The organism is Streptomyces niphimycinicus (genome assembly GCF_018883605.1).
Lineage (GTDB): Bacteria > Actinomycetota > Actinomycetes > Streptomycetales > Streptomycetaceae > Streptomyces > Streptomyces niphimycinicus.
Map to the genome: position 1 here is coordinate 1 of NZ_JAHLEM010000025.1, position 57671 is coordinate 57671.

Consider the following 57671-nt stretch of genomic DNA (forward strand, 5'->3'; position numbering starts at 1 on the left):
CGCAGGGTCTCGGTGCCGGGCGGCGGACCGGGCAGGGCCGCCTCGTGGCGTGCGGCGAGCAGCACCGTCAGCGAGCGGCCGGCCAGTAGCCGGGCCGCGGCGAACAGCGCCTCCAGGAAGGCGCGGTCGCACAGGTCGGCGTCGTCCACGCACACCAGCACCGGCCGGGCCGCGGCGAGCCGGTCCAGCAGCGCCGTCACCGCCGCGTGCAGCTCCGCTTCGTCCGGTCCGTCGTCCCCTCGCGTTACGGCCGTCAGCACTTGGTGGTGCGCGGCGGGCAGGGCAGCCAGCTCGCCCTGCACCGGAGGGGCCAGAAACTGTTGCAGACAGGCGTGCGCATGCCGTGGGTCCTCGGCCCAGCCCTGTGCGGACAGCACCAGCACGCCGTCGGCGGCGGCCCGTTCCCGGACGTGCCGGAGCACGGTCGTACGCCCGATCCCCTCCTCGCCGAGAAGCAGCAGGGTCTGAGGAGTGCCGGACTCGCGCGTCACGCACCGCAGTATCCGCTCGATCTCGCCGTCCCGGCCCAGGACGGTGGCCCCGTCGCCGATCATGGACTGCTGGGGTGGGTGGACCCTCATGCGCTTACTCCTGTGGCGGTGCGCGTTTTCCCTGGCCAGGGCCATCATCGCGGAGACCGGGACGGGACGCTTCTGTCACATGACCGGTCGCCCCCGGCTCCCGTCCTGCCCCGTCACCCGCGATTCCCGTCCTGTCGGTCGCCGCTGGCAGGATTGCCGTATCAACGGCCCGACGACAAGGACGGTTCATGCACGCCGGCACCGACCACCCCTCCGATCCGGGCATCCTGGGCCGGACCTCCGAGCTGGCCCGCCTCGACCGTCTGCTCGCTGCGGTGGACGGCGGCGGCCCGCAGGTGCTGGTGCTGACCGGGGAGCCGGGGGCGGGCAAGAGCACCCTCGTCGACTGGACGGCCGAGCGGGGCCGGGCCCGGGGCCTTGGGATCCTGCGGGTGCGCGGCAGTGAAGGCGAGGTGGTCCTCGGCCTGTCGGGCGTGCACCAGCTTCTGCACCCGCTGCTGCCCGGAGACGATCTACCCGCGGGGCATCGGGAGGCCCTGGACCGTGCCTTCGGGCCGGAGGCGGCGCAGTACGAACTCAAACTCGACCAGATGTCCCTGTGCGTCAGCGTGCTCGGGCTCATCACCGAGGCCGCCGCACGCCGCCCCCTGCTCCTGCTGGTCGACGACGCCCAGTGGCTGGACCTCGGCTCGGTGGACGTGCTGGCCTTCCTCGCCCGGCGTCTGGAGGGCAGGCCGGTGGTGCTGCTGCTGGCCGCCCGTGAGGAGGGTGTGCCGGGCCGCTTCGACCGGGACTTTCCGCAGGTGACCGTGGGCCCGCTGAGCCGCACGGCGGCCGGGCGGCTGCTGGACGTGCAGCCGGATCCGCCCCGGGGCAAGGCGCGGGCCGAGATCCTCCAGCAGGCGGCCGGCAATCCGCTGGCCCTGATCGAGCTGCCCCGCGCCCTGGCCCGGGGCAGGACCGGGGACACCGGGGCCGGAGCGGCCGGGGGTGCCACGCTGCCGCTCACCGCGCGCCTGGAGAACCTGTTCGCGGCCGACCTGCCCGGTCTGCCGGCGCCCACGCGAGCGGCCCTGCTCCTGGTGGCCGCGGCCGGTCCGGCCCGGCTGACCGACCTCATACGGGCCGCCCCCGAGCTGGACGTCGTACAGGCGCTGGACCCCGCCGAGCGCAGCGGTCTGGTGCGGGTGGCGGACGGCCGGGTGCTGCTGCGTCACCCGCTGGTGCGCTCGGCCGTCTACCACGCGGCCTCCTTCCACGAGCGCCGACAGGCCCATCTCGCCCTGGCCGCCGCGCTGGCCGAGGAACCGGACCGCCGGGCCTGGCATCTGGCCGCCGCGGCGACCGGGCAGGACCCGGAGGTCGCCGACGCCCTGGCGGAGAGCGCCGAGCGAGCCCGTGGCCGGGGCGGCTACGCGGCGGCCGCGACCGCGCTGGAACGCGCCGCCGAGCTCACTTCGGTACCGGAGCTGCGCGCCCGGCGCCTGCTGTCGGCCGCGCAGGCGGCGATGTTCGCCGGCCACCCGCAGTGGGTCGGCGAGATGAGCGGCCGCGTCGGCGGGATGACCGAGGATCCCCGGCTACGTGCCGAGGCATCGCTGCTGGGCGGCTGGGCCCTCGGAGTGACACTCCGTCACGAGGAAGCGCTGGCACTCCTGCTGGGCGTCGCCGAAGCCACTGCGGCTTCGGCTCCAGACCTCGCCCTGGACGCCCTGAGCACCGCCGCCACGTCCGTCTACAACTCCGGCGCGCCGTACGACCGCTCGGAACTCCACCGGATCAGCGGCCTGATCGACGAGGACGGCGACCCCGCCGCCTGTGCCTGGATCCGGGCGGTCATCGATCCCCATCATGAACGGCCACGTCTGGCAAGGCTCTTGACGGAGAGGCTGGCCGCCCTGGCGCAGGAGGAGTCCCTCGGGGATCTCACCGCGCTGGGCGGCACGACCTGGATCCTGGACGAGACCGAGCAGGCCGTGCGCATCCTCGGGCGGACCATGGACCTCCTGCGGCGCGCCGGCAGCGCGGGCACGAACGCGACCGTGACCCAGGCGCTCGCCCTCGTGCTGTTCGAGAACGGCTCCTGGACGGCGGCCGAGGAGGCGGCGCACGAGGCGTTCTGGATGGCGACGGAAGCGGGGGCCGACAGCGTGACCGTGGGCGCCCGCATCCTGCGGGCCACCCTGCGCGCGCTCGAGGGCGACCACGTGGCCGCCCGGACGCAGGCGATGCGGGCCGTACACGGCGTGGACCTGCGCAACTCCCTGAACCTTCAGGTCCGGCACCGGCACGCCATGGGCATGGCCGCGTTCGTCGCCGGCGACCACGCCGACGCCTACGAGCAACTGCGCGCGACCTTCACCCACGACTTCCGCCCGGCCCCCGTCCACTACCACGCCTCGCTCTACTATCTGGGCGACCTGGCGGCCGCGGCGGTCCGCGCCGAGCGGGCGGACGACGCGCGCACGGTGGTCGACGCCGTGGAGCGGTATCTGAAGCCCGCCCCCTCCCCGCGCCTGGCCGCCGTACTCCACCGGGCCGCCGCCCTGTTGACGGACACCGACGACGCCGAGCGCCACTTCCGCGCCGCGCTCGACGACCCGGCCACCGACTGCTGGCCCTTCGAAAAGGCCCTCGCCCGGCTCGACTTCGGCGAATGGCTGCGCCGGCGGCGCCGCAGCGCCGAGGCCCGCCCGCACCTCAACGCGGCACTGGAGTGCTTCCAGCGCCTAGACGCCCGCCCCTGGACCGACCGCACAGCCGCAGAACTCCGGGCCGCAGGAGCCCCGGCGGCGACGGCCGCGACCCCGGCGAGCGAGCTCACCGCGCAGGAACGGCAGATCGCCGAACTGGCCGCTCAGGGCCTGACCAACCGCGACATCGCGGCCCGGCTCTACCTCTCGCCCCGGACCGTCGGCTACCACCTGCACAAGATCTTCCCCAAGCTGGGCATCCGCGCCAGGGCCCAGCTCCGCGACGCCCTCTCGCGGGATCCGCGGCAGTGACCAGGTGCCGCGCGAACGCGGTACGGGTAGTGCGTCCGCGCGTTGTCCCGCCTCACCACGACCGAATTCGGCCCGAACTCGACCCGGACTCGACCCAGGCAGTTTGTTCAGCAAGAAACATGGGTCTGACCTGCGGAGATGTCAAGCGGCCGACGAGTCTCGACGGTCGGCAGGCCGGCCACCCACGTTCTCTTGTCGGGCTTGCCCGCGAGTCGGAGAGCGGATGCCGTCGAGTGTGCGGGCGAGCCCCAGGCGCGGACAAGGATGAACGGGTGTGTCGTCCGCCTTACCGCGAGAGCCCCTGAGCAGGCATGATGGGCCTGACACGCTGTCGGTGCCGCAGACCCTGCGGTCGGGCCGCCTACGGCGCGGCGGGCCGCACCTGCTCGGCATCCTCCTGCGGGTCCACCATGCGCATGACCTCACCGGGCGCGCGCGAGGTGTGTTCCTCGATGGTGTAGAAACGCACCTCGTGACCGTCGGGGTCATGCAGCAGTGGCAGCAACCATCCGCGCAGGCCGCGCCAGACGCCGCCGTGCGGCTCGCCAAGTGCCTCCAGGCGAGCGGCGAGCGCCTCGATCGCGGCGCTGTCGGGCACCGCGATCGCGAAGTAGTCGAAGCCGGCGGCGGCCTCGGCCCGGCCCGGGTCGAGCCGCAGCGCCAAGTCCGGTCCGCCAGCCGGATGGCTCAGCACAACCTCTATCAACACCCCCCGCTCGACGAACTCGGCTACCCGCCGGTAGCCGAGCGTGCGCCCGTACCACGCCTCGGAGCGGGCGAGGTCGCGTACCGGCAGCTTCAGATGGTGGACGCCGACGAAGCCCGGAATATCAGCTTCCACATTCATGGCTCACCTCAGGACAGGATGGCACGGCACTCAGGAGCCGAGGTCGATCGTGACCAGCTTGCTCTTCTCGTCCAGCTTCCGCACCTGCTGCCGCTTCTCACCTCCGTCGACAAGCTCTCCGCCCAGGCACCCCGGGGCCCGTCCGCAACTCGGTGACGAAAGACCGACCGGCCCCGAAGCCGGGCTTCACCACGCCGCAGCCGCCCGACGCCCGGGTCGGCACGCTGTACGCGTTCAAGGTCACCTCGAGCACGCCGCGCACGGTGCGCTACGAGATCACCTCCGGCAGCCTCCCCGCCGGACTGACCCTCGACAAGGACACCGGCGGCAGCTAGCCTTCGGCGCGCTCAAGGCCGCGCACGGCCGGGATTGCCAGCAGCAGGGCGCAGGCGACGAGCGCCATCGACGCGGATACGCTCAGCAGCGGAACCGTCCCCGCGGCGACCGCGAGCGGCCCCGCCACCGCCTGTCCGACTGGTTTCATCACCAGTGAGCCGGCCGCGTCGTACGCGTGCACCCTGCCGAGGACGTCCTGCGGGATGTGCGTCTGCACGCTCGTGTGGAACATGACGATCCAGAACGCCATGCCCACACCGCTCACCCCGTAGCACCCGGCGATGAGCGGCGCGGGAAGGCCGAGAGCGACTCCCAACGGCATAAGCGCCCAAAGGATCATGGAGAGAGCGCCGGCCCGGAGCGGATACCGCGGACGGAGCCTGATCGCGGCGACCCCGCCCAGCACGCTTCCCGCCCCGAGGGACGACATGACCAAGCCGAACGTCGATGCTCCGTAGTCGGTGACGAGCGTGCTGTTGCCGAGGGTCATGGTGGGACCTGCGCCGGCCAACTGCCACAGCATGAAGACGACGATGACGCTCCACAGCCAGGTCCTGGCCCGGAACTCCCGCCATCCCTCGACGAGATCGGCCCGGAACGACGATTCGCCGTCCCGTGCGGCCGGGCCCATCGGGACCGAGCGGAGCAGGAGTAGGCAGACGCCGCTGACCCCGTAGGTCAAGGCGTCGAGGGCGACCACCGTTGCCGGTGAGGAGACCGCGAGCAGCAGGCCGGCCAGCGACGGGCCGATCACGGCGGTGACGGACTCCGAGATGCGGAGTGTGGCGTTGGCCTTCTGTACGTCCTGGGCTATGCGCGGGGTGATGCTGGCGACTCCCGGCTGGAAGATCGCGCTGCCCGCCCCGATCAGGGCCAGCAGCACCAGGATCTGCCACAACCGCGGCGTACCTGACAGGAACAGCAGCGCCAGTACCGCCTGGGAGCACAGCCGAGCTGTGTCCGAGACGACCATCAGCCGCCGGGCGCCGAAGCGGTCGGACAGCACCCCGCCAAAGATGATCAGTGCTGCGAACGGTGCTACGAGCGCGGCGAGCGCATAGCCCACCCCACTCGCCCCGTATCCCGCCCGGATCACGGCGGCCGTGATCGCGACAGGGAGCATCGCGTCGCCCAGCAAAGAGGTGGTACGGGCGGTGAAGAACAGCCGGAAGGCCGCTGTCCACAGCGACGGATCAGACGAGGTCTCCTTGACTTGCAGGTCACGGGCTGTGTCCGAGCCAGCCACCGCACACCGTCCCATGCATGCCGTTGATTCCGACCAGGACGACAGTGTCGTGCCGCGGCCAACCCTCGGTCAACGGAATATGTTCGACGAGCTCAGCACGTACCGGCCTTCGAAGACACCGCCCAACGAGCTCGTGCACGGTTGGCGGTGAGGCGGCCGAGGAAGATCGCCGATTTGGTGATCGTCCCGCGGGTCGTACAAGGTGTTCCCACGCAAGCTCGCGGTGAGCTCGTCGATCTGCGCGCGAAGCTGTTCCGCGGCGACTGCGAGCTCGCGTTCGTCGATCCGCTCCAGGAGCGGCGTCCTGACGCGTTGACGGTCGTGGGCGCTGACGGTCGGCACGCTCACGGCGATGACCAGGCCCATCACGTCCATGGCCGGCCCACGCTTGCGGCCCGGCACCTTCTTGGCCGCATCCCGACCCGTCGTGGCCGCGAGGACGTTCACCGCCACGCGGACGCTCTGCGTGTCGATCACGACAAGCTCGGATTCTCCGAGCGCCCGGCCCTCTCACACATCGGCTTGGGGCGATTGTCCATCGGGAATTCCCCGCGCCCCTTGTTGCAGGGCGTCATCGAACCGCTGGTATCGCCGCACGGCGGCGAGGTCGTTCTCGTACGTCCGTGAGCCGCGCCAGAAGGCCACCGCCGCCATGGCACAGAACAGCGGCATCACGGCCAGTGCGGTCCGCAGGCCGAAGGTGTCGGAGATCAGGCCGGTCAGGACGGGGCCAACGGCCAGTCCGAGCAGGTTCTGAACGACCACCACCATGCCGACGGCGGTGGCGCGCACCTGGGGGTGGACGACGTCGACCACCACCGCTGGGGCTGTGCCGAGTGCGGCGGCGAGCGGGAATCCAGCGGCAACGACCAGTGCGAACTGGGCGCTCCCCGGCTGGAGGGCGCCGAAGGCGGCAGTCAGCAGAGTCCAGGTCGCCGCTGCCATCACGGCTGGGACGACAAGCTTGCGCCGCGGGCTGGTGCCGCCGAGCCGGTCGGCCAGGTGGCCGAGGACGACAGCCCCGACGACACCGGCGAGGATCACCAGCGCGGCCTTCGCACCGGAGGCGGCCGAGGACAGGCCGTAGGCGCGGTTCAGATAGGTGGGCAGCCACGTGTAGAGGGTGGACAGTACAACGAGGTTGAGCGCTCCGCCGAGATAGCACCACATGGCCGTGCGCGCCTGGTACAACTCCCGCAAGGTCGTGCCCAGCGCCGGCCGGGCCTCGGCGGCCGGGGACCTGCCCGCTGAGGCGGGTGTGCCGGTGTCCGGCGTGGCAGGCACGCGGTAGTCGCGCACCTTCAAGAACAGCAGGGCCAGCAGGAGCCCGGGGACTCCGAACGCGCCGAGGGTCATCCGCCAGCCAAACCGCCCGATCATCACGCCGCCGAAGACCACGCCCAGCACCGATCCCAGTGGGGCGGCCGCCTGGAACACGCTCAGCGCGGTTGCCCGCAGCCGCTGCGGGAAGTAGGCGGACAGCAGTGCCGCGCCCGCCGGCCCGTAGCCGGCCTCCCCCACCCCCAGCAGCGACCGGGCCGCGAACAGTTGGGCGTAGTTGCCCGAGACGGCAGACCACAGCGCCGCCAGGCTCCACACCCCACCCATGGCCGCGATCGACCTGACCCGGCCCCATCGGTCGGCCAGCCAGGCAATGGGAAGTGCGCAGACGGCCATCGTGATCGACACGGTCGAGACCAGGGCCCCCAGGGCGGTGTCCGACAGTCCCCACTCCTTCTTCAGATGCGGGAAGGTCGAGACGATGATCTGCCGGTCGATGTAGTCGGTGGCGCCCAGCGCCACCGCCATCATCGCCACGCCCCAGGCATAACGCCGGGATATCAGGTGAGCAGCAGAACCGGAAGCGTCCAATTCCAGCGGCGGCTCACTACGCCACGACAACGAGCCCATCAACATCCTCCAGCCTTGCGCCCGCGTGCCTGCGGGTCTCCGCAGCGTAGGTACCGGACAAGCCGGGCGCTTTGCCTGGTGTGGCCTGGTACTTGATGGTTGGTGATATCGGGTGAGAAGGTCAGGCGGATGAAGCCCGTCACCCGTAACGCCGCAGTGTTGTGCGGCGGGGCAGTGACTACGACCGGTTGGGTGACGCCGTTTCGGTGCGCAGTTCTCGCTTGAGGATCTTCCCGGTGGCGTTCATGGGAAGGGTGTCGCGGAACTCGACCAGGCGGGGGTACTTGTAGCCGGCCATCGTCTCCCGGCACCAGGCGACGAGGGCGTCCTCGGTGATCTGCGCGCCCGGCGCCGAGACGACGTATGCCTTGATCTCCTCGCCATGGCTGTGGTGGGGAACCCCGACGACGGCAGCCATGCTGACGGCCGGGTGGGAGTGCAGGACTTCTTCGATCTCGCGCGGGTAGACGTTGAAGCCACCACGGATGATCATGTCTTTGGCACGGTCGACGATATAGAGCCAGCCGTCCTCGTCGCGGCTGGCCAGGTCGCCGGTACGGAGCCAGCCGTCGCGCATGACTTCGGCGGTGGCCTCGGGCCTCCGGTAGTAGCCTCGCATCACGTTGTGGCCGCGGACGGCGATCTCTCCGAGCTCGCCGGCGCCGACCGGAGTCCAGTCGTCCGCGACCAGTTCCACCGCCACGCCCCAGACCGGCTTGCCGATGGAACCCGGTCGTACCTCGCCGTCCCTGGGTGTGAAGGTCGTCACGGGGCTGGTCTCCGACAGACCGTAGCCTTCTTGGATCACCGTCCCGAAGCGGCGGCGGAAGCTGCGGTGGATCTCCACCGGCAGCGCTGCTCCGCCTGACACCGCGATGCGCAGGTGCTGCGCGGCCACCGTCGCGTCGGCGTCGGTGACGCCTTCGCCGAGGAGCGCCCAGTACATGGTGGGCACGCCCGCGAAGAAGGTGACCCGATGCCGGTGCATCAGGGACAGCGCGCCGCGGGCGTCGAAACGGGGCATGAGCACCAAGGTCGCACGGGCCGCGAGGCCGGCGTTCATCTGCACGGTCTGGCCGAAGGTGTGGAACAGCGGCAGCGCGACCAGGTGCACGTCGTGCTCGACCTCACCGAAGAGCTTGTGACAGGTCAGGGCGTTGAGAGCCATGTTGGCGTGGGTGAGTTCAGCGCCCTTGGGCTGCCCGGTGGTACCCGAGGTGTAGAGGATGACGGCGGTGTCGCCCGGCTCGGTGACCCGCGCTGCGAACTCACGGCTGTGGCTCTCGAGCTCGGCGGCGAGAGTCGCGGCACCCGGGAACGCGGACGCGGTGGCGAGAGTCGCGGCACCCGGGAACGCGGACGCGGTGGCGGGGTCGGCGGTGACGAGGAAGAAGTCCCGGCAGCCTTCGGTCTCGTTGAATCCGGCCCACCCTTCCTGCCCGAGCGGCAGTTCGGCACTCCCCTCGAAACAGAAGTAGGCCCTGGCATCGGAATCGGAGAGGTGGTAGGCGATCTCGCGCCGCTTGAGCAACACGTTGAGCGGGACGACGACACCGCCGGCCTTGAGGATGCCGTAGTAGATGACAGGGAACTGCGTGATGTTGGGGCACGACAGCGCGACCTTGTCGCCCGGTCCGATACCGCGCGAGGCGAGGAGGTTGGCCACCTGGTTGGCCTCGGCGTCGAGTTGGGCATAGGTGAGGGTCTGGTTGCCCGAGACGACCGCCGGGCGGACAGGTACGGCGCGGGCGCTGTCCTCGAGCATCACGGCGAGGTTGAGCATCGGGTCTCCCGGTCTTCGGTGCGGTGATTCGTTCCGGGGGGGGGTGGCGACGGCCGCCCCCGGCGTGGAGGCGGCCGGCTGTCCGGGCCGCGGGCGGATCGCGCCGGCCTCCGGTCGCGGACTGGCCAACCGCGGCGTGCGCGGCTCCCTCTCAGACGAGCGTCTCGGTGCGGACCGGAGCGCGGTGACGCAGCGGGACACCGCGCTCGCCGGGGCGGCGGTTGGGGGGCAGACCCAGGTATTCCAGGGTCTCTTCCGCCGTCTGCCAGTACTCCCCGATGCGATAGATGCGCTTGGCCTCTTCGGCACTGGCCACGTCGCGGCCGAGTTCGTCGGCGATGCGGACGATCTGTTCGACCTGCTGCACGGAGGTGATGCGTTCCTTGCGCGGGGCCCACAGATTGTCCTCGATGCCGACACGCACGTGCAGGCCCAGCGCGATCGCGATCGTGTTCAGGGGGAGTGTGGAGCGCATGATGCTCTCGATGGTGAGCACGGCGCCGTCGGGGGTGCGGCGCGCGAACTCGACCAGGTCGGTGGGGTGGAAGCCGGAGGCGCCGCCGCCGATGGCGACGTAGTTGAGGTTGAGCGGGCCGGTGTAGATCCCGGCGCGGATCAGCCGCTCAACGGTCTCCAACTGCGGAACGTGTCCGAGCATGAAGTGCGGCTGGATGCCGCCCGCGGTGAGCCGCTTGAGGTGCTCCAGGTAGAACTCGGGTCCGGCCTCGAGGACCATGTCGCGGTACGCCGTGTACAGCAACGGATTCTGCATGGAGGTGCCCGCGATGTCCTCGTCGGTCAGCAGCTCGACGACGTTCATCTGCGAGGTGTTGATCGCGATGGTCACCTGGTCCGGCTTGGGCTCGAGCTCGGCCAGCAGGTGCCGGGTGTCGTAGTCGAGCCATTTGGCGGCGTCGCCCTTGTTCTCGGGTGCGAATGAAATGGACCCGCCGACCTGCAAGATCATCTCCGGTACCGCGTCACGCAGCCGGGCGAGCATCTCGTTGAACATCGACAGCCGCTTCGAGCCACGGCCGTCCAGTTCGCGCACGTGGATGTGCAGCAACTGCGCCCCGGCGTTGTAGCAGTCCACCGCCTTCTGGACCTGCTCGTCCATCGTCACGGGAATGTCGTCGGAGTCGCCGGGCAGCCACTCCGGACCGTACGGGGCGACCTGGATGACCAGCTTCTCCTGGTTCTCCGGGAACAGTGAGTCGTCGAGGAAGTGCATGTGCGGTCTCCTTCGAATCGGTGTGGAACGGCAAGAACGCGCCGGTCCGGTAGGCGTGGGCGGGTAGGGAGATCAGTACTGCGGTACCACGCCGCAGCCGCCCTCCCCGACGCTTTCGACGGGCCGGACGAGGGCGGGAAGACTCGCCATGCTCGGGCGCTCCCGCGAAGGCACCTTCCCGGACAACGCGCCGGGAGAGACACCCGCCCGGTAGCTGAACGGTAGGCAGCCCGCCCGGCCACCGCTTGATTCTGCGGGACGCGTGGCTTACTAATTTGGGATACCCGCCTACCTCGCCGGGAAAGAGTGCGACTGGAGCACCTCATGGGACCCCTCGTCCGTACCGCAGCGCTGAACGGCTACGTCAAGCTGTGCCACACGCTCGGCATCGACTCGCGAGCCCTGATCAAGCGTGTCGGCCTGGACGTCGCCGGGCTCGCCGCACAGGACCGGTGGATCTCCGGCGCGGCCGTCGTCGAGCTGCTCGAGCTCTCGGCCGCCGCCGCGGGCCGCGAGGACTTCGGCCTCCGCCTGGCAGAGTCCCGGCGCCTGTCCTCCCTCGGACCGATCGGCCTCGTCGTGCGGGAGGAACCCGATGTCCGCAGCGCGGTGGGCCTCTTACTGCAACACGAGCACATGTTCAACGAGGTGCTGCACTCCCGGCTGTCCGAGCACAACGGTCTGGCCACCCTCAAGGTGGAGCTGCGGCTGGACGAGGCGATGCAGACGCGCCAGGCCGCCGAACTCGTGATAGCCGCACTCCACCTCTTGCTGCGCGGCCTCACCCCCCAGTGGCAGCCACTCTCGGTGTGCTTCGAGCACACGGCACCGGCGGACGCCACCACGCACCGGCGCATCTTCGGCCCGGTTCCGGACTTCGACCGGGAGTTCCACGGGATCGTCTTCTACGCCGGCGCCCTCGACGCCCCCAACGCACTGTCCGATCCCCAACTGCGCACCTATGCCCGGCAGTACTTCGAGTCCATCGCGACGCCGCGGCAGGACACGACACTCCCGGACCGGGTGCGCGAGCTGATCGAGGTGCTGCTGCCGACCGGGCGCTGCTCGGTCGAGCAAGTCGCCCGAAGCCTTGGAGTGGACCGGCGCACCGTGCATCGTCGCCTGGCCGACTCCGGCGATACCTACACCTCCCTGCTCAACGCCACGCGCATGCACCTCGCCGAGCGTTTCGTCGCGCACCCACGGCACTCGCTCACCGAGGTCGCGCATCTGCTGGGATTCTCCATGCCGAGCGCGTTCTCGCACTGGTTCAAGGAGCAGTTCGGCTGTAGCCCGAGCGAGTGGCGCAACCAACGCGGCACGAGCAGCAACACGGACGCGGAAGCAGACGCGGTCTGAGCACGGCTCAGCGCCGCCGGTTGCCGGGCTCGCCGCAAGTCCCCAGATAACAAGCCTTCTGTCTCTGCAAATCAAGCAATGACGCAGACCAAGGGCCTACCTTGGCAGCACCGGACACGGTGGCCGGCCGATCCCTCCAGATCACCCAGCGCTACGCGCCGCCGTGCCGGAGGCCCGGCGAGGCGAGTCATCATCCGCCCTCGCCCTTGGGGCAACTCCGGGCGTCACAAAGGTCCGTTTGAACCGGCCGGACCGCCAACCTCCCCCAGGAAGGACCCGCATGAACCAGGTTGCCAGCACCGGCACGGGTGCACCCGCGCTGGTGCGCTCCGAGGTCCTCGGCTCGATCAAGGCCGAGCAGTTGACCTGTTCCATCGGCGCGCAGCTCCACGGCGTCGACCTCGCCGACTCCGTGCATGACGACGACCTGTTCGCCGAGATCAAGGCTCTGCTGCTTCGCCACAAGGTGCTTTTCCTACGTGACCAGACCTTCACCCGCGCCGAGCACGTGGCCTTCGCCGAGCGCTTCGGCCCGCTGCGGAACCACCCGGTCACCGGCAGCGATCCCGACCACCCCGGCCTGGTCCATATCCACCACGGTCCGGACGTCAAGCGCATGCAGTACGAGAACGCCTTCCACACGGACGGGTCCTGGCGCGAGGACACGTCCATGGGTGCCGTACTGCGCTGCGTCGAGTGCCCGCCGGTGGGCGGTGACACGATGTGGGTCAACATGGTCCAGGCGTACGAGCGGCTGCCGGAACACATCAAGACCCAGATCGAGGGCCTCCGCGCCCGGCACAGCATCGAGGCGTCGTTCGGTGCGGTCCTGCCGATCGAGCAGCGGCACAAGCTGAAGGCCCAGTTCCCCGACGCCGAGCACCCGGTGGTGCGCATCCACCCCGAGACCGGCGAGAAGGTCCTCTACGTCAACAGCTTCACCACACACCTCGTCAACTTTGTCACCCCTGAGCATGTCCGCTTCGGACAGGACTACGCGCCGGGCGCAAGCGACCTGCTGCACTACCTGATCAGCCAGGCGAGGATCCCCGAGTACCAGGTGCGCTGGCGCTGGCAACCGAACAGCGTCGCCATCTGGGACAACCGCTCCACGCAGCACTATGCCGTCTACGACTACTGGCCGGCCGTGCGGAAGATGGAGCGCGCGGAAATGTTCGAAGAGAAGTCCAACTGAACAACGCTCGGGGAGGTCATCCGGAGGCGTACCGGGCGGTGAGTGGCTGAGGCGGGATGCTGAGCCGACTGCCGGCTTGGTCGGCCCGCCTTCGGTCAAGGCGGACGCCGTCGTCGGGGCCCACAGCCGCGGCTTCGACGGCGGAGGCACTTGGGGCCGGCTCCGATGGACCCCGTCGATTTGCTTCGCAAATCAGACAGTGAATCCGCTCCGTGGGTTTCCCAAGTTCCTCAGAGTTCGTTCTGAGATATCGTTCATCGCTCAGGGTTGTCGTTATGGTGCGGCTTAGGAAACCGGGATCGGCGCGAGAGCAAAACCGAAGAGATCCTTCGGGTCATCCGGGTCGGCAACCAGATCGATCTCCTCGCACAGAGGACTGCCGCTGACGCTTTCGTACAGGTACCGCAGGGCCGAATAGTCTTCAATCGCGAATCCGACCGAGTCGAAGACGGTGATGTCATTTACGGTGGTCCGCCCTGCCGTCTCACCCGCGAGAACCTTCCACAGCGGAGTCACCGGGAACGTTTCGGGTAGTGCCTGGATCTCCCCCTCGATACGCGTCTGGGGCTCGAATTCCACGAAGACCGTACCGCGGCGCAGGATCTCTGGATCCAGTTCGGTTTTTCCTGGGCAGTCACCCCCGATCGCGTTGATGTGGACTCCTGGAGAGACATCCGAGCTGTACAGCAATGTCGCGTGTGTCTTGTCCGCGGTGCACGTCGTGATGATGTCCGCGCCTCGAACTGCCTCCTTCCCGGAGGGGCATACCTGGATATCGAACCCGAGGGGGGTTAGATTACCCACGAACTTTTCCGCGGCGCGAGCATCCGTGTCATAGATTCGAAGCTTTCGGATACCGAGAGCCTCACGGAAGGCAATCGCCTGGAATTCGGACTGGCTTCCGGCTCCGATCATGGCCATGACCGTCGAATCCCTTCGCGCCAGCGCACGAGCCGCCATCGCCGATGTGGCGGCAGTCCGTAGCGCCGTCAGTATGGTCATCTCGGCGACGAAGACGGGGTATCCATTGTGAACATTGGCCAGAACACCAAAGGCGGTCACTGTTTGGTACCCTCGCGCGGGATTGAGCGGGTGCCCATTGACATACTTAAAGCTGTAGAGGTCTGGATCTGCAATCGGCATCAATTCCATGACACCGAACGGCGTATGACTGGCCACGCGCTCCGTCTTGTTGAAGACCGGCCACCGCCGAAAGTCCTCCTCTATCGCATCCGCCATCCCAGTCAGAGTCGGGGCGATTCCCTGCGCGGTAAGCCAACGAATCATGTTCTTCACACCGACGAAGCCGGTCATCGGGGGGTCCCCTCTCAACTGGTATTCGGGAGTCTGATGGCGGGCGACAGCCCTGCACGAGGGCGTCGATTCAGACTCATGCCGACACAGTGGCCGGAAGGCAGCAGTAAGGGAACCCTGCAAAAATCTTGAGGTCGCCATACTCGCTATGGTGGTCGTGGTTACGTCTCATGGCTGCGCCGGTCCCCGCCATCAGCGGTCCGACTGCGACTCGACGACCGGCGCCCCGCGGACCAGACCGATCGTGCCCGCCAACTGCACCTGTCTGAGACGCCGCTCGAGGCCGTGCAGGCGGCGCGGACGGGGTCCTGTCCGCGTCGTCGCCCGTTCCGTGCTACGGCGTCACTCTTCGGCCCAAACATCGTAGATCTCACTCAGCGATGCGAACCACGTGCCATCGTGCGCGCCGACGTGCTCGATGAAACGCTCCAGTGCGGTGATGTGGTGCGCTCGCCCGATGCACTGCGGATGGACCGTGAGACAGAGAACTCCGTTCGGCTCGTTCGCATAGGCATAGTCGAACTGAGCGATCCACTGCTCGAACAGCGCGTTGATCGGAGTGAAGCCAGGGTTCATTCCGGGCACGTACTCGGTCGGCGGGAAATCGTCGAGATACCAAGACACCGGAAACTCGAGGAACTTGGCCGGCTCCCCAAAGGTATTGCCGTTCTCCCGGTCGAGGGTGACCACGGGCCGTGGGTGGTACGGCTGAAAGTCACGCCCCATCAGGGACGAGTCCCAGTCGAATCCGAACTCATCGAGCAGGGCTGGGGTCAGCGCGGTGAAGTCCCATGCCGGGGACCGGTAACCGCGGGGCCGCACGCCGACATACTTCTGATGCTGCTGTAGTGTCACCTCCATCAGTCGCCGTTCCTCTGCCGGATCCAGGGTGGGAACGGCCTCGTGGTAGCATCCGTGCGCGGCAATCTCGTGGCCCGCATCGACGATCGCTCGGAATTGTTCGGGGAATGTCGCCATCGTATGGGTCGGCGTGCAGAAGGTCGCCCGGATATCGTGGCGCCGCAACAGGTTGAGGATACGAGGTACGCCGACCTCGGCTCCGAACTCGCCCCGTGATAGATACGATGGGCTTGTCAGGTTGAACGATCCCATCCAAGCTGCGTGGGCGTCGAAATCAGCTCCGATATTCACGGCAAGGCGCTTGCCTTCGGGCAAGTTGAGCGGCATAGCAGCTTCCCTTCATCAGTCCCTGTGGATGGTTTGGGCTACAGGGGTTCGATCATCAGGAGGACATCGGTGGAATACCGCACTCCGCTGCGCATACCTGGCCTTGCGCAGCCCGTGACCATCCGCACCGATTGCTGGGGGGTCCCGCACATTGAGGCGTCGTCCGCGGACGATGCCTTCCTCGCTCAAGGCTGGGTAGCCGCGCGAGACCGGTTGTTCCAGTTGGACTGGTGGCGGCGGCGCGGTCTCGGCCGCACCGCGGAGGTGCTGGGAGCACACTACGTCGAAAGAGACCGCGCCGCGAGACTGTTCCTGTATCGCGGTGATATCGATGAAGAGTGGGCCGCCTATGGGCCGCGGGCCCGCTCCGCAGTCACCCGCTTCGTTGCAGGAGTGAACGCTTGGATCGCGGCCACGGAGCGAGACCCTGAGTTGCTGCCCCCGGAGTTCATCGAACTCGGGTATCGGCCGGCCGTCTGGGAGCCTGAGGATGTTGTCCGGCTCAGATCGCACGGCCTCTACGGCAACCTCGAACAGGAAGTCGCACGCGCGGTGACCCTGCGCGAGTTCGGTGCGGAAGTGGAGGACTTGCGCAGACGGCGGGAGCCGGCGGTCTCACTGTCGGTTCCAGAGGGGCTTGATCTGGCTGCCGTCGACCCACACGTTCTCGATACCTACCGACTTGCCATGGGTCCCGTCGCGACGCACCCGGTGCCGACGCGCACCCTTGAGGGGAGCAACAACTGGGTCGTCGCCGGAGGGCGCACCAAGTCCGGGCGTCCGCTGCTGGCCAACGATCCACATCGAGCGATGTCGTTGCCGTCGCTGCGCTACTTGGTTCATCTCATCTGTCCCGAGTTCGACGTGATCGGTGCTGGGGAGCCCGCGCTGCCCGGGATCTCTATCGGACACAACGGTTCGGTCGCGTTCGGCCTCACGATCTGGGCGGTCGATCAGGAGGATCTGTACGTCTACGAGCTCCACCCGGACGACGATTTGCGATACCGGTATGGCGACGGCTGGGAGTCGATGGAGGTGGTGCATGAGCGGATCCCGTTGCCCGACGGCGACCGAGAGGTCGAGCTTCGTTTCACCCGGCACGGCCCGGTCATTCACTCCGACGCGGCGCGCGGCGTTGCACACGCCGTACGCGCCGCGTGGCTCGAGCCCGGCGCCGCGCCGTATCTGGCAAGCTTGAACTACCTCGACGCGGGCGACGGTGCTGCTTTTGTATCCTCCCTGGATCCATGGCGGGCGCCCGGCGTGAACCATGTGTTCGCCGATGTGGACGGCCGGATCGGCTGGTGCCCACGGGCGTTGGTTCCGGTCCGCCCGAACTGGGACGGTCTGTTGCCCGTGCCCGGGGATGGTCGCTATGAGTGGGCCGGATTCCGGGAGGCCCGCGAGTTGCCTACTGTGGTCGATCCGGCCAAGGGCTGGGTGGCAACCGCCAACGAGATGAACCTTCCCGAGGACGGGTCTTGGGACCCCGTTCCTGTCTCCTACGAGTGGTACCCGCCGTTCCGAGCACAGCGACTGCATGAGGTACTCGGCGCGGACACGCATGGCGATGTGGCGGGCTCGATCGCGCTTCAGAACGATGATCTCAGCATCGTCGCACGCAGCGTCTGCTCCCTTCTCCCCGCCGGTGGCGAGGACGACGACCCGGATGTCAGCACCGGGCTCGCGTTGCTGCACGACTGGGACTGCCGGATGAGCGTCGGCTCGGCCGCCGCGGCATTGTTCGAGACATGGCTGCGGGGACCGTTGCGTGAGCGGCTCTACCGGGACGCGCTGCGTCCACTGGTTCCGCACGACCAGCTCGAGGTGGCTCTCGCGTGGGTGGTGCCGGACGATTCACTGTCCGGCGACATGACTGTGCAGACCGAGTTGCTGAACACTTGTGAGGACCGGACCCGGGTTCTCGTGGAGACGCTGGGGATTGCCGTGCGCCGGTGTCGGGAGCGGTTGGGCGAGGACCCCGCCACTTGGTCCTGGGGCCGGCTGAACACGTCGCTTCTGCGGCATCCGCTGTCCCAGCATGCCGACGAGAGCCTTCCATGGCTGCGGATCGGGCCGCGGCCCAAGGCCGGCGGTCCCGAGACGGTCGGCGTCGCTGTGCAGGATCCAGAGACTGGTGTGCAGACGACGGGCGCCAGCGTTCGGTTCGTCGTCGACGTCGGGAACTGGGACGCGAGCGTTGCGATCAATACCCCGGGCCAATCCGGTGACCCGCGCAGCTCACACTACGACGACCTCTACGACCTTTGGCTCGCCGGCGAGGTCTTCCCGCTGTTCAGCTCCCCCGAGGCAGTCCGCGCCCACACCGAATCGACCGAGATCCTGTATCCGTGAATACCCGCTGTTGAGACCGAGGGAACGCGGAGTCGCTCACCGGTGGCCGGCCGTCGCCTCACCGGCGAAACCATCCCCATGGGCAGCAGCCAGCCAGCCGGGAGCAAGCAGGAAGCAGGAACCGTGTAGCCAGTTAGGCGAACGGCCACTCGTTCAGGCGCTCAGCCCGCCGTCGACGACGATCTCGGTGCCCGTGAGGAACGAGGCGTGGTCGGACAGCAAGAACAGGGTGGCCGGCACGACCTCGGCCGGGGCGCCGATACGGCCCAGCGGAGTGTTCGCGACGATGCCGGTATTGACCTCGAAGCCGTTCGCAGCGGCCATGGGCGTGTCGATGAGTCCTGGCAGCACGGTGTTGACCCGGATGTCGGGGGCCAACTCGGCGGCGAGCGCCCTGCTCAGCCCACGTACCGCCCACTTGGTCGCCGTATACGCCACGGCGCCGGCCCGGCCGCACAATCCGGCAGTCGAGGAGATGTTCACGATCGAGCCCCGCCTGGCCCGGCGCATCGACGGCACGACAGCGCGTGCGGCAAGCATCGGCGCCAACTGGTTGACCCGGTACAGCAGGTCGATTTCTCGTGGGTCGGTCGTGGCGATGTCGCCGACCCGGAACACTCCCGCATTGTTCACCAGGGCTGTGATCTCGCCGAGGTCGCGGGTCGTGTCCTGGACGAGTCGATCCCACATCCGCGGGTCGGACACGTCGCCGACGATGGCCGTCCCGTCACATAGCTCTGCCGCTTCATACACGTGCTCATCGCGGTCGACCAACACGACTCGCGCGCCTTGGCTCGCGAGCGCGCGGGCGGTCAGCAGGCCCTGTCCCGAGGCGGCTCCGGTGACGACTGCGACGGCCCCTCGAGGCCGGGCCATGCCTGCGCATTGTCATTCATCATGTCGCCCGGTACCCCCCGTCGACGTGCAGCACGGTGCCGGTTACGAAAGCGGCCTCGGGCGCGGCGAGGAATGCGATCGCCGATGCGACCTCGCCGGGAACCCCGCCGCGGCGCATCGGGGTGGCGTCGATATAGCTCTGGTTGAGTTCGCTCGGTTGCAGTGCGGTGAGCGGAGTGTCAATCCAGCCCGGTGCCACGGCGTTGACTCGCACACCGCGGTCGGCGTAGCTGACGGCGGCGTTGCGGGTCATGCCGACGACTGCGGCCTTGCTGGCGTGGTAGGCGGAGTTGCCGGCGACCGCGTGCGTCGCGAAGATCGACGCCACGTTGACGATCGCACCGCGACCGGCGTCCACCATCCCTGACAGAACGTGCTTCATACCCAGATAGGTCCCGCGTTGGTTCACATTGATGACGCGGTCCCACTCCTCGACGTCGAGTTCGTGGTACCACTGCGAACCGCCCCTACCGGCGTTGTTGACGAGGACATCCACCCGACCGTGCTCGGCTCGCACCTGATCGATCGTCCTGATCCAGTCCGCTTCCTCGGCCACGTTGAGCTCTCGGATGGTTGCGGAGGCGGTGAGGTCGGTGCCGATCACGACTGCCCCCTCCTGGGCCAGCCGGTCGGCGGTCGCCTGCCCGATGCCGCTTGCGGCGCCGGTGACGATGGCGACCATCCCCTCGAATCGGTTCATTGCGCGACTCCACAGTGTTCGATCGCTGTCACAGCCATGACCTTCGCGACTCCGATGAGGGAGTCGATGTCCACCCATTCATCGACCCCGTGTGCGTCAGCGCCGCAGGGGCCGAATATCACCGGGTCTGCACCCTCGTAGAACGCGCCGTCGCAGACCGCGGGAAATCCGGTGACCCGGCCCGGGAGCCCGTGGCGGGCACTCTGCCGGAGGATGCTGCGGACCAGGGGGCCGTCCGGATCAGTGTTGAACTCCGGGAAATGAAGTCCGTACAGGTCCCACTGGACCCGCGGCGGATGCTCGCGCAGCCAAGGATCCATCATGGCCCAGTGGTGTACGAAGTCCTCGAATTCCCGCCGTACCTGCTCGGAGGTCTCGGTGGGCAGGTACTTCAGGTCGAAGTCGATCGTGGCAACATCCGGAGTGGTGGCCGGGTTGGTGACCGATGTGGGCAGACCGTTGGGTCCCATGCCGACCCCGGCGTGCACCACGCTGGGGCTGATCGTGGTGATGCCTGGCGGGAGCAGGGGATGGAACTTGCGCTTGCCCCAGGACCGCTCCAGGTGGGCGATCGCATCGATGAAGCGAGTGGCGAGTTCGGCGGCGTTCACGCCGGGTCGGGTGCGGTCCGGGCCCTGGGGCTGCGGGTAGATGTCGTTGTAGCGCCACCCCGCGTGCGCACTGAGTCCGCGCAGTGTGACCCGTACCCACTCCAGCCCGGGCTGACAGACCATCACATCGGTCTGGGTCGGTTCAGCCACGATGACCGCGGTCGTTCGCGGCACGCCCTGAAGCAACGCGCGGGTCCCGAATCCGCCGGCTTCCTCGTCGACGACGCTGTGGATTTCCAAGCGGCCGGCGAGCTCGATGCCACAGGCGGCCAGCGCACGGACCGCACCGATGGCCGCGCCGAGCCCTCCCTTCATGTCGTAGCTGCCGCGGCCGTAGATCCGTCCGTCGCGTACCGCTGCCTCAAATGGCCCGGTGGTCCAGGCGTCTACATCGCCGCTTGGGACAACGTCGATGTGCCCATTGATTGCCAGGCTGTTCCCATCCTCGCCGTCCAGCCGTCCGACGACATTGGGCCGGTTGGGGAAGGCTTCCGCGGTGGAGACGGCCATGTTGGCGTCGGCCAGCAGGTTTCCGACGAGCTGCTGGCATTGGTCCTCGCGGTTGAGGTCCTCGTCCCGTTCGAACTTCGGGTTCACGGTCGGTATGCGCACCAGGTCGCGCACGATTCCGACGAGCCAGTCGCGATCTCCCTCGATCTGCTCGATGACCTGGTTGATCGTCCGTTCCGACGTCATATTGCCTCCTTCATTTCTTCGATTTCCCGCAGGGGCATCAGGCGGGCGGTGACGGCGTATCCGATTGCGGACAGGAGTGCGGTGGCCGCGACCGGAATCGTCCAGTCGGGCAGCACGAGGTAGATCCCGAGACCGATGACGATCCAGACGAGCGCCAGGACGTTGACGCCGCCGACGTAGCGGTAGGGGCCCTGCGGATCGAAGAGCGCCGGAACGTCGATCTTGCCGCGCTTGAGAACCAGGTAGTCGGCAACGATCACGCCGGCGACGGGACCGAACACGCTCCCGATGGCGCCGAAGGCTTCGTTGACGTCGTTGACGACCGCGGGCATGGCCGCCAGGAGGGTGCCGACCACTGCGATGGCGAGGGTCGACCAGAAACGGCCGAGGCGTGTTGCCAGGTTCGCCAGCGACAGGCCCCCCGTGTACAGATTCAAAACGTTGATCGTCCAGTTGTCGAGGACGAGCACGATGAGCACCATCAGCAGGGTCCACGTACCGGCCCCGAGCTTCGGGATGATCTCGAAAGGATTGCTCTCCTTGCCGAGCGTGGCTGCGGCGGCGTATGCGCCGAAGAATCCGGCGCCCGCGGTGCCGATGACAGCCGCCGCCATGGTGCCGATCCACATGTGCTTGCGGGAGCGGGTATAGCGGCAGTAGTCGGCGGCGTCGGTGACCTGGCTGAACCATCCGGCGGCGATGGTGTTCACCCAGACCGCGACAACTGGCCACTCCCAGCCGACCTTGCCCTGGTAGGAAAAAACCTCGCCCGGGGAGAAGCCGGGAGCATCATGCCGAGCCATGACGACCAGCAGGTAGCCGAGGATGACGACCTTCAATGGGAAGGCTATCTTCGACAGCCACTTGAGAGAGTTGTAGCCAAACAGCGCGACGATGGCCTGGAACACCGCGAATACGACGCTCACCAGGATCAACGACAAGTCGACGCCGCAAAGCTGAGCCAGTACCGCTTTGATGCCCAGTGCGCCCGCCAGTGTCTGGAAGGCGAAGAAGAAGGCCGATGAGACCGCGCGCAGCGCCGAGAGGATCCAGCGTGACAGGGAAATGCCGAGGAAGGCACGCGTCGATACGATGCCGGGCAGTCCGTAATCAACTCCGACCGTGCCCATGATGGTGTAGGCCACGAAGGTGATCACGATGGCGAAGACCTGCGCGAAAACGGCGGCCCAGAATGAGAGGCCGGCGACGACGGAGAGCCCGCCGATGAGGATCAGTCCTGGGTTGAGCAGGACGTTGATGAGGATCTGAAACAGATCCCACCAGCCGACGGTCCTTTGCTCGAGCGGCACCGGCTCGACACCGTGCTGTTCGACACCGCGCGGCTGGCGAACCGCGTCGACCTGGTCGTCCGGGGTAGGTCCGGTCGTATCGTCAACGGGCTCTTTCAGGGGATTTTTCGAGTTCATGGAAACTCCTCATGACGCCTGAGACGGACAGTGAGAGTTGGCCCACCAGAGCGAAACGATGTCCGCCGAAAGGCGCCTGCCGTCGGGCCGGGGACGAGGTGTATGGGTTGCTGTGCGCTTTCTCAGCCCGATGCCGCTGCCGAGAGATAGCCGGCGAGCATGGCCATTGCCACGTCGTGCACCGCCTGGTCAGGGGGCAGGAATGTCGCACCGTGCAGGCGTGCGTGGACGCCCGCCTCGACTCCTACGAACATCATCAGGCCGGGGACTTCTTCGGACAGGAAGGAGAAGTCGTCGGATCCGAAGGAGAGCAGAGGCTTGGCCGGGGTCAGGCCAAGTTCTGTAACAAGGCCCAGGGTGCGGTCGGCGATGGCGGGATCATTGTGCAGTACGGGTTCTCCGCGCTCGATCGTGATCTCGGCTCGGCATCCGTGGGCTTGCGCCACGTGCTTCGCGACTTCCGAGAGCCGTTGGTGGAGGTGGTTCTGCGTGGTCCGTGACATGGTGCGCAGCGTTCCCGTGGCGACCGCGCGGTCGGGCACCACGTTGGGGGCGGTGCCGGCGGCGAGGGTGCAGACGCTGACGATGGCCCCTTCGACGGGGTCGATACCCCGGCTGACGAGGTGTTGGAGGTCCACGACGATGCTGGCGAGCGCCAGGACGGGGTCGCGGGTCAGGTGCGGGTAGGCGGCGTGTCCGCCGGCCCCTGTGACGGTGACGGAGAACTCGTCGGCAGCGGCGTTCACCGGGCCCGGGGTGGCGGCCACCACGCCGCCGCGCAGCGTGGGCTGAACGTGGGCTCCGATGACGGAGGTGACTTCGTGCCGTCGCAAGATTCCGGACCGGGCGATGTCCTGGCCTCCTGAGGGGTAGCTCTCCTCCCTCGGCTGGAGCACCGCGAGCAGTGGCGGCAGACCGGGCGTGCGTGCGACCGCACGTGCGAGGGCGACGAGTGCGGCCATGTGGACGTCGTGCCCGCACGCATGCATGCGGCCGGCCCGTGCCGAGGCCCATGGGACGCCTGTCTCTTCGGTGACGGCCAAGGCGTCCAGTTCCGCCCTGACCGCGATGGCCGGGCCCGGCCCGCCCACCCGGATCACGGCGCCCGTCTCCGCTGCGTGTTCCGCGTTGTCGCGAGATATGCGGCCGGCGCCGTCCGCCGTCATTGCGGACAGGACGAGATCGCGTGTGGATGCCTCCTGACCTGTGAGGTCCGGAGCCGCATGAAGGCTGCGGCGCAGGTTGGTGGCAGCGGGCAGTTCGTCGAGCAGGGCGCTTGCCAGGTCGGCCAGGCGGGTGGTGTCGGGCGTGGACCGTGCCGCTATCGCGTGGGTCGGTTCGGCGCCGCTCATCGGCCCTCCCGGATGGTCTCGAGGGCGGTATCGGTCTTGTTCACGTTGGTCATGCTCTTTCGTTCAGAGGTGGGGTACGGTCGGCCGCTCGTCGTCGGTGAAGATGTCGACTTCGATGCGGCCGTAGGTGGCGACCCGTCGCCGGCCCGCTCGACGACTGCGGCGATGAGCGTCTCCACGACGGCGACCGCCGGGGTGCCCCCGCTTGCGGACAGGGCCGGGCAGCCGACGACGCCGACTGAGGTGCCGACTCAGGCGAGCCGGTACACGCGCTCGGCGTTGGACCGGCCGATCAGTGTGGCCACGCGCACCGCGTCGGCCGTCGACCATTCGCCGGCGTGCACCCAACGTGAGAGCGCTGCCGCCATGCCCTTACGCCACAGCAGGGCTCCCAGATAGTGGAGCTCGGGCGGCCCCCACGCGTCCGAGGAATAGAGGATCTTGGTGAAGGGAGCCAGCTCCAGGCTCTCCGCCACCACGCCGGGTGATGCGGCACCGGTGTGGTTCACCGCGAGGCCGACGTCGAGGTACACGTGCGGGAACACCTGGGCGAGGAAACCAGCGTTGCGGTGAAAGGGGTAGCAGTGCAGCAGCATCACGGCGGCGCCCGTGGGCTCGACCGCCTTGATCCACGGCGCCAGCAGCAGCGGGTCGCAGCGGTGAAGCTCCAGGTCGGCGTCCCCGTAGCCGGTGTGGAGCTGGAGGGGCAGTCCGGTGTCGGCGCCTTCCCACAGCAGCATGCGCAGCAGTACGGGGTCACTGACGCGGGCAGGTGCACCCGTCTCCAGTTCGGCCAGCCAGCGCGCCGCGGCCTCCTGCACCTCGCGCGGTGACGGCCGGTCCGGGCCGATGTCGAAGCCGTACCGGTAGGCGACGATCGACTTCAGACCTCGGATGTGCGGCACCGCGTCGGTGAGCGCTTGGCGGAAGTCCGTCATCAGTGTCTGCGCGGTCGCGCCGGCGGCGACGGACTCCAGCAGGCTCTCCAGACGGAGAATCTCGGATACCTGTTCGTCACGTCCGCCGGACAGCCGGTCCAGCGGCAGCAGGAGGTCACCCTTGAAGCCGGTGTCCACGAGCCAGTGGTCGACGCCCGCCGCCCGGAGGAAGGCGTCTGCCACCTCTTCCTCCGGCCGTGCTGTCCGGGCGGCCCAGTAGTCGTCGGCCGGGGCGTGGGCGTCGAGGCCGAGCAGGGGTGCGCAGTGGGCGCGGATGGCGAAGCCGAGCTGGGAGTCGAACTGCGTCGTGCCTGCGGGGCCGGGACGGTCGGCCTCGGTGATGAGGAGTTCGAACGTGGCCCGGTCGGGCGTGGCGGCCAGGGTGGAATGGACGTGGTGATCGACGAGCCGCATCTGCGCCAGCTCGTCTGCCAGGTCAGTGGACACGGGAGACCTCCTCGCACAGTGCGCCGGCGTCGAGGTTGTGGACATGCTCGATCTCGGCGCGCTTGACGGATGTGAACGTGTCCAGCAGGTGGGGGTGGAACCAGTCGGCGACGATGGTGTCCTTCTCCAGCTCAGCGAGGGCCTCGGTGAGGGTGCCGGGCAGGGCGGGCACGCCGGCGAGGTCTTCCGGCGTCGCGCCTTCGGGCCACGGGTGCGGGCTGTCATAAGTCTCCGTGATGCCCCGCAGGCCGGCGCGGATGAGTACGCCGAGCGTGAGCCAGGCGTTGGCGGTGGCGTCCGCGGCACGGTACTCGAGGTTGTACTGCTCGGCCGTCTGGCCTCCGCCGAGGGTGCTGGTGGGGCAGATCCTCACGAGGGCCTCGCGGTTGCGCTCGCCGAGGAAGATTCCTCCGGCGCTCCACCGGTGGGGTTGCAGGCGCAGGAACGAGGCCGGGCTGGCGGCGGTGACGGCCGACAGGGCTGGTGCGTGGTTGAGGATTCCGGCCGCGAAGCGGCTCCCGAGTTCGGAGAGTCCTCCCGGACGGGCAGGGTCGTACAGGGCGGGCCGGCCGTCCGCGTCGCGCAGGGAGAGGTGGACGTGGACGCCGTTGCCGCTGCCGTCGGGGTCGGGCAGGGGGGCGAAGGAGACCTGGCGGCCGTGGCGCCGGGCGAGGTCGCGCACCACCTCCTTGAGCAGGATGGCGCGGTCCGCGGCCTGAAGGGCGTCCGTGGGACACAGCGTGATCTCGAACTGGTCGGCTCCGTACTCCGGCAGCCAGTTCTCCGGCTCCAGGCCCAGTTCCTCGAGTTCCAGGAGCAGTTGGCTGCCGAACGGCTCAGCGCTGCGGTATCGCTCGAACGAGAACGGCGCAGTGGGCCGCAGTCCGCCCAGAGTGAACTCGTGTTCGAATGAGGCGATGACGTCCAGGCCGGTGGCCTGCTTGAAGTCGTCCAGTGCGAGACGGGCGAAGAACCTCGGACAGCACTCCCACGGGCGTCCGTCGGGGTGCACCTGCTCGGCGAGGTGGAGGCTGGTGCCCGGCAGGCCGCCCGAGGCGCTCATCTGCACGCGGGCGGAGGGAACGGGCAGGAGTCGCAGGTCCCCGACGGAGCCGAATACGTTCGGCGCGATCTCTCCGAAGGAGGTGATGGCGAGGTCTGCGGGCACCCAGCCGACACCCCGGCGCAGCACCGCCGCTTCCTCCCTGGCGGGTACGGCTCGTCCGCGGGTGACGGCGGCGAGATCGCTGGTGGCGATGAACAGCGGGGGCGATGCGGTCATGTTCCAGCCTCTGCAAGTCGTGTATGAGCCGAACGGCTGAACATGAGTGATACATGCGTTACATCTGACGGTCAATGGGCAGCGCTGAAATTTCCATTACAGAACTGCGGCGAACGCCTCACTTCACGGACCGGATGTCGCGGTGTTAGCGTAATGAATGTTTCATCGAACGGTTGAGCCATGCGCTCCCCGTCTCAGTCCGACGGAAGCTCCTGATCCCCCGGCTAATCGTCGAGCGAGACGGACTCGATGAGCGTCAGCCGTGCGCGGCCGCCATCACCCAGAGCGCCCGCCACTCCTGCCACCAGGCTCTCGGTGACGGCCATCGCCGCCACCAGCGAGTCGAACGGAGACGCTGACTGCACCCGGCAGGGCAATACCACCTTGGAGACCTTGGCGATCGGCGAGAGCCAGTTGTCCGTCATCAGGGCGACCGTCGCGCCCCGCCTGCTCACCGCTTGAGCGAAATGGAGGTTGGCATCGGTGTAGCGCCGGTAGTCGAACAGCACGAAGACGGACTGCGTACCGGCATCCGCCACGGCCACCAGACGCTCGGCCTCGTCTTCACCGATCATGCGGACACCGGCACGCAGCAGCCGCAGATGAAGAAGGAGGTAGTCGGCCAGCACATGGCTGAAACGCCCGCCGACCAGGCATACCGCGCGGCTGGTGTCGCTCAGCAGGTCCACCAGGGCCCTGAACTCCGACTCGGGGATCCCGTCGTAGGATGCGTCGATCATGTCGACAAAGGTCTGCCGGGTCTCGCGCAGGATGCCCTGCGGGTAGGCCGGAGGCTTCTCCTCGTACTGGACCAGGGGCGATCCGCCCTCGCTGTGCAGTTCGTGCAGCAAGACGCGCTGGAGACCGGGAAAACCCTCGAAACCGAGCCGGGTAGCGAAACGGATCACCGTCGGGGCGCTCACGTCGGCGGCGGCCGCCAGTTCGGCGGCCGTGGTGAGGCCGGCGGTCGGGTACTGCGCCAGGAGGGCCCGCGCCACTTTCCGCTCGCCAGGTGTCAGCCCGTCCATCTTGCCGAGCAGCAACTTGCGAACGGAGGCGAACTCGCCAGGAACCCCACTCATAGGCAGAGCCTACCGCTCCGCTCCTTCTTCCTTGATCCCCTCCCCTCCTCGTCCCGCCCCGTACCGCCCAACGAAGGAACCAAGCCCAGTGACCATCCCGGCAACCACGCCCGCCCCCGCCACGGACGTGCACATAGCCCGCACCGAGCGGTTCGCCGCCCACAACTACCACCCGCTGCCCGTGGTCCTCTCCTCCGGTGACGGCGCCTGGGTGACCGACATCGAAGGTCGCCGCTACCTCGACTGCCTGGCCGGCTACTCGGCCCTCAACTTCGGCCACCGCAACCCCCGCCTCCTGCGCCGGGCCACCGAGCAACTCAACCGCCTCACCCTGACCAGCCGAGCCTTCTACAACGACCAACTCGGCGGCTTCGCCGAGGCGTTGGCCGGTCTGTGCCACAAGGACCTGGTGCTGCCGATGAACAGCGGCGCCGAAGCCGTCGAAACGGCCATCAAGGTGAGCCGGAAGTGGGGATACGAGGTCAAGGGCATCCCCGCCGACTCCGCGCGCATCATCACCATGCACGGCAACTTCCACGGCCGGACCACCACCATCGTGAGCTTCTCCGACGACGACACGGCGACCGGAGGCTTCGGTCCCTTCGCGCCGGGCTTCGTCTCCGTCCCTTACGGAGACATCGAGGCCATCCAGCAGGTGATCAGCCCGAACACCGTGGCCGTGCTGTTCGAACCGATCCAGGGAGAGGGCGGAGTGGTGATCCCACCTCCGGGATTCCTTTCCCGACTCCGGGAGGTGTGCACGCGCAACAACATCCTCATGGTCGCCGACGAGATCCAGTCGGGCCTCGCCCGCACAGGGAAGACGTTCGCCTGCGACCACGAAGGCGTAGTCCCGGACATCTACATCCTCGGCAAGGCCCTCGGCGGCGGGATCCTCCCCGTCTCCGCCGTGGTCGCCGACAGCGACATCCTCGGCGTGGTCACGCCCGGAACCCACGGGTCCACCTTCGGGGGCAACCCACTGGCCTCGGCCGTCGGAGCTGAAGTCGTGGCCATGCTCCAGACCGGCGAGTACCAGGCCCGCGCGCATGAGTTCGGAGAGCGACTGCGCGCCGGACTCGGCGGGCTCATCGGCTCGGGCCTGTCGGAAGTCCGCGTCCGCGGCCTGTGGGCCGGAGTGGACATCGCCCCGGGCCACATGACCGGCCGCGATGCCTGCGCCGGACTCCTCGCCCGCGGCGTGCTGGCCAAGGACACACACGGCTCGACCGTGCGCTTCGCCCCTCCGCTCGTCGCGTCCGAGGCCGACATCGACCTTCTCGTCAACGCGGTCGGAGAGGTCGTGCGCAACGGCTGAACCGTAGGCGGCTACCAGGGTCCTTCTGTCGGATCTCCGCCAGAAGGACCGCGTCGGCGAAGGACCGCCCTCCGTCCCGCCCGCAGAGATCGCTGGTGGCGATGAACACGGAGTCTGCGGTCAATAGAAGGATGCGCGGCCAACATTTTTTCGTGAAGCATATGCTTCACCAGCCGCTGTTCACGGTGCTAGCGTAATGAACACTTCACCGTGGACGACGGGAGGAGTAGGCGCAGAGCGCTCTCGCCCCAGCCCGGCGCGAGGCCCGGTCTGCTGACCAGTCGTGGAGCGAAACAGACTCGACGAACATCAGCCGTGTGCGGCCGCTCTTCACCCAGAGTGCCCGCCACGCCCGCCACGCCCGCCACGCCCGCCACGCCCGCCACGCCCGCCACGAGACTCTCGGTGACGGCTGCAACAGCCGCAGAGGAAGACCATTCTCAAGACTGGGCCGCCGCGTCTCCGGGGCCGGCAGTCGACCACATCCGTGTACATCCTGACGCGATCAAAGCCACCCCCGGACAGGCCCTAGTCGCAACCGTCGCCTTTCGGCGGTTTTCCGACAACCGAAGACGGAGCCGGGAACGGGAGCCGGGCGTCCGCCAATCACCAAAGGGCAGCACATGACCAGCACAGAGAACGTGAACCACACCGGCAAGACCAGACGCGACCTGCCGATTTGGGTTGCAGGGGCACTCTCGCTCGGCACGGTCGGCCCCACCCTGGCGATGTCCGGCAATGGGCAGGGCTTGGTCGCCTCGGTCGGGAAGGCGGTGCCCCTGGTCTTCCTCATCGGACTGATCGGGGTATCCCTGGTCGGCTACAGCTTCGTTCGGCTGACCCGGCACCTGAATCAGGCGGGGTCCGCCTATGCCCTGGTCGGCCGGACACTGGGCCGGCGGACCGGCGTCTTCGCCGGCTTCGCCATGATCGGCGCCTACGTCGGGTTCTCCATCGGCTGTCTGGCGTTGACGGCATCGTTCGTGAACGCCTTCCTGGCGCAGATGCAGCCTGGCAGCCAAGAACCCTTCCAGGTGCCGTGGCTTGTCACGGTGCTGGTGCTCACGGCGGTCTCCTTGGCGTTTGCCGGTCGCGACGTCTCCTTCATCGCAAAGACACTGCTCGTCCTGGAAGGCATCGGCATCATTGCCATGCTGGTTCTCATCGGTGTCATTGTCGGCCACGGAGGAGCCCCCTCTACCGGCATGGACATGTCGGTCTTCACGTTCTCCGGTGGCCTCGGCGCGAACGCCGTGCTCGGCGGTGTCGTCGCCGCCTTTCTCTCGTGGGCCGGCTTCGAGGCATGTGCGTCGATGAGCGAAGAAACATCGGACCCGGGCCGCAACATCCCCCGCGCTCTGACCGGCACGCTGATCGCGACAGGCGTGGTCTTCGTCGTCGTGATGTTCGCGCAGACAATCGGCTTCGGAACCGACAAAGCGGGCCTCGAGGCATTCCGCACCTCGGACAACACCCTCGGAGACCTTGCGGACCGGTACATCGGTTCGGGGTTCGCTCTCGTGGTGGTCTTCACTGCGACGATCGCGGCGTTCGCTTGACACATGGCCACCGCCGCGACCGCCGGCCGCATCATGCAGACCCTCGCCCGGGACGGCGTCGGTCCGTCCTGGCTCGGCAAGATCCACGAGCGCACGGGCGGGCCCCGCCGGGCCATGTGGGCCGTGGTCGGCGTCGCCTTCCTCATGAACGTGGTGTGCTCGGTGACGGGCTGGCCCGACATGGGCACGGGCAATGGCGCGAACGACGCGTACTTCCTGTTCGCCATCGCCGGTTCGTTCTGCCTGATGGTCACCTACCTGGTAGTCGAAGTCGCCACACTCCACTTCGTCGGCTCTTCCCGCTTCGACCACATCCATGGCGGCCGCGGACGCGTACTCGGCGTCGTGCTGCCCACACTGGGCGCTGCGGTAATCCTGGTCGTCCTGTGGTTCAACGTACGGGACGCCGATTCGCCCGCCTCCGCTGCCATGCTCGGCGTCTACTGGTGTGCGGTCGGCGTCCTGGTCGGGCTGCTCGTCGGAAAGACTGACCGCACCGTCGATGGAGGGCTGGCAGAGGAGATCGGCGAAGCCCGGGTGGGAGAATCACGATGACCGCAACCCCACCCCAACACGCGGCAGAGGAAGACTCGTCCGCTGCCGCCACCATCACTGAGCGCGACGCTCAGGTCATCGCCGGCGTCCAGAAGCTGCGCTACTTCCCGTTGGAAGTGGCCACGGGCCGCGGCGCCATCCTGATCGAGCCCGGCGGCCGGGAGCTGATCGACCTCTCGGCGACCTGGACGGCCAGTGGGCTGGGGCATGGGCACCCGGCGGTGACCGAGGCGATCGTGGCCGCCGCGCAGGCCCCGCCGGGTGCGAGCATCCTCTCCGCCGTTCACGAGGAAGCGGTCGCGTTCGCCGAGGAGTTGCTGGCGCTCACCCCCGGGCCCGCAGATCGCCGCGTCTACCTCGGACACGCCGGTTCCGACGCGAACGACGCCGTGCTGAGGGCATGCCGGGCCCGGCGTGGCTTTCGCCGGATCATCGCCTTCGAGAACGGCTACCACGGCGGCACCGGAGTCGCCATGGGAGTGTCGGGTGTGCACATCGACGGCGGAGCCGTTCCGGACCCGTACGTGACGCTGGTGCCCTACCCGACCCCCTTCCATGCGGCGGACGGGGACGCTGCGGCCGACCTCGTCCGAAGCCTGAGCGCTGTCGAACAGGAGTTGAGCAAGGGCGACGTGGCCTGCCTCATCGTCGAGCCCCTGCTCGCCGACGGCGGGCTGGTTGTGCCGCCGGACGGTTTCCTGGCCGGGGTGAGCAATCTCTGCCGCCTCTACAACACTCCACTGGTCTGTGACGAAGTCAAGGTCGGACTCGGCAGAACAGGGATGCTGCACGCGTTTGAGCACGACGGGGTCACGCCCGACATCATGACGTTCGGCAAGTCTCTCGGGGCGGGTCTACCGCTGTCCGCGGCCGTGGGCCCCTCCGACTATCTCGACGAGCCGGTCGGCTCTTCTCTACTGACGACCGCCGGCAATCCCATTTGCGCCGCGGTCGGCCGGACCGTGCTGCGGATCTTGGTGGAGGAGCAGCTACCCGAGCGTGCGGCAGCGACAGGAGCGCGTTTCCTGGTGGGACTCGGAGAACAACTGGCCCGCTACGCCACCTTCCGCGGCGGCCATATCGGTGACCTCCGCGGGCGAGGGCTGGCGATCGGTGTCGAGATCACCAACCCGGGGACGCAGCAGCCGGACGCGTCGGCCGCGGCCGCGATCGCACGGCGGGCATGGGAGTTGGGCGTCGTTGTGTACGTGGTCGGCGGCAACGTTCTGGAGATCACCCCGCCGCTGGTGATCGACGACGCCCAGATCGACCGGGCCGTCGAGGTGCTTGCCCAGGCAGTGTCGGACGTGACGGGTGGAACCTAGTGTCCTGCGCCGCGTCGTGGCGACCTGTCCCCGAGTGCTGGACACCTCCTCCCCGGCCCTGGTTGGGCCCAGGTCTGGAGAACCATCTCGTCCGTCAGGCTCGTCCGCCGGGGAGGACTTGCCCGACCCGCCGGCGCCAGTGATGCCGATAGGTGCCCAGAGCGACTGACGCTCGTCATCGGCTGCGGCTGCGCGCCCGCGGGCGGCCATTTCATGCGGTGTCGATCCGAGCCGTCTTCTCGAGTGCCTTCCTCAAGCGGAAGTCTCACACCAGGCTTGCGTGATCTTCCGAGCCTGCTGTGTCAACGCTTCGCGCAGCGTGTCGGCGGCGTCGGAGACGGTGGAACGGAGCATGACGACGCTGATACGACGGGCCAGCGGTGGTCCGTCGACGGGACGGATGGCGAGGTCGAGGTCGGACTCGTGGCCGGTGAGCGCGAGCCGGGGGATCAGGGCGACCGCGGTCCCAGCCGCGACGAAGCCCTTGAGCATGCCGTAGTCGTCGGTGCGCATGACCCGGACGGGCTCGAAACCCTCCTGCGCACACGCCCAGCCGAGGGCGCGATCGCAGGGGTCCCAGTCACTGGTGCCCATGATCCAGCCCGCATCGCGCAATTGGCCCAGCGGGACGCGGTCCAGACCGGCGAGCGGGTGGTTGCCGGGCAGCGCCAGCAGCAGCGGATCGTCGAGCAGGTGGTGCAGTGCGAACTCCTCACCGAGGTCGAGGGGTTCACCCGGCTGGGAGTAGACCAGGGCGATCTGCACTCCGCCACCGCGCAGCGCCTTGACCAGGGTGGGCAGTTCCCCCTCGGCGAGCGAGACCCTGACCCCATCCGCGGCCAACTGCCGTACCGCGGGCGGGAGCAGCAGCGCCCCGGCGGTCGGGAAGGTGCCGACGTGCAGCGACTTCGCGCCGTGCTCGACCAGCGCGCGGACCTCCTGCTCAACCAGTCCCACGCGATCGAGCACCGCTTCCGCGTGGTGAAGCGCCAGCCTGCCGACTTCGGTGAGGTGGACGCCGCGCGGACCTCGGTGCACCAGCCGGGCGCCGAAGTGCGACTCGATCGCGGCAAGGTGGTGCGCGATGGTCGGCTGGCTGTAGTGCAGTGACCGTGCGGCGGCCGCGAGCGAGCCCTCGCGGGCGATCGCCCGCAGCACCTCGAACTGCCGCAGCTCCAGCACCGTTGATCGCCATACCTTCTATGGAGGATCGCTGAGGAATCCAGTATTCCTCTTCTTTTGGTCCGGTGCCAGTCTCGACCTGTGTTCACGCAGCTTCCCTCCCCCGCCCAGTCCTCCGCGCCCTACGCCGACGCCCTGACCACTCTCGCGCGGGCCCCGTAGCTGCGGCTGGACGTCCCCGGCCGCGCCACGGACCCGAACGCCTTCGCGCGGCTGAAGAGCGTCGATCAAGTCGATGGAGGGTCGCTCCCCGACATCGACGCGGAACTCACGGCACCAGCGCACGACTTGCTCGTGCTCCTTTTCACCCGTGACGCGGCCCCGGCCTTCTGGACGCGGTTGCGGTGGGGTGAGCGTGCCGAGACGGCAAAGATGGGTCCGCCAGAAGGGTGCCGGCGCTGCGTCCGTGTGCCGCTGCCATGCAAGGCAGCCTGATCTCCATCTGGGACGCTGCGCAGCCACATGGTGCGCCAGGACGGTACGCGCCGCGATTCGCTGTACTACAGCGTCCTCGCGGACGAGTGGCCATCCGTGCGCGACAAGCTGCTCACCCGGGTCGCGGCCAAAGCCACTGTCTGATCGTGCAGTTGTCCTCACGGCGCGAGGAGGACTCGCTTCCGCAAGAGAGCGAAGCCTGCACGGCCGAACATATGGCGCTTGAGTGCGCTCACCCTGGCGATCGGTGAGCATGATCGCGAAGGAGCGGCCATGCCGGCTGAGTGGTTCGAATTCGGGGCACTGGGAGCGGACGGTCTTGAGCTGGAGCTGTTCGGGCTCAGGACCTCTCCCCTGAGGTTTGTCCGGACGTACGGCAGGGGTGCTTTCGGTTACTGACCGGCCCCAGGGGTGATCAGAGCACGGTGGATACGGTCCATGGCAGTGGCGGCATCCACGGTGGCGGCTATCCGCACCGCAGGGCGTTGGTCGGGAATGCCCCCGTGGCCGGTGCTGAACTTCCGTTCGTCGATCAGTGTGGCGCCACGCGCATGTCCCGCGAGTTCGACAATGACCTGGCGCTCCTCGTATGTCGCCAAGGACTCATCAACCATGATGGCCGCAGCGAGTGGGTCGTGCAGGATACAGCCGACGGTGCCGTGAGCGTCACTGTAGAGGGCAACGTAGGTCCCGAGCACCGATGAGGCGAAGCGGGCCGCCGGGGCGACCGCATCCGCGATCCGCTTCAGCCAGGATGCGTCAGCCCATGCGTGTCCGGTCACGTCCAGCGGCACCACGATCAGGTCGAACCCCGCGCGCAGCACCTCCTCCGCTGCCTCCGGATCATGAACGGAGTTCGCCTCGGCCCAGGCACTGACATTGCCCGGGACGTGGAACGCACCTCCCATGAACACCACACGGCGCAGGAGTCGAGGGAGGTTGGGCTCCAGCCGAAGGGCGAGGACGATGTTGGTCAGCGGCGCCAGGGCGAGCAACGTCAGTTCTCCCGGTCGTTGCCTGGCCAGGCGCACTAGCTGCTCCGCTGCTGATTCCGCGCTGACCTCTCGCGGTGACGCAGGCCCCGCCCTGCCGCCCAGGCCATCCTCCCCGTGGACGAACTCCGCCGTCCGCAACGGCTGCTGAAGAGGAGCTGGATGCCCCACGGCAACCGGTACCTGATCCAGGCCGGCGACGTCGAGCACACGTAAGGCGTTGGCCGCCGCCACGGCAGTGGGCACATTGCCGTGCGCGGCTCCGACGGCGACGATCTCGACGTCCGGCTGGGCGGCCAGGAACAAGATGGCCCAGGTGTCATCCACCCCGGGGTCCGTGTCGATGACCACGGACAGACGGGTGGAAGTGGCAGGCGGCATGCGGGGCTCCTCTTATTCCCTTTTTGTCCTGTGGACCTGGCGGATACCGAGTCTTCACCCCCGCTACTGTTCCGTCATCCTGGCAACAGCGAAACCGTTTTCCCGGTCAACCCACCCCTTGTCCGGAGGCCAGGGCCGACCGCGAAGGCACCCACGGGGTGTCGGCCGGCCTCCGGAGCGGACGCACCGGACCCGGCCGGCCTGCGGGGCGGCCGAGCTCGGTCAGGACCGCCGGGTCCAGCCGATCGGACATCCGGGCCGGTCCCAGGAACCCGTACCGGGGCCGCCGCGGTGCGCGCGGCGGCCCCGGTACGGGCTCGGGCTCGGGCTCGGGCTCGCGGCAGCCCCGCCACCGCAGAGGTCGCCACCGTGGCCGTTCACTCAGCGGGACGCCAAGAGTCCGTACAGCAAAGGGATCCGCGGCTCCGGCAGCCGCCACCAGCCGGACGCGGCGCGCGTCATGTGTGGCCAGCGCGGCCAGGGCAGTTCAGGGCTCTCGCGCAACCGCCGGATGTCCAGACCCGCTCCGGTCAGGGCACTGACGACCTCGCCCAGCCCGTGCATCCACTCGTAGCTGTCGGTGGCGCCCTCGACGGCCGGGCCGTCGGTGTAGGTGTGTGTCGCGTCGCGGTGTACGGGGCCGCTGCCACCCAGGTAGTCATGCCTCAGCAGGAGTTCGGGTCCTTCCCCGGGGGCGGGCTTGGGGCCCAGCGAGTTGAGGAGCGGGTGGAACTCCGCGACGTACAAACGGCCGCCGGGACGCAGCAGTCCGGCGACGACACCGGCCCAGCGGTCCAGGTCGGGGAGGTAACACAGGGCGCCCTTGCCCGTGTAGACGACGTCGAACCGCCGTCCGCCGAGGGCCTCCACGGCGTCGTACACATTGGCCTGCACATATGTCACGTCCAAGCCCGCACGCGCCGCGATGCCGGTGGCCGCCGTCACAGACTCCGCGGAGAAGTCCAGGCCGACGGTCCGCGCCCCGCGCTGCGCGAAGGCGATCGTCTCCGTGCCGAGGTGGCACTGAAGGTGCAGCACGTCGCGGCCGGACACCTCGCCGAGGTCGTCCCACTCCCAGGGGGCGAACCAGCGGGACGGGTCCGGCTCCTCCTCGATCCCGTAGAACCGGCTGGCGAGGTGGACGGGGGTCCGGGCATCCCAGTTCGCCTGGTTGGCCTTCATCATCCGCTCGTACGCGTCGGTCATGGCCTCACTATGGCAGGCGTCCGCAAGGAGGCGGGGAAACCCCCGGGAAGCGTACCGACCCTGACGTCAACCCAACGATTGATCAACAACTGGGCAACAGTCGTTCCGCTTCGGTGGAGTTGGCGTCGTGCGGGATGTGAGGGTGCGACGTATGACTTCCCGATCCACCCCCCATGCCCTCGCCGTCTGTGCCGCCCTGGCGCTCGTACCGCTGGCCGGATGCGGTCCGGAGGGCGGCGATGCGTCCTCGAAGGGCGGGACGTCGGCCGCCGGGCAGCCCAGTGTTCCCACCGAGAGCCGGGCGCCGGACCGTGGCAAAGGGTCGAAGGACCCCGATGACCTCAACGGGGACGGCCACCGTGACCTGGTGGTGCCGCTCACCGCCAAGCGGGATACGAACACCGTCGACGGCAGCGACGAACGGGCCGGGGCGGTGTACGGCTCGGCCAAGGGGCTCGACCCCGCGACGCGCGCCGTGTACGGGCGCGGCGACCTGGGACTGCCCGAACCGGCGGCGAATCCCCCGGTGGACGCCGGACGGTCCGAATCCCTCTCCGAGAAGGACGTGGTCACCGCCGATCTGGACGGAGACGGGTTTTCGGACATCGTCTCGACCGTGACGGTGGGAGAGAGCGTGGAGGACGGCAACATCAGCGCGTCGCCGTCAGTCCCGCACGTGACCTGGGGCGGGCCCGGCGGGCCGGGGAAGGGCGCCAAAGCCACCCCGGTGCGGCTGCCGGAGAGCGCGTCCAAGCTGGGCGTGACCTCCGTGGTGCGCGGCGACTTCGACGGGGACGGTCACCACGACCTCGCGGGGTTCGCCCAGAACCAGTCCTCCATGGTGCTGCTGTACGGCCCGTTCACCCGGGGCGGCGAGCCCAAGCGCGCCGACACCTCCCTGCCGTGGACGGACGGGGACCTGGTCGCGGACGACATCGACCCCACCGGCAAGGCCCGTGCGACCTCTCTGCTGGTTCACGGCATCAGCGACGGTGAACAGGCCCCGAACACCCTCCACCTGGCCCGCCGCGGCACCGGCCCGTCCGTCGAGGGCCGGAAGCTGCGCGGCGGGAACGCCCACGCCTTCGGCGACTTCGACGGCGACGGGCAGCGCGATGTGGCCGTGGGGGACGACGGCAGCCGCAATGACGAGCCCGGTGAGGGGACGGAACCGGGGAACGTCGACGGAAAGCTGACCGTGTATCCGGGCAGCGGCGGCGCGCCGGTCGCACACGAGCTGCCCGAGGCGCCCAAGGGCGCGAGCACCCCCTACGGGCCCGGTCCCGTCGCGGCCGCCGACCCGGACGGCGACGGCCGCGACGGGATCCTGGTCGCCACGTACGAGGGGGCCACGCTCATCGACGGCGACAAGCGCACCCAGGTCACACGCCAGGGGCCCGAAGAGGCGGATGGTGCGAAGACACCGAAGAAGTGGCGGCACGCCCGGCCCGCGGGCGCCGCCGACTTCGACGGCGACGGCAAGGACGAACTGATCATGAACTGGGGGTCCGGCACCTCGTTCGGCCTCTACGGCGAGCAGCCCACACACTGGTGGATCACCGACGGCACCACCTCCCGGGACAAGACCTCCTTCATAACGGCGAAATTCGTGACCGATTAGCCGTCCGATCGATCATGTGACTCTGTCCCGTGCCCGGGTCGTTGTGCCGGGCATGGGACGGGGTGATCTGACGGGTGCCGGGATTGCGCCGTGAGGCGCTGTTGTTTCGAGCGGCGGACAGCAGCCCCGCGTCGTCATAGAAGCGCAGCGTGGTGGCGGGGATGCCGGTGCGCTCGGCAAGCTGGGAGATTCGCATCGTGCTCACGCCCCCGAACGTAAACCTTCGACCCGACTCGAAGGTCAAGCCCAGCAGGACAGCCGGTGCCCGCCGCGTCCGCCGTCGCGGAGCTCATCACGGTGTGCCGGTGTGGCCCCAGAGCGACATCGGGTCATGACGCGGCATCGCGCGAGCTGTCGTCGGGCCCGGCGATGCCGTCGGCGCGATGCGGCCCTGGCACGTTGAGCCCGTAGTGTGCGCCGATCATCCGCAATGTGAAGCACGCGACGGCCGCCCCCAGCGCGGCGGGCACACCGTAGACGCCGGTACGTTCACACGCGACGGTGATCCCCGCCCCCAGCAGCGCGGGGATGGCGTACAGGTCTGCGTACAGCACTGTCGGCAAGCGCAACACCAGTACATCGCGCAACGTACCACCGCCGACGCCGGTCACCACGCCGAGCAGCACCGCCTGCGGCGCGCCGATGTGATACTCCAGCGCGGTGATCGCGCCGGTGACCGCGAACAGGCTGAGGCCGGCCGCGTCGAACACCGTGATCAGCGTCCGATAGCGCTCCAGGTGCCGCCACAGCAAGAACGTGACCATGCCGCCGGCCACCGCGACCGCCAGGTACCGCCAGTCGCTGAACGTCGCCGGGGGCAGTGCGCCGGCGAGTACGTCCCGGAGCACCCCGCCGCCCAGGGCGGTCACCATGGCGAGCGCGAGCACACCGACGATGTCCAGACGTGCCACTCGCGTCGCCGTGAGCGCGCCGTTCAACGCGAACGCGAAGGTGCCCAGCAGGTCGAGCACGAGGTGCAGCATTCCATGGCCATGCATCGCTGTCCCTCACACGTCCCGCCGTCGCTCGTCCTGACGCCCTCGGCACTGTCTCACCAGGTCACAGTGCGCGCACCGCATTGACCCAATCGGCCGACACGCGAACGGCCGACACGCGATGCACGACCCGTCGCCCCGCTGGCACCCTGGACCCCAGCGGGATCAATGGCGGACGAGTGACATCCGGTGGGGGTGCGAGCGGAGGGCAACGCCGTGACAGCACGTGGCTGTGGCACGGAACAGGGCGCGGTGGTGCTGATCGCCGGACAGAGCTGGGACGGACTCGCGGACCGGCCCTCCGGGCACACCGAGGTGGCGGTGCGCGACGGCCGGATCGCCGAGGTCGGGCCGGCTGTCGACCGCACCGGCGCCGAGGTGGTCGAACTCGGCGACCGCATGCTGATGCCGGGGCTGATCGACTGCCACGTCCACACCACCGTCGATCCCACCCGGCTCCTGCGGGCCTTCGTGTCCGACGGGTCGGCGGCGGTGGCGCTGCACGCCTTGCCGGTATTGCGCGACCTGCTCCACCGTGGCTTCACCACGATCCGCGACCTGGCCACCTTCGCCGCCGAGCCGGTCACGCTGTACCTGCGCGATGCCGTCGCCCGTGGTCACATCGTGGGGCCACGGATGATCGTCGCGCCGTACCTGATCTCCGCGCGGGGCGCGCATGGCGACGCCTCGACGTTGCTGGCGTCACACTTCAACCGTGAGATCGGCGCGCTGGCAGACGGCGCGGACGAGATCAGGCGCAGGGTGCGCGAGAACATCCGGGCCGGCGCCGACTGGATCAAGTTCGGCGCCACCGGCGGCTTCGCCACTCCCGCCGACGATCCCGCACAGACCACCTACACGCAGGAGGAGATGAACGCGCTGGTCGCCACAGCCCACGACCTGGGCATCCCCTGCACGCCGCATGCCTACGGCGACGAGGGCGTCTCGCGTGCCGTCAACGCCGGTGTTCGCTCGATCGAGCACGGCAACCTCGCTTCGGCATCGACACTGGACCGGATGGCCGAACGGGGTGTGTTCCTCGTTCCGACCCAGTTCATGGTCCTCGACGCGCTCGACCACCTCGACGACGACACCTACTGGGAGGGCAAGGATCCAGCGGAACGGGTGAAGTTCACCCGCTACACGGACCAGCTCCGCCGGTCGGCGCACAACGTGGCCGCGAGCAACGTTCGCATCGCGTTCGGCACCGATGCCGGCATGTTTCCGCACGCCGACAACTGGCGCGAGTTCCCGGCGCTGGTCAAGACCGGTATCGCCAACGTGCGGGCCCTTCGCGCTGCCACCAGTGTCGCCGCCGACCTGCTCGACCGGCCCGATCTCGGACGCCTCCGGCCCGGTGCGACCGCCGACCTGGTCGCGCTGCCCGGCGACCCCTTCGACGACATCACGGCCGTTGCGGGCATCGACTTCGTCATGCGGGACGGTGCCGTGCACCGCACTCCCGTCCAGTGACAGGAGACCTCCGACCGCGCTGTCCACCCCGTTCCACCATGACTGAGGGGACATTCGAGGGGATGGCGACGCTGTTCTTCTCTTCTCGCCCGCTTCGCGAGCGCCGGCTGCCGGCTACTCAGGAGTGAGCTGGAGGTGGGTCCCGTGAAACCGCGCGAGCCCACTCCGCGAGCGGGGTGGGCTCGTCTACTGAGCGCCGGGCATGCCTTGCACCTGCATCTCCCCGCAGGAAGCGGGGCGTCTTTCCTTGGACCACCAACGCGCGATGGGCTGCCCGGAGTTCGGGCGACCGCGACAAGATCCACTATAGCGCACGGCACCTGTCGAGGTGGTCTGCGGACCCGGGCCCGGAACGGCACCGCGCTCGTCGGACTACAAGCGCCGCAGCAGCCGGTACATCGCCTCCGCGGACTCGGCCATGGCGGCCAACGAGCAGGATTCATCGGTGACATGGGCCTGGTCCGGGTCACCCGGACCGTACACCACCACCGCCGGATCGCCGAGCCGGCCGGTCAGCACCGAGGCATCGGTGAAGTAGGTCGCGTACTCGGCCGGGCGGGCCGAGGAGCCGGGGGCCAGGATCTCCCGCGCGGTGGCGGCGGCCGACGGGTCGGTGGCGACGCCGGGCAGGTCCAGGAGCGGTTCGAGGCCGATGCCGTCGCCGCACAGCCGGGCGATCTCGGCGATCGCCTCGTCCCGTCCGAAGCCGGGAACGGTGCGTACGTCCAGCCGCATCTCGGCGCGGTCCGGCACCAGGTTGGGCTGCTCGCCCGCGTGGAACGTGCCGATGTTGACCGTGGCCGGGCCGTGGGTCGGGCTCACCGGCCAGCCACGGTGCCCGTGGATCCTGCTCGCCGCGGCGGCGAGCGCGGCGATGGCGTTGCGGCCCAGCTCCGGACGGGAACCGTGCGCGGAGACCCCACGGGCCGTCGCGGCGAGCCACAGCACGCCCTTGTGGCCGAGGACGGTCCGGTTGCCGGTCGGCTCGGCCACGATGAGCAGGTCGGTGGGGGTGAGCGACGCCGCGTCGATCTCCTCGGCCCCATGGCAGCCGGTCTCCTCGCCGAAGGTGAAGACCATCTGTACGGCGGTGTCCCGCGGGCTTTCCCGGGCGGCCCGTAGCGCCGCCTCGACCTGGCAGGCCACGCCCGCTTTCATGTCGCTGCTGCCGCGGCCGAGCAGCCGGCCGTCGCGCAGTTCCCCGCTCATCGGGTCGAACGACCAGCCCGACGGGTCGGCGGGCACCGTGTCCAGGTGTCCGGTGAAGGTGACCGGCACCCGTGGTACCGCGGGCCCGAACCGCGCGATGACGTTCGCCCGGCCGGGTATCGGCTCCTCGACCCGGACGTCGAACCCCGCGCCGTCCAGCCGGTCCGCCACCAGTGCGGCGGCCGGTGCCTCCCGGCCGCCCCGGGTGTCGATCCGCACCAGCCGCCGTGCGAGGTCCGTCGCACCGCGCCAGGTGTCCGCATCGTCCATCGGGGTCCTCCTGGGATTGTGGTGAGTCGCCGTCATATGCGGTCCGGGGGCGCCTGGGCGGCCCGGGTGCTGTCGCGCACCACCAGGGTCGGCACGAGTGAGATATGCGCGTGCGGGCCGCGCTCGGCGTCCTTGGCCAGGCTCGCCGCGGCCAGCAGCCGTACCGCCTCCGCGGCGATCCGGTCGCGGGGCTGATGGACCGTGGTCAGGGCCGGCTCGGCCAGCCGGGAGAACTCGATGTCGTCGTAGCCGGTCACCTGCACCTGCCGGGGCACCGCGAAACCGTGGGCTCGGCAGGCACGCGTGGCCCCGAGCGCGATCAGGTCATCGGCGCATACGAGCGCGTCCGGAAGGCCGCCCTCCGCGATCAGCCGGGCCACGGCGGCCTCGCCCCACTCCACGCTGTAGTCCCCGAGCAGCACCTGGTCCGGCTTCACCTCGATGTTCAGCTCCTCGGCGCGCCGCCGGAACCCGGCGAACCGCTGCTCCGTGGAGGAGTGGGTCATCAGCGAGCCGATGAAGGCCGCCGACCGCGCCCCGCCGTCGTGGAGGTGGTCCATGACCTGCCGCATCGCGGCGACGTCGTCGACGCCCACCCAGTCGGTGGTGGTGTCGTCGACGAAACGGTCGAGCTGGACGAGCGGCAGCCGCTCCGCGGTCTGCTGCACGGCGGGCCGGCTGTCGACGCCGTGGCTCGGGCTGACGATGATGCCGTCCACGTTGCGCGCGGCGAGCGAGGCCAGTCGGCGCGCCTCGATCCGCGGGTCGGAGCGCGCGTCGCACAGGAACAGCTCCTTGCCCTCCTTGCCCAGGGCGTGTTCCACGCTCTCCACCAGGGAGGTGAAGAACGGGTTGGTGATGCTGGGCACGACCATCCCCACGGTGTCGGTACGACTGTTGCGCAGTGCCCTGGCGATGACATTGACCTGGTAGCCCAGGTCGTCGGCGGCGCGGCGGACCTTGCGTTCGACCGCGGCCGAGACCTGGCCCCGGCGGGAGAGCACCCGTGACACGGTGGCGGTGGAGACACCGGCCCGCTCGGCGACCTGAGCGATCGTAACCCGTTGCAATCGATTACCTTCCTGCCGGGAAACATGGCGGTCACCTGGCTCCAACACCGAGGTGACCTGGCGCGTTGAATCAGCATAGAGCCTTGACACGGCACCTGACCCCTGCCTACGGTCCTCCGCAACTCGACTGTAATCGATTGCATTGAGGTGGCGTGATGACGACATCCGCGAACACGAGCGACCTCGGGGTGTTCCCACCCCGGCCGAACGCGATCAAGGAGCTGTTCGGCACCCCGAAGGTCGTCATCGGCGTGGTGCACCTGCCACCGCTGCCCGGCAGCCCGCATTACGAGGGCACCCCGCTGGACGAGATCTGCGCCTTCGCGGTCGAGGAGGCGCGGGCCTATCTGGAGGGCGGATGCCACGGACTGATCGTGGAGAACCACTGGGACATCCCGTTCCTCAAGCCGGGCGAACACGGCTATGAGACATCGGCGGCGATGGCCGTGGTGACCGACCGGGTGCGGCACGCCGTGCTGGAGGGGGCCGGCGGCAAGCTGGGGGTCAGCGTGCTGTCCAACGCCGCCGAGTGCGCCATCGCCTCCGCCTGGTCCGGCGGCGGCGGATTCGTCCGGGTCAACCAGTGGGCCAACGCCTATGTCGCCAACGAGGGCATCATCGAGGGCCAGTCGGCACACGCCAGCCGCTACCGCAGCCGGATCGGTGCCGGTCCGGTCAAGGTATTCGCCGATGTGCACGTCAAGCACGGTTCGCATGCCATCGTCGCCGACCGCACACTGGCCGAACAGACCGAGGACGCCGAGTTCTTCGGCGCCGATGTGCTGATCGCCACCGGCTCCCGGACCGGGGACGCCGCCTCGATCGAGGAGGTCGAGGGCATATCCGCCCACACCACCCTGCCGGTGGTGATCGGCTCCGGTATCACCGCTGGCAACATCGGCGGCCTGCTGCCCGCCTGCGACGGGGTGATCGTCGCCTCCTCGGTGAAGGACAACGGCCGCTGGTGGGGCCGGGTCGACCGGGCCAAGGTCCGCGAGCTGACCACCGCGGCGGCCAAGGCCGGAGTGGTGCTCCCGTGATCGTCTTCTGCGGGTACGCCAACATCGACCTGACCGTCGGTGTGCCCGCGCTGCCCGCTCCCGGTGACCGAGTTCAGGCGACCGCCATCCGCCACGGCCACGGCGGGATGGCCGCCAACGCCTCGGCGGCCGCGGCCCGGACGGGGGCCGACGCGTGGTTCGCCGGTGTGGTCGGACCGGAGCCGCGGAGCACGGCGTTCCTCGCCGCACTCGCCGCCGACGGGGTCCGCACCGACTGGACCGCCCGCACCGGCACCCTCACCACCGCCGTCGTGCTGCTCACCCCGGACGGCGAACGCGCCGTCATCAGCCAGGACGACGAGCTGGACGCCCGGCACATCACCCGTACGGTACGGGCCGCGCGCGAGGCCGGGGCGGACTGGCTCTACCTCGACGGCTACCGCTTCCCCGAGGCCGCCGCCGCCGTGGCCGAGGCCGCAGCCGACGCCCCGCCCGGAACGCCCGGACCGGGCCTGGTGGTGGACCTCGACGGCTGCGACCGGGCGGAGGCGATGCGCACCGCGCTGTCCGCGGCCGATCACGCCGTCGTCGGCCGGCCGCTGGCCATCGCGCTGCTGGGCGGAGAACCGGCCCTGGCCCGGGCCGCCGCCGACCTGGACGTCCATCTGGTCGTGACCGACGGCTCGCGCGGCTGGACCCTGCTGACCCCGGCCGGTGAACGCCACGACGGTCCGGCGATCGAGGTGGAAACGGTCGACGCCACCGGGGCCGGAGACTGCTTCACCGGCGCATACTGTGCCGAACTGGACCGGGGCCGGTCCCCGCTGGAGGCAGCGCGCTTCGCCGCCGTCGCCGCCGGCCTGTCCTGTACCCGCCCCGGCGCCCGTGACGGGCTGCCCGACCGGCGGGCCATCGAATCCTGGCTCGCGGCCCACCCCCCGTCCGAAACCCCGGAGCCGACCCGCACCCCGTAGGACAAGGAGAGCAGATGCGCCAGAAAGTGACGGCCGTGGTCGCGCTGGGCCTGCTGCTGACGACCGTCGGCTGCGACACCCAGGCCCGCCGCGAGATGGCGGCCGAGAAGAAGACCACCGAGCAGGGCCCGCCGCCGCCCGCGGAGGTCGCCCGCTCCTGTACCGTCCGCGGCCACGCTCCGAAGATCGGCATCGTGCCCATCAACCTCCAGGCGCTGTTCTTCAACCAGATCAACACCGGCGCCCGGACCGTGGCCCACAAGGCCGGGGTCAAAACCCAGATCGTCAACGGCAACGACGACTCCGCCACCCAGGCCAACGCCATCGACGACCTGGTGGCCAACCACTACGACGCCATCATCGTGGACGCGGTCGACACCGAGGGCATCAAGCCCGCCATCCGCCGGGCCAAGGCCGCGGGCGTCCCGGTCGTCGCCGTGGACGCCACCATCGACGACCCCGCGGTCTCCGCCCAGGTCGGCGTCGGCAACGCGGAAGGCGGCCGGCGCATCGGCGAGGCCCTGCTGAAAACGGCCGGCAACCGCGGTGGGATCGGCGTCGTCGGCGCGCTCAACAGCACCATCCAGAATGAGCGGCAGAAAGGATTCACCAATACCGTCACCGCCAAGGGCATGAAGATCCAGAACGTGGTCGACGGCCGCAATATCCAGGAGAACGCCCAGACCGCCGCCGAGAACCTGCTCACCCGCGACCCCGGCCTGAAGTACGCCTACGCCACCGGCGAGCCCGCCCTGATCGGCCTGGCCGCCGCCGTGGTCAGCCAGCACCGCACCAAGGACCTCAAGGTCGTCGGATGGGACCTGTCCAGCCAGGCCGTCGACGGGCTGCGGGCCGGCTGGATAACCGGTGTGCTCCAGCAGAACACCTTCCGGTTCGGCTACGAGGCCATGAATTCCGCGATCGACCTGGCCTGCGGCCGCACCACCCGCCGACAAGTGCCCGTTCCCACCCAGCTTGTGACCCCGGACAACGTCAAGAACTACCTCTACTACCTGGAGAAGTGATGGGCGAGAGTGCGCTGGTCTCCCTGCGAGGAATCACCAAATCGTTCGGCGCCGTCCGCTCGCTGCGCGGCGTCGACCTGACCCTGGCCCCGGGCGAGGTACTCGGCCTGGTCGGCGACAACGGCGCCGGGAAGTCGACCCTGATGAAGGTCCTGGCCGGTGCGGTCCAGCACGACGGCGGGCAGATCTCCATCGACGGCCGCGACGTCCGCTTCACCAGTCCCGCCGACGCCCGCCGCGAGCGGGTCGGCATCGTCTACCAGGACCTCGCCCTGTGCGACACCCTCGATGTGGCCAGCAATCTGTTCCTCGGCCGTGAACCGCGCAAGGGCCCCTTCATCGACCGCGCCACGATGCACGCCCGAGCCGCGGAAACCCTCTCCGAACTGCACGTCCGGGTGAAATCCACCTACCAGGAGATCGGCGAGCTGTCCGGAGGGCAGCGGCAGGCCGTGGCGATCGCCCGTGCGGTGTCGTTCCGCCCGCGCGTGCTGATCCTGGACGAACCCACCGCCGCGCTCGCCGTCGCCGAGGTCCGGCAGGTGCTGAAGATGATCCGCGACGTCGCCGCCCAGGGCGTCGGCGTCATCCTGATCACCCACCGGCTACAGGACCTGTTCGAGGTCTGCGACCGGATCACCGTGATGTACGAGGGACGCAGCGTCGAGGACGCTCCGATCTCCGATCTCGACATCGAACGGCTCGTCGCCATGATCACCCGATCCGGCACCACACACGGCGGGCCCGACACCGAGGAGGTGGCCTGATATGAGCGCCGACACCGCGATGCGCACCACCGCCGTACTGGGCCGGCCCCCTGGCCGCTGGCAGCGCGCCAACAAGGCCACCCTGGCCATGCTCGGCGTGGGCGTCGCGCTCTTCCTCGGCTTCGGTATCGCCGCCCCCAACTTCCTGACCTTCACCAACCTGTCCAATCTGGCCACCCAGGTGGCGATCACCCTGATCGTGGCGGTCGCCATGACCTTCGTGATCAGCACCGGCCAGATCGACCTGTCCGTGGGATCGATCCTCGCGTTCACCGCCACCTGTACCGCCGAGATGCTCCAGGCCGGCTGGGACTCCTCCGTGGTGATCATCGTGGCGCTGCTCGCCGGGCTCTTCTGGGGTGCCGTCAACGGATGGCTGTCGGCCTACCAGAAGATCCCCCCGTTCATCGTCACCCTCGCCACCATGTCGGTCGTCCGCGGTCTGGCACAGCTATGGACCAAGGGGTTCTCCGTCCCCATCGACGCCCGGCTCTTCGTCGCCAAGCTCGGCGACGCCTCCTTCCTCGGACTGTCCGCGCTGGCCTGGATCGCCCTGGCCACGGTCGCCGTCGGAGCGGTCCTGCTGTCGAAGCTGCCGTTCGGCTCCTACGTCAACGGCATCGGTGCCCAGGAGGAGTCGGTACGGCGGGCCGGGGTGAACACCGCCCGGGTCAAGATGATCACCCTGATGATGACCGGGGTGGCCGCCGGTATCGCCGGACTGCTCACCGCGGCCAGGCTGGGGTCAGGCTCCGCCAACTCCGGACAGGGCTTCGAGCTGACCGTGATCGCCGCGGTCGTGCTCGGTGGCACCAATCTGTTCGGCGGCCGGGGCACCGTACTCGGCACCGTCATCGGCGCCCTCATCACCGGAGTCATCGCCAACGGCCTCAACCTGCTCGGCGTGAGCCCGTTCCTCACCCCCATCGTCACCGGACTGGTGCTGCTCGCCGCGATCTGGATCAACCTGCGCGGCCGGGCGATGGCCGATCTGTTCGCCCATCTGACGGGCCGCTCATGAGCGGCCCCGCCCCCAGCACCGTGACCACGGTGACCGGGCCGGTGCCCAGCACCGGGCTCGGCCTCACCCTCACCCATGAGCATCTGCGCAACGACGTCCGCAAGGCCGTCACCACCCCGGCCGACCCCCGGCTCGGTCATCTGCGCGACGCCCGCACCACACCCGAACTGGCCTGGCTGCTGCGCGAGCAGCCCTACGCCTGCCTCGACCACTGTGTGCTCGACGACACCGAAGGAATGCTGGCCGATCTGCGCGCGTTCGCCGCCGCCGGGGGCGGCACGATCGTCGACGTCACCCCGGGCGGACTGGGCCGCGACCCGGCGGCACTGCGCGCGTTCTCCGAGGACAGCGGCGTACGTGTGGTCATGGGCAGCGGCTGGTACCTGGAGCCCTACCATCCCCGGCCGCTGTCGCCGGCGGACGAGCGCGACCTCGCCGTCGCATTGCTGGCCGAGTTCACCGAGGGCGCCGACGGCACCGGGATCCGGCCGGGCGTCATCGGCGAGATCGGGGTCTCCCCGCGGTTCACCGAGGGCGAGCACACCTCATTGCGTGCCGCGGCGCGCACCCAGCGCGAGACCGGTGTGCCGCTCTACATCCATCTGCCCGGCTGGCAGCGCCGCGCCCACGAGGTCCTCGACCTGGTGCTGGGAGAGTACGGGGTGGCGCCGGCCGCCGTGGTGCTGTGCCATATGGATCCCTCGCACGCCGACCCGGACTATCAGCGGTCGGTGGCCGACCGCGGCGTCTGGCTCGAATTCGACATGATCGGCATGCCGTTCCACTACCCCGGCGAGGGGCAGTCCCCGGCGCCCCACGAAACCGCGCACGCGATCGCCGGGCTCATCGCCCGCGGACACGGCGACCGGCTGCTGCTCAGCCACGACGTGTTCCTCAAGACCATGCTCACCGCCTACGGCGGCAACGGCTTCCGCTATGTGCCGGAGCTGTTCCTCTCCCGGCTCGTCGAGCACGGCGTGCCCCGGCGGACCGCCGCGGGCCTGCTGCACACCAACCCGGCCCGGCTGTTCGAGCACGCCGCCGCGGCCTGACGTCCTGACCACCGCCCCGGCGTTTCGCCCCATCCCCGTCACGAAGGAGCACCCTGTGAGCCGCGTCCTGATAGCCGGTGAGAGCTGGATCTCCCAGTCCACACACATCAAGGGGGTCGACTCGTTCACCACCAGTAGCTATGTGACCGGCGTCGAGCCGTTGCGGCGGGCACTGGAGGGCCGCGGGCACGAGGTCACGCACCTGCCCGCGCATCTGGTACCCGCGCAGTTCCCGGGCGATGCCGAGGCGCTCGCCGACTACGACGTCGTCATCCTCTCCGACATCGGGGCGAACTCCCTCCAGCTCTCCCCCGAGGTGTTCGAGGGGGGCACGCCGGGGGCCGACCGGATCGACGCACTGCGCGGATGGGTCGGCGACGGCGGCGGGCTGCTGATGGTCGGTGGCTATCTCTCCTTCACCGGTTTCGAGGGCAAGGCCGCCTACCGCAACACCGCGCTGCACGAGGTGCTGCCGGTCGAGCTGCTGCCCGAGGACGACCGCGTCGAACTCCCCGCGGGCGGCCATGCGTCGGCCGTCTCCACCGGCCATCCCGCCCTCGGCGGGGTGACCGGCGAATGGCCGCCGCTGCTCGGCTACAACCGCGTCCGGCCGCGTCCGGGCGCCGAGGTCCTGGCCACCCTGGGCGGCGACCCCCTGGTGGCGGTGGCCGAATACGGCGCGGGACGGTCGGCGGTCTTCACCTCCGACTGCTCCCCGCACTGGGCGCCCGCGGCGTTCTGCGAACAGTGGGACGGCTACGCCCGGGTCTTCGGCGGCCTCGTCGAATGGCTCTCGCGATGAGCCGGTCCGAGCGGCTCCTGAGGGCCGCCGCCCAGGTCATGGAACGGGCGTTGCGCATGCGCTTCGTCACCGAGGTCACGGCCGGCACGATCAGTGACGCCGACTACGCCGACTACCTGGAGATCGAGGCCGCGTTCGTGGAGACGGCCACCCGGCTGCACGGACTGGCCGTGTGGAGCGCCCCCGACCGGACGGCGCTGGAGCGCAACGCCCGCGCGGTCCACGCGCTGACCACCACCCAGGCGGACTACTTCCGCGAAGCCCGCGCCGCCTGGCCCGTCCCCGCCCGGCCGGGCGCCGCCCGGCGGGCCGAGGTGCTGTCGCGGTACGCACTCGACGTGGCGCGGGAAGGCGGCTACCCGGCGGTGATGACCATGCTGTTCGCCGCGGAAAGCCTCTACCTCACCTGGTGCACCCGGGCACACGAGCACGGAGCCGTCCCCGACGGCGCGATGAGCGCCTGGGTGGCGCTCCACGCCGACCAGGCGTTCCGGGACGGGGTACGGGCCCTCGCGGCGGAGGTCGATGCCCTGCCGGACGACATCCCCCAGGAGCGGCTGACCCGCTGGTTCACCGGCATGCTGGAGGCGGAGATCGCGTTCCACGACGCGGTGTTCGGGTGACCGGGACCCAGTTGGGGCCGACGCCCCGAGCAGTCCGTCATGGATGAGGAGCCGTACGACCCGGCGACGAAGAAGCCCCGCGCCACGATCACGTCCGGCAGCGAGCCAGAGGCCGAGCAGGAGCCCGGCACCGACGAGGAGTCGAGCGAACCGGAGTCCGAGGCTGACGAGGCGACGAGCGACGACGAAGCCGCCGCCTAACCCCCTCAGTCGCCCCGACGCCGGGGGCGGGACGCCCCCGCCCCCGGCCAGGAGCCCCACAGTGACCCGTACAGCTCTGTTCGAACGAACAAGCCGTGCTCGGCGATCCTCTCCGCGAAGTGCTCGCCGCCGCCTGGAGCGAGAAGCCATGACCGCGACCGGGCCGACGACCCGAAGGGCGCCCAGCACTACACCCACGCCGACCGGTACACCACCGCGGACATCGTCGCCGCTGAAACGCTGATCGTCTCCGAGACCACGCGGCGCCTCGCCGAACTCCTCGCACACGCCGCGAAGACCGGTGCGAAGGTCGTCGGCATCGGTGACCCCAAGCAGTTCCACTCACCCGGGGTCGGTGGACACTTCAGCGCCGTCCACCACCTCGTCGGCGGGCTCACCCTCACGGAGAACTTCCGGCAGAAGGACGCCATCGAGCGCCGCGCGCTCCATCTGTGGCGCGACGACCACCGCATGGAATCGCTCCGGACCTTCGCCGGCGCCGGCCGCGTCCACCCGCTCGCCGACAAGGACGAGACCCTCGCTGCCATGCTCACCGTGTGGGCCGACGAGCGCGCAGCCCACACCGACGACCACACCGCCGTGCAGCAGCTCCTGATGCTCGCCGCCACCAACGAAATCGCAGGTGGGCGGCGCAGCCCGATCCGGTCGACCTGAACTGGGCACAGGGCGACGTGCCGGTGCCGGCGGGCACGATTTCCGTACGGTGGCGGCGCGGTGCGGGGGACGACTCGTTCGTCCTCACCGTCCTGGCACCGGAAGGCGCGTCCGGCCGGGTCGCGGTTCCCCTCCTCCACAAGGACCGCACCATCGCCGTGGACGGCCGGATCGCCTGGCACAACGGCCGCCCGGCGGGTGAAGCGGGCCGAGGTGCCCACCCGGTGGGCGACGCGATCGTCTTCGATGGGGTGAGCGGAACCCGCACCTTCGCCTGGGCAGGGTAGGAAGTGCGTGGACCGGGCGTCTCCTCGAAAAGGTGATCGGCAACGTCGCACTGCCCGCGGGCCCGCGGGGGCCCGCGGGGAAACGGTTGGGCGGGACGACACTCGGGTTGGTAGCGTGCGAGCGACCGTGGCATCGGGCCAGGAAGTGAGGCCCATGAACGCTGTATCCGTGTGGGTGCTCCGGCTCTTCGTCACGGTCGGGCGATCGACGTAGGTGTCGCCCGGAGCGCCTCAGCAACAAGGCACTCCCGAGAGGCAACACCCCAGACCCGACCCTGGATTCGCAGTCAGCCGCTGGAACCGCGGACCACGAGCTCGGGTTTCAGGACGACATCACCGCTGTCGCCGTCGAGGAGGGCGAGGGATGCCTCGACCATGCGCTCGGCGGTCGAGCCCAGGGTGGTGAGCCCCGGCGCGGCGGTGTCGGAGATGTACGTGCCGTCGAAGCTCGTGATCGCGTACTCAGCAGGCACGCGTTTACCGGCGTGCTGAAGCGCCGTCAGCAGGCCGAGCGCGACAGCGTCAGCGGTGCAGATGATCGCGTCTGTGTCGCCGGGGTTCGCGAGCAGGAGCTTCGCCGCCTCGATGCCGCTGGCCACTGTGAAGTTCGGCATTTCCAGAACCCGGTCGTCCGGCCCGGCGAGCGCGCGGAACGCGGTTGTGCGCTCGATGCTCGACGAGGAGTCTTCCTGGGCGTCGACCATCAGGATACTGCGGCGGCCCCGCGCCCGCAGGTGATCCACGAGCAGGCGGACCCCCGCCACGTTGTCGAGCCGTACCGACGGCGCTTCGACGTCTCGTGCGCGGCGGTCGACCTGTACGACACGGTTGGACCGGGCGAGCTCCGTGATGGCCGCGCCACTCCGCTCGAACGCCGCGGGCACCACGAGCACCGCGTCCACCAAGACGCGATCCATGGCGCCGAGCTGGCGCTGCTCGGTCTCCGGGCTCTCGCCCGTGTCGATCGTCACCAGCCGCTTGCCCTGAAGATCCAGGCGGCGGGAATACGCCGACACCAGTTCCGCGAAGTACGCGTTCGCGATCGCCGGAACGACAAGCGCCAAGGAATCCGTCGACTGTATCCGCAGCGCCCGCGCCGCCGCGTTCACCCTGTAGCCCAGTTCCTCGCATGCGGTCCGCACCCGCAGCGCCAGCTCGGGATCGACATTGCGCTGAACACCGGACAGCACACGACTCGCCGTCGGCACGGACACCCCCGCGCGCAACGCCACGTCCTTCAAGCCGATGCGCGCGCCCATCCTGATCTCCCCTGGCTCCTGCCCGTCGATGCTACCAGGGCGGTCTCGGCGACCCGTTGACGCGACAGGGGCCGACATGCTTAGGTTCGGAAATGGTTTTCCCGACGATGAGAGTACCGCATGACCGCCCGCCGCAGGCCCCGGTGGGCAGCGGACAGGTGCTTGTCGTCGGATCGGTGAACCCCGGCCTCAGCCGTACACTCCCGCGCCTGCCGCGCGGTGCTGAGCAGATCCGCACCACCAGGCATCTTCAGGCGGGCGGAGACAAGGGGGCGAACCAGGCCCTCGTCGCCCGTCGCCCCAGTGCCGACGCCACCGCCACCCTGCTCGCCTCCGTCGGCGGCGATGCCGAGCACGCCCTTGCCGGCCTCGCCGCGGGCGTCGGCCCCGGCGCGGTGATCGGTCACGACCACGCCGCGACGGGAACCGTCGTCCTGCTCATCGCTCCCGACGGCAATCGCATCGTCGTCGACGCGGGAGCCGGCGACCTCCCGCAGCCCGCGCATGTCCGCGCGCTCGCCGCGGACAGCCCGCCGCCTGCCGTCGTCACCGACCACGAGGTGCCCGCCCCTGTCGTGTCGGCCACGCCCCGCACCTGTGCGGGCCGGGCACGCGTGCTCCTCAGCCCGTCACCCGCCCGCGCGCTCCGTCCCGAGCCGCTCACGCTCGTGGTCCTGCTCGTCCTCAACAAAGGTGAACTCGCCGGTCTGCTCGCCCTCGACCCGGCCCCGGCCACCCCCGGCGCCGTCGCTGCCGTCCTCGAGCGTTCCGGTCTCGGCGACAGCCTCGCCTCGCTCAGCTCCGGCGGCGTTGTGGTCCTCGTGCAGGGTGCCACGACAGATGTGCCCGCATTCCGTGTCGACGCGATCGACACGGTTGGCGCCGGCGACGCGCTCCTCGGCCCGCTCGCCTCCTCTCTCGCGGGCGGATTAGCCGTCCACCCCGCCGCTTAGCCCTCCGCCTCACCGCCGTACACGCCTCCCGCCGCAGGCGCGGTGGCGGGTCACCAGTACCGGTCACCACGCACGGCACACGCGGACCCGTGTCGACCCCGGACGCGGTCGACGCACTTGCCGAACGCGAACCCACGACTTCCCCGAACTTCAACCATCCGCCCCTCCCCGCATCGCCATACATCGAAAGGCGCCCTTCCATGAGCAATGAGGCTCAGCAAGGTCGTAGAGGCACGGCCGTCGAATCGAACGGCGTCAATCCTGTTCCCGATGCCGAACGGCGCGGGAAGCCGCGCGGTCTGTTCGCCGTGTGGTTCGCCTGGAACATCTCGATCCTCGGTATCAGTTACGGCATCTTCGTCTTCGGTCTCGGTCTGAACGTCTGGCAGACGATCGTCGCCGGGACCGTCGGCTACCTCATCTCGGCCACTCTCGTCGGCATCCTCGCGGTCGGCGGGCCCCGCACGGGACTGCCGACCCTCGCCCAGACGCGCTTCGCGTTCGGCATGAAGGGCAACAGGATCCCCGCGTTCTTCGCCTACCTGTCCAATATGGGCTGGAAGGTGACGATCATCACCCTTGCCTCGACCACCGGTGCGAACCTGTTCGCGAAGCTGTGGCCGTCGGTGTTCGCCGACACGGACGGGTCGAGCGCCACAGCCACCATCGTGCTGTGGTTCGTGCTCGTGCTCGCCGTGACGATGGCAGTCTCCGTCCTCGGCCACGAGCTCATCATGAAGGTCGAGGTCTGGATCTCGTGGGTGACCGGCATCATGACGGTCGCGTTCCTCGGATTCATGGTGCCTGAGATCGAGTGGGCACACCTCGGTGACACCCCTGCGGGCGGACCGCTGGTGTTCATCGGCGGCATCATCATGGCGATGACCCTCGTCGGCCTCGGCTTCCTCAACTACGGCGGCGACTTCGCCCGTTACCTCCCGCGCGATACCCCGGCCCGCGGCGTGATCAGATGGACGGTCGCCGGGCTCAGCCTGCCGGTCGTCATCCTCCTCGTCGTCGGCGCGCTTCTCGTCGGCGGCGATTCGAAGCTCGGTGCCGCCACAGCGTCCGACCCGATCGGGGCACTCACCGCGCTCCTGCCGATGTGGTTCTTCGTTCCCTTCTCCATCGTGATCGTCATCTCGCTCGTTTCGGCCGCCATCACCGGCATGTACAGCTCCGGCCTCGCGCTCATGGCGGTCGGCGTACCGCTGCGCCGCTCCGTGACGACCTCGATCAACGCGATCATCATCGCGGCGGGCGCCTTCTATCTGCTGTTCATCTCCACCTCGTTCCTCGCGACGTTCCAGTCGTTCCTGTCACTCATCGCCGTGATGATGGGCACCATGGGCGGCATCCAGCTCGTCGACTTCGTCCGGCAGCGCCGCATGGGCTGGAACACCGACATGGCGAACCCGCGTGGCTACGGCGGCCGCGACGGGCGCTGGACGGCGATTGTGAGTCTGATCACCGGAACCGTCGTCGGCCTCGGCCTCGTGACGAGCTCCGACCCGAACTTCGGGAAGATCACGGCATTCCTCCTCACCGAGAACGGCCGCACCGGCGTGTTCGGGTCGAGCGGGCTCGGCATCGTCATCGCCTTGGCGCTCGGTGCCGCGCTCTACGCGATCCTCACGTTCGGGCTCCATCTGGACCCGAAGCCCGACTACTCGCTCGTGACCGCGGGAGACGCCGCTCGCGGGAAGGGCACGCTCGAGGCCCCGACTCCCGACGCGGCCGGCAGGCATGCGACCGACCGCACCGAACGCTGACCGACCCGTGGCGGCGAGGCCCGCGCGGGTCTCGCCGCCGCTCGAGGAGCTGACACCCTTGTCCGCACGTGAGACCGCGCTGCACCGATTCCGGAACCCGGACCCCTGGCATGCGCCCGCCGCCTACTGGTTCTGGCATCGGCTACCCGACGAGGACACGATCCGCGCCCAGGTGCGGCAGATGCACGACGCCGGGATCCGGAGCTTCCAGGTGCAGGCGCGGTTGTCGTACCCGATCGAGGGTTACCTGGACGACGACTACCTCGCCGCGTGCCGTGCGGCCGTCCGGACGGCCGCAGAGCTCGGCATGATCGTCGGCATTTATGACGACTACAACTGGCAGACCGGTCAGGCTGCGGGCCGCGCCGTGACCGGGCACGACGAGCTGCGTGAACGGCACCTGTTCTGGGTGCGCATCCCCGCGGGCGCGAGCGACGGCTCGCTCAGCGGGATCCGCTCGGCGACGGAGAACCTCGGCCCGGCCGCGATGGACTGGCACTACGAGGGCGGCGTCGTTGCCTGGGCCGACTGGCGGGTCGAGTATGCGCTGGTCGTGGCAGGGGAGCAGGGCGCGGCCGTCGAGCGGCCCGAGCTCGTCGACCGCGTGGACGGCGCCGCCGCCAAGTGCCGTGTCCACCTTGTCGAGCCCGTGCCCGACGGCACGGAGGCGATCGTGTTCGTCTCCGCCCGCTGCGCGACCTCCCGGCTCGTGAACCCCGTCGATCCGGTCGCGGTCGATCGCTTCATCGAGGCCGGCTACCAGCCCTTCGCCGACGCCCTGGGCGACTTCTTCGGCTCCACCGTCGCCTACATGTTCTTCGACCAGCCGCACGCCGTGTACTACGACTGGGCGGAGCGCAGAGGAGACCTGCGTTCGGCTATGCCCTTCCACGAGAGCCTGGCCGTCTCGATCCGGGAGCGCTGGGGCGGGCGGACCCCCCAGGTGCTCGCCGCCGTGCTCGACGGGGACGACCCGGAGCGGCTGAGCCTTCGCGCCCAGTTCTACGAGCACTTCAGCGGCTACGCGATGGAGACGTTCCTCGGCAAGCTGCGCACCTGGAGCCACGCCCACGGTCTGCGTCAGTCCGGCCATGAAGTCCTTGGGCACGTCGGTGGCTGGGCGCTCGACACCGCGTTCGCGAACTGGGACCTGCGCGTGAACTTCGGACTCGACCACTTCGGCGTGGACGGTTACCGCGACCTCACCGCAGTGGATGCGCAGGACGCCCTGGTGCAGCTCAGTCCCGTGTTCGGCGACTCGGTCGCCCGCCACCACGGCCGCAGCGGGACGATGGTCGAGCAGTACTTCCTCACCCCGCCCGAAGGCGGGGCCCCGTGGTCCGGCCACTGGGGGCTGACTCTGCAGGAGCTGCGTACAACGGCGATCAATCACCATCTGCAGGGCATGCGGCAGATGATCTTCCACGGCTTCTATCAGACCCACGGCCATGACGACGATCACGAGGCGCTGCGGAATCCGCGCTTCGACTTCCCCCCGGGCATCAATTTCGAGCCGTGGTTCGCCGATCATCACCTGCGGTTCGCGCTCGAGAGCGCGCGGCTGAGCGAATTCCTCGAGCCGGTGTCACCGCAGAGCGACGTGGTGGTCCTGTACCCGTTGCGTACGGTGTGGACCGCGGGTCAGCTCGGCGAGCAGGCGTCGGCGATGGGCGAGTGGGCCCGCGCGCTCACCGAGTCCCGGGTGGGCTTCCACCTCGTGGACGAACGCGATCTCGAGGCCGCCGCTGTGGAGGAGGGCGCGGTGTGCTTCGGGGACCGCCGGTACCGGGCGCTCGTACTTCCCGCCGTGACAACGCTGCGCTCGGCCGCATCGCTGCGCCTGCTTCGCCGCCTGGCCGAATCGGGGGTACGGGTGCTCGCGAGCGGCGCGACGCCCGCCGTCTACCAGGAGGGCCCACAAACC

49 protein-coding genes and 1 pseudogene (1 of these 50 running past the window's edge) are annotated in these 57671 nt (G+C 69.2%); 25 read left to right on the forward strand and 25 right to left on the reverse strand.

Features of this window, described 5'->3' with window-relative positions:
- On the reverse strand, positions 1-581 hold a 581-nt coding region (locus KN815_RS03085), incomplete at its 3' end, for an ATP-binding protein (RefSeq protein WP_216339912.1).
- Between the two features lie 188 nt (positions 582-769).
- On the opposite strand from KN815_RS03085, the gene KN815_RS03090 reads away from it, so the two are divergent.
- Complete coding sequence (locus KN815_RS03090; RefSeq protein WP_216339914.1) at positions 770-3547, forward strand: LuxR family transcriptional regulator; 2778 nt, start codon at positions 770-772, stop codon at positions 3545-3547.
- 361 nt (positions 3548-3908) lie between these two features.
- Here the strand turns inward: KN815_RS03090 and KN815_RS03095 are convergent, their stop codons facing one another.
- Entirely contained in the window at positions 3909-4394 is a 486-nt protein-coding gene (locus tag KN815_RS03095; RefSeq protein ID WP_216339916.1) for a VOC family protein, read from the reverse strand.
- 152 nt (positions 4395-4546) lie between these two features.
- On the opposite strand from KN815_RS03095, the gene KN815_RS03100 reads away from it, so the two are divergent.
- Complete coding sequence (locus KN815_RS03100; protein WP_216339918.1) at positions 4547-4729, forward strand: putative Ig domain-containing protein; 183 nt, start codon at positions 4547-4549, stop codon at positions 4727-4729.
- Here the strand turns inward: KN815_RS03100 and KN815_RS03105 are convergent.
- The 5 genes and pseudogenes from KN815_RS03105 to KN815_RS03125 all read right to left on the reverse strand — a co-directional run bounded on the left by KN815_RS03105 (position 4726) and on the right by KN815_RS03125 (position 10901).
- A complete protein-coding gene (locus KN815_RS03105) occupies positions 4726-5976 on the reverse strand; it encodes an MFS transporter (RefSeq protein WP_216339921.1) in 1251 nt (416 codons plus the stop codon). The genes KN815_RS03100 and KN815_RS03105 overlap by 4 nt on opposite strands.
- Before the next feature lie 69 nt (positions 5977-6045).
- Positions 6046-6465, reverse strand: a pseudogene (locus tag KN815_RS52030) (transposase); the annotation flags it as partial.
- Positions 6466-6486: 21 nt separating this feature from the next.
- A complete protein-coding gene (locus tag KN815_RS03115; protein WP_253208724.1) occupies positions 6487-7788 on the reverse strand; it encodes an MFS transporter in 1302 nt (433 codons plus the stop codon).
- Positions 7789-8065: 277 nt separating this feature from the next.
- Positions 8066-9670 (reverse strand): long-chain-fatty-acid--CoA ligase, encoded by a 1605-nt coding sequence (locus tag KN815_RS03120; protein WP_216339925.1) that lies wholly within the window; start codon positions 9668-9670, stop codon positions 8066-8068.
- A 151-nt stretch (positions 9671-9821) separates the two neighbouring features.
- The gene (locus KN815_RS03125; protein ID WP_216339927.1) at positions 9822-10901 is read right to left on the reverse strand and encodes a beta-keto acid cleavage family enzyme; all 1080 of its coding nucleotides are present in this window, start codon (positions 10899-10901) and stop codon (positions 9822-9824) included.
- A gap of 324 nt (positions 10902-11225) precedes the next feature.
- On the opposite strand from KN815_RS03125, the gene KN815_RS03130 reads away from it, so the two are divergent.
- Positions 11226-12260 (forward strand): AraC family transcriptional regulator, encoded by a 1035-nt coding sequence (locus tag KN815_RS03130; RefSeq protein ID WP_216339929.1) that lies wholly within the window; start codon positions 11226-11228, stop codon positions 12258-12260.
- A 280-nt stretch (positions 12261-12540) separates the two neighbouring features.
- Positions 12541-13455 carry a TauD/TfdA dioxygenase family protein gene (locus tag KN815_RS03135; protein ID WP_216339930.1) on the forward strand — a complete coding sequence of 305 codons (915 nt, stop codon included), beginning with the start codon at positions 12541-12543 and terminating at the stop codon, positions 13453-13455.
- Between the two features lie 285 nt (positions 13456-13740).
- On the opposite strand, the gene ocd is transcribed toward KN815_RS03135, so the two are convergent.
- A complete protein-coding gene (ocd, locus tag KN815_RS03140) occupies positions 13741-14769 on the reverse strand; it encodes an ornithine cyclodeaminase (RefSeq protein ID WP_216339932.1) in 1029 nt (342 codons plus the stop codon).
- A gap of 342 nt (positions 14770-15111) precedes the next feature.
- On the reverse strand, positions 15112-15957 hold the full coding sequence (locus KN815_RS03145) for a polysaccharide deacetylase family protein (protein ID WP_216339935.1): 846 nt from the start codon (positions 15955-15957) through the stop codon (positions 15112-15114).
- A 69-nt stretch (positions 15958-16026) separates the two neighbouring features.
- Between KN815_RS03145 and KN815_RS03150 the strand changes: the two genes are divergently transcribed.
- Positions 16027-18312: a penicillin acylase family protein gene (locus KN815_RS03150; RefSeq protein ID WP_216339937.1), complete on the forward strand. Its 2286-nt coding sequence runs from the start codon at positions 16027-16029 to the stop codon at positions 18310-18312.
- A 153-nt stretch (positions 18313-18465) separates the two neighbouring features.
- Here the strand turns inward: KN815_RS03150 and KN815_RS03155 are convergent, their stop codons facing one another.
- The 8 genes from KN815_RS03155 to KN815_RS03190 all read right to left on the reverse strand — a co-directional run bounded on the left by KN815_RS03155 (position 18466) and on the right by KN815_RS03190 (position 27744).
- Positions 18466-19188, reverse strand: a complete 723-nt coding sequence (locus tag KN815_RS03155; RefSeq protein WP_216339939.1) for an SDR family NAD(P)-dependent oxidoreductase — start codon at positions 19186-19188, stop codon at positions 18466-18468.
- Positions 19189-19207: 19 nt separating this feature from the next.
- Entirely contained in the window at positions 19208-19909 is a 702-nt protein-coding gene (locus KN815_RS03160) for an SDR family NAD(P)-dependent oxidoreductase (RefSeq protein WP_216339941.1), read from the reverse strand.
- Positions 19906-21216, reverse strand: a complete 1311-nt coding sequence (locus tag KN815_RS03165) for a M20 family metallopeptidase (protein WP_216339943.1) — start codon at positions 21214-21216, stop codon at positions 19906-19908. The genes KN815_RS03160 and KN815_RS03165 overlap by 4 nt, the downstream gene beginning before the upstream one ends.
- The gene (locus KN815_RS03170) at positions 21213-22643 is read right to left on the reverse strand and encodes a purine-cytosine permease family protein (RefSeq protein ID WP_216339944.1); all 1431 of its coding nucleotides are present in this window, start codon (positions 22641-22643) and stop codon (positions 21213-21215) included. The genes KN815_RS03165 and KN815_RS03170 overlap by 4 nt, the downstream gene beginning before the upstream one ends.
- A 122-nt stretch (positions 22644-22765) precedes the next feature.
- Entirely contained in the window at positions 22766-23995 is a 1230-nt protein-coding gene (locus KN815_RS03175) for a M20 metallopeptidase family protein (RefSeq protein WP_216339946.1), read from the reverse strand.
- A 251-nt stretch (positions 23996-24246) separates the two neighbouring features.
- The gene (locus KN815_RS03180; RefSeq protein WP_253208716.1) at positions 24247-25380 is read right to left on the reverse strand and encodes an amidohydrolase family protein; all 1134 of its coding nucleotides are present in this window, start codon (positions 25378-25380) and stop codon (positions 24247-24249) included.
- Positions 25370-26662 carry a type I glutamate--ammonia ligase gene (locus KN815_RS03185; RefSeq protein ID WP_216339948.1) on the reverse strand — a complete coding sequence of 431 codons (1293 nt, stop codon included), beginning with the start codon at positions 26660-26662 and terminating at the stop codon, positions 25370-25372. The genes KN815_RS03180 and KN815_RS03185 overlap by 11 nt, the downstream gene beginning before the upstream one ends.
- Before the next feature lie 224 nt (positions 26663-26886).
- The gene (locus KN815_RS03190; protein WP_216339950.1) at positions 26887-27744 is read right to left on the reverse strand and encodes a MurR/RpiR family transcriptional regulator; all 858 of its coding nucleotides are present in this window, start codon (positions 27742-27744) and stop codon (positions 26887-26889) included.
- Between the two features lie 88 nt (positions 27745-27832).
- On the opposite strand from KN815_RS03190, the gene rocD reads away from it, so the two are divergent.
- From rocD to KN815_RS03210, 4 genes are all read left to right on the forward strand, one after another.
- On the forward strand, positions 27833-29062 hold the full coding sequence (gene rocD, locus KN815_RS03195; RefSeq protein WP_372458242.1) for an ornithine--oxo-acid transaminase: 1230 nt from the start codon (positions 27833-27835) through the stop codon (positions 29060-29062).
- A 623-nt stretch (positions 29063-29685) separates the two neighbouring features.
- Positions 29686-30621 (forward strand): APC family permease, encoded by a 936-nt coding sequence (locus KN815_RS03200; RefSeq protein WP_216339952.1) that lies wholly within the window; start codon positions 29686-29688, stop codon positions 30619-30621.
- Positions 30622-30624: 3 nt separating this feature from the next.
- Entirely contained in the window at positions 30625-31176 is a 552-nt protein-coding gene (locus tag KN815_RS03205) for an APC family permease (protein WP_216339954.1), read from the forward strand.
- Positions 31173-32501 carry an aspartate aminotransferase family protein gene (locus tag KN815_RS03210; RefSeq protein WP_216339956.1) on the forward strand — a complete coding sequence of 443 codons (1329 nt, stop codon included), beginning with the start codon at positions 31173-31175 and terminating at the stop codon, positions 32499-32501. The genes KN815_RS03205 and KN815_RS03210 overlap by 4 nt, the downstream gene beginning before the upstream one ends.
- 252 nt (positions 32502-32753) lie before the next feature.
- Here the strand turns inward: KN815_RS03210 and KN815_RS03215 are convergent, their stop codons facing one another.
- The 3 genes from KN815_RS03215 to KN815_RS03225 all read right to left on the reverse strand — a co-directional run bounded on the left by KN815_RS03215 (position 32754) and on the right by KN815_RS03225 (position 36697).
- On the reverse strand, positions 32754-33683 hold the full coding sequence (locus tag KN815_RS03215) for a LysR family transcriptional regulator (protein WP_216339958.1): 930 nt from the start codon (positions 33681-33683) through the stop codon (positions 32754-32756).
- An 827-nt stretch (positions 33684-34510) separates the two neighbouring features.
- A complete protein-coding gene (locus tag KN815_RS03220) occupies positions 34511-35491 on the reverse strand; it encodes a nucleoside hydrolase (RefSeq protein WP_216339959.1) in 981 nt (326 codons plus the stop codon).
- 381 nt (positions 35492-35872) lie between these two features.
- The gene (locus tag KN815_RS03225; RefSeq protein WP_216339960.1) at positions 35873-36697 is read right to left on the reverse strand and encodes a class I SAM-dependent methyltransferase; all 825 of its coding nucleotides are present in this window, start codon (positions 36695-36697) and stop codon (positions 35873-35875) included.
- A gap of 151 nt (positions 36698-36848) precedes the next feature.
- On the opposite strand from KN815_RS03225, the gene KN815_RS03230 reads away from it, so the two are divergent.
- Positions 36849-38318 carry an FG-GAP-like repeat-containing protein gene (locus KN815_RS03230; RefSeq protein ID WP_216339961.1) on the forward strand — a complete coding sequence of 490 codons (1470 nt, stop codon included), beginning with the start codon at positions 36849-36851 and terminating at the stop codon, positions 38316-38318.
- On the opposite strand, the gene KN815_RS51465 is transcribed toward KN815_RS03230, so the two are convergent.
- Complete coding sequence (locus tag KN815_RS51465) at positions 38290-38514, reverse strand: MerR family DNA-binding transcriptional regulator (RefSeq protein ID WP_301184543.1); 225 nt, start codon at positions 38512-38514, stop codon at positions 38290-38292. The genes KN815_RS03230 and KN815_RS51465 overlap by 29 nt on opposite strands.
- 133 nt (positions 38515-38647) lie before the next feature.
- Positions 38648-39301 carry a trimeric intracellular cation channel family protein gene (locus KN815_RS03240; protein ID WP_253208718.1) on the reverse strand — a complete coding sequence of 218 codons (654 nt, stop codon included), beginning with the start codon at positions 39299-39301 and terminating at the stop codon, positions 38648-38650.
- Between the two features lie 228 nt (positions 39302-39529).
- On the opposite strand from KN815_RS03240, the gene KN815_RS03245 reads away from it, so the two are divergent.
- Positions 39530-40786, forward strand: coding sequence for a metal-dependent hydrolase family protein (locus KN815_RS03245; protein WP_216339963.1), 1257 nt, complete (start codon positions 39530-39532; stop codon positions 40784-40786).
- 372 nt (positions 40787-41158) lie between these two features.
- Here the strand turns inward: KN815_RS03245 and KN815_RS03250 are convergent, their stop codons facing one another.
- Together KN815_RS03250 and KN815_RS03255 are read right to left on the reverse strand one after the other, a co-directional pair.
- The gene (locus tag KN815_RS03250; protein WP_216339964.1) at positions 41159-42265 is read right to left on the reverse strand and encodes a M20 family metallopeptidase; all 1107 of its coding nucleotides are present in this window, start codon (positions 42263-42265) and stop codon (positions 41159-41161) included.
- Between the two features lie 32 nt (positions 42266-42297).
- Positions 42298-43335, reverse strand: coding sequence for a LacI family DNA-binding transcriptional regulator (locus KN815_RS03255; RefSeq protein WP_216339965.1), 1038 nt, complete (start codon positions 43333-43335; stop codon positions 42298-42300).
- 155 nt (positions 43336-43490) lie between these two features.
- On the opposite strand from KN815_RS03255, the gene KN815_RS03260 reads away from it, so the two are divergent.
- From KN815_RS03260 to KN815_RS03310, 11 genes are all read left to right on the forward strand, one after another.
- A complete protein-coding gene (locus tag KN815_RS03260) occupies positions 43491-44375 on the forward strand; it encodes a BtpA/SgcQ family protein (RefSeq protein ID WP_216339967.1) in 885 nt (294 codons plus the stop codon).
- Positions 44372-45310, forward strand: a complete 939-nt coding sequence (locus KN815_RS03265) for a carbohydrate kinase family protein (RefSeq protein WP_216339969.1) — start codon at positions 44372-44374, stop codon at positions 45308-45310. Before KN815_RS03260 ends, KN815_RS03265 begins: the two co-directional genes overlap by 4 nt.
- A gap of 14 nt (positions 45311-45324) precedes the next feature.
- Complete coding sequence (locus tag KN815_RS03270) at positions 45325-46335, forward strand: substrate-binding domain-containing protein (RefSeq protein WP_216339971.1); 1011 nt, start codon at positions 45325-45327, stop codon at positions 46333-46335.
- Entirely contained in the window at positions 46335-47102 is a 768-nt protein-coding gene (locus tag KN815_RS03275; protein ID WP_216339973.1) for an ATP-binding cassette domain-containing protein, read from the forward strand. Before KN815_RS03270 ends, KN815_RS03275 begins: the two co-directional genes overlap by 1 nt.
- Position 47103: 1 nt before the next feature.
- The gene (locus KN815_RS03280) at positions 47104-48123 is read left to right on the forward strand and encodes an ABC transporter permease (RefSeq protein WP_216339975.1); all 1020 of its coding nucleotides are present in this window, start codon (positions 47104-47106) and stop codon (positions 48121-48123) included.
- Positions 48120-49175, forward strand: coding sequence for a phosphotriesterase family protein (locus KN815_RS03285; protein ID WP_216339977.1), 1056 nt, complete (start codon positions 48120-48122; stop codon positions 49173-49175). Before KN815_RS03280 ends, KN815_RS03285 begins: the two co-directional genes overlap by 4 nt.
- Positions 49176-49230: 55 nt before the next feature.
- Positions 49231-49977: a glutamine amidotransferase gene (locus KN815_RS03290; RefSeq protein ID WP_216339979.1), complete on the forward strand. Its 747-nt coding sequence runs from the start codon at positions 49231-49233 to the stop codon at positions 49975-49977.
- On the forward strand, positions 49974-50600 hold the full coding sequence (locus KN815_RS03295; RefSeq protein ID WP_216339981.1) for a TenA family protein: 627 nt from the start codon (positions 49974-49976) through the stop codon (positions 50598-50600). Before KN815_RS03290 ends, KN815_RS03295 begins: the two co-directional genes overlap by 4 nt.
- Positions 50601-50639: 39 nt before the next feature.
- Positions 50640-50801: a hypothetical protein gene (locus KN815_RS03300; protein WP_216339983.1), complete on the forward strand. Its 162-nt coding sequence runs from the start codon at positions 50640-50642 to the stop codon at positions 50799-50801.
- A gap of 222 nt (positions 50802-51023) precedes the next feature.
- On the forward strand, positions 51024-51476 hold the full coding sequence (locus KN815_RS52035) for an AAA family ATPase (RefSeq protein WP_372458243.1): 453 nt from the start codon (positions 51024-51026) through the stop codon (positions 51474-51476).
- A gap of 17 nt (positions 51477-51493) precedes the next feature.
- Positions 51494-51763, forward strand: coding sequence for an alpha-L-rhamnosidase C-terminal domain-containing protein (locus KN815_RS03310; protein ID WP_253208720.1), 270 nt, complete (start codon positions 51494-51496; stop codon positions 51761-51763).
- 287 nt (positions 51764-52050) lie between these two features.
- On the opposite strand, the gene KN815_RS03315 is transcribed toward KN815_RS03310, so the two are convergent.
- Complete coding sequence (locus KN815_RS03315; RefSeq protein WP_216339986.1) at positions 52051-53022, reverse strand: LacI family DNA-binding transcriptional regulator; 972 nt, start codon at positions 53020-53022, stop codon at positions 52051-52053.
- A gap of 107 nt (positions 53023-53129) precedes the next feature.
- Here KN815_RS03315 and KN815_RS03320 point away from each other — a divergent pair, with 107 nt between their 5' ends.
- The 3 genes from KN815_RS03320 to KN815_RS03330 all read left to right on the forward strand — a co-directional run.
- Complete coding sequence (locus tag KN815_RS03320) at positions 53130-53975, forward strand: PfkB family carbohydrate kinase (RefSeq protein ID WP_216339988.1); 846 nt, start codon at positions 53130-53132, stop codon at positions 53973-53975.
- A 200-nt stretch (positions 53976-54175) separates the two neighbouring features.
- Entirely contained in the window at positions 54176-55747 is a 1572-nt protein-coding gene (locus tag KN815_RS03325; protein ID WP_216339990.1) for a purine-cytosine permease family protein, read from the forward strand.
- A gap of 58 nt (positions 55748-55805) precedes the next feature.
- Positions 55806-57671, forward strand: partial view of a hypothetical protein gene (locus KN815_RS03330; RefSeq protein WP_216339992.1) — the 5' portion only. The gene runs 927 nt beyond the window's last position; 1866 of the gene's 2793 nt are visible here — the first part of the coding sequence; it begins with the start codon at positions 55806-55808; its stop codon lies off the right edge, out of view.

Excerpts from the sequence above, each read along its gene's own strand:
- KN815_RS03090 (WP_216339914.1), top strand. The coding sequence starts at position 770 with ATGCACGCCGGCACCGACCACCCCTCCGATCCGGGCATCCTGGGCCGG.
- KN815_RS03095 (WP_216339916.1), bottom strand. The coding sequence starts at position 4,394 with ATGAATGTGGAAGCTGATATTCCGGGCTTCGTCGGCGTCCACCATCTG.
- KN815_RS03115 (WP_253208724.1), bottom strand. The coding sequence starts at position 7,788 with ATGATGGCGGTGGCGCTGGGCGCCACCGACTACATCGACCGGCAGATC.
- KN815_RS03120 (WP_216339925.1), bottom strand. The coding sequence starts at position 9,670 with ATGCTCAACCTCGCCGTGATGCTCGAGGACAGCGCCCGCGCCGTACCT.
- KN815_RS03125 (WP_216339927.1), bottom strand. The coding sequence starts at position 10,901 with ATGCACTTCCTCGACGACTCACTGTTCCCGGAGAACCAGGAGAAGCTG.
- KN815_RS03130 (WP_216339929.1), top strand. The coding sequence starts at position 11,226 with ATGGGACCCCTCGTCCGTACCGCAGCGCTGAACGGCTACGTCAAGCTG.
- KN815_RS03135 (WP_216339930.1), top strand. The coding sequence starts at position 12,541 with ATGAACCAGGTTGCCAGCACCGGCACGGGTGCACCCGCGCTGGTGCGC.
- ocd (WP_216339932.1), bottom strand. The coding sequence starts at position 14,769 with ATGACCGGCTTCGTCGGTGTGAAGAACATGATTCGTTGGCTTACCGCG.
- KN815_RS03145 (WP_216339935.1), bottom strand. The coding sequence starts at position 15,957 with ATGCCGCTCAACTTGCCCGAAGGCAAGCGCCTTGCCGTGAATATCGGA.
- KN815_RS03155 (WP_216339939.1), bottom strand. The coding sequence starts at position 19,188 with ATGGCCCGGCCTCGAGGGGCCGTCGCAGTCGTCACCGGAGCCGCCTCG.
- KN815_RS03160 (WP_216339941.1), bottom strand. The coding sequence starts at position 19,909 with ATGAACCGATTCGAGGGGATGGTCGCCATCGTCACCGGCGCCGCAAGC.
- KN815_RS03165 (WP_216339943.1), bottom strand. The coding sequence starts at position 21,216 with ATGACGTCGGAACGGACGATCAACCAGGTCATCGAGCAGATCGAGGGA.
- KN815_RS03170 (WP_216339944.1), bottom strand. The coding sequence starts at position 22,643 with ATGAACTCGAAAAATCCCCTGAAAGAGCCCGTTGACGATACGACCGGA.
- KN815_RS03175 (WP_216339946.1), bottom strand. The coding sequence starts at position 23,995 with ATGAGCGGCGCCGAACCGACCCACGCGATAGCGGCACGGTCCACGCCC.
- KN815_RS03185 (WP_216339948.1), bottom strand. The coding sequence starts at position 26,662 with ATGACCGCATCGCCCCCGCTGTTCATCGCCACCAGCGATCTCGCCGCC.
- KN815_RS03190 (WP_216339950.1), bottom strand. The coding sequence starts at position 27,744 with ATGAGTGGGGTTCCTGGCGAGTTCGCCTCCGTTCGCAAGTTGCTGCTC.
- KN815_RS03200 (WP_216339952.1), top strand. The coding sequence starts at position 29,686 with ATGACCAGCACAGAGAACGTGAACCACACCGGCAAGACCAGACGCGAC.
- KN815_RS03205 (WP_216339954.1), top strand. The coding sequence starts at position 30,625 with ATGGCCACCGCCGCGACCGCCGGCCGCATCATGCAGACCCTCGCCCGG.
- KN815_RS03210 (WP_216339956.1), top strand. The coding sequence starts at position 31,173 with ATGACCGCAACCCCACCCCAACACGCGGCAGAGGAAGACTCGTCCGCT.
- KN815_RS03220 (WP_216339959.1), bottom strand. The coding sequence starts at position 35,491 with ATGCCGCCTGCCACTTCCACCCGTCTGTCCGTGGTCATCGACACGGAC.
- KN815_RS03225 (WP_216339960.1), bottom strand. The coding sequence starts at position 36,697 with ATGACCGACGCGTACGAGCGGATGATGAAGGCCAACCAGGCGAACTGG.
- KN815_RS03230 (WP_216339961.1), top strand. The coding sequence starts at position 36,849 with ATGACTTCCCGATCCACCCCCCATGCCCTCGCCGTCTGTGCCGCCCTG.
- KN815_RS51465 (WP_301184543.1), bottom strand. The coding sequence starts at position 38,514 with ATGCGAATCTCCCAGCTTGCCGAGCGCACCGGCATCCCCGCCACCACG.
- KN815_RS03240 (WP_253208718.1), bottom strand. The coding sequence starts at position 39,301 with ATGCTGCACCTCGTGCTCGACCTGCTGGGCACCTTCGCGTTCGCGTTG.
- KN815_RS03250 (WP_216339964.1), bottom strand. The coding sequence starts at position 42,265 with ATGGACGATGCGGACACCTGGCGCGGTGCGACGGACCTCGCACGGCGG.
- KN815_RS03260 (WP_216339967.1), top strand. The coding sequence starts at position 43,491 with ATGACGACATCCGCGAACACGAGCGACCTCGGGGTGTTCCCACCCCGG.
- KN815_RS03270 (WP_216339971.1), top strand. The coding sequence starts at position 45,325 with ATGCGCCAGAAAGTGACGGCCGTGGTCGCGCTGGGCCTGCTGCTGACG.
- KN815_RS03275 (WP_216339973.1), top strand. The coding sequence starts at position 46,335 with ATGGGCGAGAGTGCGCTGGTCTCCCTGCGAGGAATCACCAAATCGTTC.
- KN815_RS03280 (WP_216339975.1), top strand. The coding sequence starts at position 47,104 with ATGAGCGCCGACACCGCGATGCGCACCACCGCCGTACTGGGCCGGCCC.
- KN815_RS03285 (WP_216339977.1), top strand. The coding sequence starts at position 48,120 with ATGAGCGGCCCCGCCCCCAGCACCGTGACCACGGTGACCGGGCCGGTG.
- KN815_RS03295 (WP_216339981.1), top strand. The coding sequence starts at position 49,974 with ATGAGCCGGTCCGAGCGGCTCCTGAGGGCCGCCGCCCAGGTCATGGAA.
- KN815_RS03300 (WP_216339983.1), top strand. The coding sequence starts at position 50,640 with ATGGATGAGGAGCCGTACGACCCGGCGACGAAGAAGCCCCGCGCCACG.
- KN815_RS03315 (WP_216339986.1), bottom strand. The coding sequence starts at position 53,022 with ATGGGCGCGCGCATCGGCTTGAAGGACGTGGCGTTGCGCGCGGGGGTG.
- KN815_RS03320 (WP_216339988.1), top strand. The coding sequence starts at position 53,130 with ATGAGAGTACCGCATGACCGCCCGCCGCAGGCCCCGGTGGGCAGCGGA.
- KN815_RS03325 (WP_216339990.1), top strand. The coding sequence starts at position 54,176 with ATGAGCAATGAGGCTCAGCAAGGTCGTAGAGGCACGGCCGTCGAATCG.